Raw genomic sequence first — 56314 nt, forward strand, 5'->3', positions numbered from 1 at the left:
GAACATCATGCTCGACGTCCACTCGGGCCGGATCGCGTACGCGGTCGTGTCGTCGGGCGGATTTGCCGGGATCGGCGACAAGCTGCTCGCGGTGCCGTGGAACGTGCTGACGCTCGACGTCGAGCGCCGCTGCTTCGTGCTGCCCGTTCCGACCGAACGGGTGCGCGACGCACCGGGCTTCGAGAAGGACCGCTGGCCGGCGATGGCCGATCCCGCGTGGGCCGAGGCGCTGCACGCGCACTACGGCGCGTCGCCGTACTGGCTGATCGAGGAAGGCGAGACGGCGCTCGACTCGCCGCCATACGAGGCGTCTCCGAACGGCCCGGAGAGCGGCACGCGACGCCACTGACCGACGCGACAGACGCGCGCGGCCGCCGTGCGGATCAGTGCGCGGCCGCGATCGAACGCTCGAGCGCGCGCGCGGCGCGCAGGTGCGCCTTCAGCGTCGACAGCGTGTCTGCCGCGAACGCGCGAAGCTGCGGGTCGTGACCGTTGCGCGCTTCGGCTTCGTAGACCCTGATCGCCGCCTCGTGCGCGTTCGGTCCCGCCAGCGCGATGTAACCCTTGTCGAATGCGTCGCCACGCATGGTTCGCAGGGCCGTCAGCCCAGGATCGACCAGCATGCGCGTCTGCACGGGCAGGCCCTTTTGCGCGCCGAGCCGGCGCAATTCCGCGGCCATGCGAACGTGATCGTCCACCATCCGGCGCGCGAAGGCCTTCACGTCCGGATTCGACGACCGATCGAGCGCGAGCTGGCTCGCCTCCAGCGCCGTCTTGCCGACGATGCCTGCCTTGTCGACGAATTCCGCGTCGATGCCGTTCGGCCGCCGCGTCATGTCCGCCTCGTCGGCGGTCTCGCCGGGACGGACGACGCCCGGCGCGACATGAACGGACGATGCTGGCGGCGCCTGCGCATGCGCCGGCGTGAATGCCGACGCGCAGAACGCGGCGAGCACGCCCGATACGAGCAAGCAGCCATTTCCGGCGAACGGGATCCGCACGATCAGCGGCATGCGCCCGGAGCGCGCCGGCTTGCCGCCCGGGTCGTCGCGCTGCGTGTTGTTCGATCTCTTCATCGCGCCTCCTGGCGGGTGTTGCGGAGGCCGCCGGGCGTCAGCGGTGCCGTCCGGCGGCCGCCACGTCGACGATCACGCTGGCCAGTGTCGGCATGTCGACCGGCTTGCCGAGAAACGCGTCGAAGCCGGCGGCCATCACGCGGTTCCGGTCCGCGCCCGCGTGTGCGGTTACCGCGACGACGGGCAGACGCCCGCCGGCGTTCGGCAAATGGCGGATGTGGTCGAGCAGCCAGAAGCCGTCGCCGTCCGGCATCGCGAGATCGGACAGCACGACGCTCGGGTGCTGCCGCGCGACCACGTCGAGCGCGTCGCGCCCCGATTGCGCGGTCGACACCTGGGCACCCAGCGTTTCGAGCGCCGCCGCAAGACTCTCGCGCGACGTCGCATCGTCGTCGACCACCAGCACGCGCTGGCCGTCGAGCGCCACCGCCGTCGACGCCCCGCTCGGCCGTGAGGGCTGGCCGATCAGATCGTCCGCGCGCCAGTCCACCGGCAGCATGACGGTCACGGTCGTGCCACGCCCGACGCCTTCGCTCGCGGCCGCCACCTCGCCGCCGTGCAGCCGCGCGATGTTGCGCACGATCGACAGGCCGAGCCCGAGGCCGCGTTTCGGCGACGCGGACGCGCCTTCCGGCCGGTTGAACGTATCGAACAGATGCGGCAGGCGATCCGCGGAAATGCCCTGCCCCGTATCGGCGACCGACAGCCGCACGCGCGCGCCGGCCCGGGTCAGCGACACTTTGACGTGGCCGCCCGGCAGCGTGAACTTGATCGCGTTCGACAGCAGGTTCGACAGCACCTGACGAATGCGCTCGCCGTCCGCGTAGATCACGCAGTTGGACATCGCGCACGCGGTCGACAGTTCGAGTCCGTTCGCCTCCGCGCTCGCGTCCAGCTCGCGCACTGCCTCGTTCACGGCGCGCACCAGGTCGACGGGCGTGCGTTCGAGCCGCATCCGGCCCGTCGCGAACGATGACGCGTCGAGCAGGTCGCCGACCATCCGCGACAGCGACCGCGCGCTCCGATCGATCGCGTCGATCGCCTGATGCGCCAGGCCCTGGGCGTCGGCGCTGCGCAGCACCTCGACCCAGCCGTAGATCACGTTCAGCGGCGTGCGCAATTCATGCGACACGGTCGCCAGCAGTTCGTCCTTCAACCGGTTCGATTCGTCGGCCTGCACGCGCGCGTCGCGCACGCCGCGCAGCGAGCGCAGTTCGCGCCGCTCGTCGCGGCGTTCGTGCGCCTCGCGCAGCGTCATCGACAGGCCGGTGCAGTTGCCTTGCGCGTCGACGATCGGCGCTGCCGCGAAGGTCGCGCGAAAGCGGCCACCGTCGCGACGTACACACAGGATGTCGAGTGGGCCGGTGGGCGCGCGCGCGTTCGCGAACGACGCAGGAACGGGATGCAGCCGCAGCCAGCGCGGCGCGATCAACGTCGTGACGTCGTGTCCGATCACCGCCGAGACGTCGATGCCGAAGAGGCGTCGCGCCGCCGGGTTCCAGCTCGTGATCCGCCGTGCGGCATCGACGCCGACGATCGCGTCGGGCGATGCGTCGACCACGCGGCGCAGCAGGATGTCGTCGAGTGCGAGCGGGGCGCGCGCCGGTTCGCGGCTCGCCGGGCGCGCGTCATCGTCTTCGGTATCGTCGGCTCCGCGCAGCCGGTCGTTCGCGAGCAGCGGCTTGACGGCCAGCACGAGCATGCATTCGACGAAACCGATCGCAACGAAGACGCCGGCCCGCGTCAGCAGCGCGAGCAGCGGCACGTCGCGCCACCACAACGCGCCGATCACGGCCGCGCTCGCGGCGGTCGCGGCCAGACCGCCGCCGAACGACGTCAGCCAGGCCGCGGCCGCGACACCGACGTAGAAAGGCAGCGGTGCAAACGGTTCACGCATCCCGACGGCGTGAATCGCCCACACTTGCAGCGCGGACGCCAGCCCGACGGCCAGCACGACCCATGCGCCCTGCCGAAACAGCTCGCGGGTAAAGGTTCTCATCGTTTCCCTGCATCGCCCTGCGACCGTCGCTCGACGATCTGCCCTCGAGTGGACCGGGCGAGCCTACGAGCCTTCGCAACGCGCGTACCCGCCGCATGGCGCGTGGCGACTTCGCGGCAAAGCCGGGGGTTGCACGTACCGTCGCGCCGCCGCTCAGCCGCCGGTCGCGTTTGCCGAGAACGCGATGGCAGGCGTGTTTCGATTTTTCATACCTCGGCTGTAAAAAAGCACCATGGGGCGGCATCGGCAGCCGCCTGTCGGCATCGTGCCCTAGCGATCGCATATTTCTTCCGTCGTCGCACCCGACATTGGAATTTTCTAAATCGCGGCACCTTCCGTGCGGTTTCGCTGTCGATGATAGATATTGCAAAGAAGGGAGTGCGCGGTGCCGATTTTCAAAACGGCCCGCTGAACACCTATGGTCGACTCTGCAAACCGTCCGAAGCCACGCGCCGACGCGCGCCGGCTGTCCGGCCGCTCCGCGGCGATGCGCACGCTGCTCGGCCGTATCGAGAAAATCGCTCCGACCCGCGCCAGCGTGATGATTGCCGGCGAAAGCGGGGTCGGCAAGGATATCGTCGCGCGGCGACTGCACGATCTGAGCGCGCGATGCGACGGACCATTCGTCCCCGTCAACTGCGGCGCGATTCCGGCGGACATCGCCGAAGCGCAATTGTTCGGTCACGAGAAAGGCAGCTTCACCGGCGCGATCGCGCAACGCGAAGGGTTCTTCGAAGCCGCGTTCGGCGGCACGCTGCTGCTCGACGAGATCGCGGAGATGCCCGCGTCGCTGCAGGTGAAGCTGCTGCGCGCGCTCGAATCGAACACGATCGTGCGGGTCGGCGGCACCGAGTCGATTCCACTCGACGTGCGCATCGTGTCGGCGACCCGTCACAATCCCGCCGAAGCCGTGCGCGACGGCCGGCTGCGCGAGGACCTGTTCTACCGTCTCGCCGCGTTCGCGCTGTACGTGCCGCCGCTGCGCCAGCGCAACGGCGACGTCGAGGCGATCGCGCACGAGCTTGTCGATGCGCTCAACGTGCGGCACCACTCGCACAAGCGCCTGACCGACGCGGCGATCGCCGCGCTGCGTGCGTATTCGTGGCCAGGAAACGTGCGCGAGCTGCACAACACGATCGAGCGCGCGTACATCCTCGCGGACGACGGCATCGACGTCGCGCTGCCCAAGCCGACGATGTTGCCCGACCATACGTCGGACGATGCGATGGCGCTACCGCTCGGCGCGACGCTGCACCACGCGCAGCAGCGTTTCATCGCGGCGACGCTACGGCACTTCGACGGCAACAAGCCGCAAGCGGCGAAAGCGCTCGGCATCAGCCTGAAAACGCTCTACAACCGGCTGGCGCTGATGCGCGACGGCGGCCACGGCTGAGCGTCGCCGCGCGCGTGGCGCGCAGCGATCCGGCCCGCATCACGCGATGCAGGTCACGCGACCTTGAACTGCCCGACCGTCGTCGCGAGCGCGTTCGCCTGCGTCTGCAGCGCGGTCGCCGCAGCGGTCGATTGCTCGACGAGCGCCGCGTTCTGCTGCACCATTTCGTCGAGCTGCGTGACCGCGCGGTTCACCTCCTGGATGCCGCGCGTCTGCTCGTTCGCCGCGTGCGTGATCTCGGAGATGATCGTCGTCACATTGGCGACGTTCGACACGATTTCACGCATCGTGTCGCCGGCCTGGCGCACCTGTCCCGACCCGGCCGACACGCTCGCCACCGTCGACTCGACCAGCACTTTCACCTCGCGCGCGGCCTGCGCGCTGCGTTGCGCGAGACTGCGCACTTCCTGCGCGACGACCGCGAAACCGCGCCCTTGCTCGCCGGCACGCGCGGCTTCCACCGCCGCGTTCAGCGCGAGGATGTTGGTCTGGAACGCGATCCCGTCGATCACGCCGATGATGTCGCCGATCCGGCCCGACGCTTCCTCGATCTTCCCCATCGTCGACACCACGTCCGACACGACCACGCCGCCGTGCGACGCGATGCGCGACGCGGCGGCCGCCCGTTCGTCGGCCTGGCTGGCAGCGGCCGCCGACTGGCCGACCGTCGCGGTGATCTCTTCCATCGATGCAGCCGTTTCCTCGAGGCTCGCCGCCGCCGATTCGGTCCGCGACGACAGGTCCTGGTTGCCCGCCGCGATTTCGTTCGCGGCCGTGCGCACCGATTCGCTCGCGTCGCGGATCTGCCGCATCACGTCGTTCAGTTTGTCGACGAAGCTGTTGAACGAGCGCGCGATGTCGGCGACTTCGTCGCGGCCTTCCGCCGGCAGGCGCTGCGTCAGGTCGCCGGTGCCCGAGCCGATCGACGCCATCGCCTGGCGCACCTGCGACAGCCGGCGGAACGCGGTTGCCGTGATCGCGCCGACGATCAGCGACGCGACGCCCACGATCACCACCAGCGTGATCAGCGACGCGGTCAGCAGCGAGCGCATCCCTGCCGTCGCTTCCGATTTGTCGAGCAGGACCAGCGCGTACCAGTCGGTGCCCGGCACGGCCTGCGCGCGCACCAGCTTCGCGTCGCCCCCCACGTGCACTTCGACCGGCGCGGCGGCCGCGGCGAGCGACGCGGCGCCCATGCCGCCGAGATCAGGCGACACGTCGGCGACCGGCTTCAGCGTGAGCTTCGCGTCCGGATGCGCGACGACGTGGCCGCTGCTGTCGATCAACATCCCGAAGCTCGCGGGCGTCGGGTGGATCGACTTCACGTTCGCGATCACGCTGTCCATCGCGACGTCGGCCGCGACGACACCCTTCAGCGCGCCGTCGCGCAGGATCGGAACCGCGAACGTGACGACCAGGTTGCCGGTTCCCGCATCGACGTACGGCGGCGTGACGACCGGCTTGCCGGCCTGTGCGGCCTGCTTGTACCACGGGCGGCCGGTCGGATCGTAGTCGGGCGGGATGCCGGTGGGGTCGGAGAAACGGAACGTCTTGTCCGCATAGCCCGCGTACACATTCGTGAAGCCGCCGGCCGCGGCCATCTGCTTGAACACCGGCAGCGGATCGGGCGACAGCGCGGCGTCCTGCAGCGACGCGATCATCCGGCTTCGGGTCGCGACCCAGTCGCCGATGCCGACCACGTGGCCGCTGGCGACGGATCTCAAGTTTCGGTCGATCGCATCGTCGTTGTACGTGCGTGCGATGAAGTAATTGATCAGCGTGGTGGCGACGAGCGCGAATACGACGATGGCGACGCACGCTGCAAGAATGCGGGTGCGGAGGGACGAGAGCATGGCAACGACTCGGTAAGGGAGCGCGAACGCCCGGTGGACGAATTCACCGGGTAAACGGCATTCGCGCCGCGAACTTGAGGCCGTTGTGTCGATTCGATGAAACGTATGACGAAAAACGCCGGCGGCCGCGGGGGCGTTGGGGGCGCGCTTGCGCGCAGCGGTTGCCGATACGGCATGCCTGCGCGTCGGCGTCGGTCGGCAGTCGGCCGCGGTCCCGGCGTCAGTGGCGCTGGCCGCGGCGGGCCTCCTTACAAACGCCGACTGGTACTCGTATCCGGCTCCCGGTTCGGCGTACTGGCTGGCGTGTCGCGCTCGAGTTCGTCCTGTCTGCGCATCCGTTCGCGCAGGTGGCGGATCGCGAACACGTGGATGTAGTCGTGCACGCGGGCATCGGACGACAACGCCCGCACTTCGTCGTCGAGCATCGTGCGCAACTGGTCGGCGCCGATCGCGCGCTCTTCGGCGACGGCCTTCAAAGCATCAAGCAGATTGTCCTGTGACATCGACGAGCTCCTGACGGTCGAGGAACGAAAGGAAAATGACACTACCGGAAGATTAGAGACTGGAAAGCCGCCCGGCGTACGATGCGCCGAAGCGTGTTTGCGCGCGATCAACGGCACGTCGCGTGCCGCCGCGCCGATCCGTCGCTGGATCGGCTCGTGCGCTGGATTCGCGGCGCGCGTGGCCGGCGAATGACTGGAAGGATTGCCCACGCCCCCCGAGGCGCGGCACCGCCGATCGCGCGTACGACGAACCGTCGCGCGACGCCGATGCAACGGGAAACTTAGACCGGCCGAAATCCCGCGTCAAGCGATGATCACCGGCCGCGATTCGTCTGTTCGAATGCACCGGATCGGGGTGCCGCACATCGCGTGACGGCCCGCCTTGCGCCACCGCAACCGATCGTCGGCCCTGCGTGTCAGCGGATTCCGATACCGCGCGCGCAATGTCTGACAGCGACTTCAGCCCGCGCCGATTGGCAACGCGGCCTGGCCGGCGGATACTGACATCATGAACAAAGCGTTCATACCCGGTCATCGCTCAGCCGGCCATCGAGCCGGCACGCGGGGTCGGGCGCAGGAGACCATCATGGCCCATCGCAACTTCCCGGCGCGGGACGGACAGCGGCGCACGCGCATGCTGTTCGCGACTGCCGCGCCGGTCGCAATCCGCCCGCCCGACGATCTCGACGCGTTGCTCGCGCTCGCGCGCGAATCGGGCTTGCTCGTCACGCTCGACGGGCAGATCGGCCGCGAGAAATACCAGAGTGTCGCGGGGTCGGTGCTCGCGCTGCAGCGCTTCGCCGCCGCCCTCTGCGCGCGGGCCGGCGCCGACGCACCGGTCGTCGTGAGGCCGCGCCGAAAGACGCGCCCCGGCTGGCCACGGTTGCGCAATCGCATGCCGGGCGGACGAGGACGGCTGCATGGCGTGCGCCGGCGCGCACGCGTATGCCGCGGCGCCCGCAGCCGGCACGACCTGCGAGCGCCTCACCGCGTGTAAAAGCCGAAAGAAGCCGAACGCAGCCGATGCGGCACGGGGGCAGCGCGATGGAGACGAAGGCTGTCACGCCAATCGGCAACGACCGCTGCGCGCCAGCACATCGCGTGTCGCCACACGCCGTTCCGCACGGCGGCATCGAGCAAAACAATACCTGCGAGGAAAGTAGTTTGCACGGGGCCAGGAAGCGGACGGGGTGAAAATCACCCCGTCCGTCGTTCCAAGGCAGCCGTCGGCTGCCTACCCTCGCGCCAGAGAGTTCGTGATCGGCTGATGCGCCACGCGCTGCGTGGCACGAGCCCGGAAATCGCTTGAAGCGCGAACAACGGCGTCGGATATGCGCCCGTTCGCGCGGTTCTGCACCCGACGTGTCGAATCGCCGCGTCGCACACGGACGACGCGCAACCCGCCGCCCCGGACGTTCTGTCACCATCTCATGCGAGGCGCACGGCGATTCTGATCCAGATCAACGAAAGTCCGCTTCGCCACCATTGCGTCGCGATTTTCACTCCGCGCCGCGTACGAGCAGCACCGGCACCTGCGCGAGATGCGCGATCCGGCGCGCCACGCTGCCGATCAGCCAGGCCGCAATGCCGCGCCGGCCGTGCGTGCCGACCACCAGCAATTCCGCATGCCAGTGCACCGCGTCGCGCATCAGCGCATGGGCGACGTCGTCGCTGGTCGGCCGCGTTTCGACAATGCCGCGCTTGGTCGGGTTCCCCGTTGCATGGAACAGCGGGCCGATCCGCGCCAGCGCATCCTCGCCCTCCGCGCGATACGCATCCTCGAGCGCGCGCACCGGCACGAGATCCGTCAGACGAACCGCGCGATCGACGACATAGGCCGCATACAGCAGCGTCGTCGGCGCCGCGAAGCCGAGCCCGACGCGCACTGCATGCAGCGACGGCTCGCTGCCGTCCACGGCGAACATCAGGCGCTGCAGCGGTCCTTCCGACGGCCGCGTGTAGTTGGCGGGTACGATCAGCAGCGCGCAGCGTGCGCGCGAGGCCAGCGTGTCGGACACCGCGCCCTCGACGAGCCGCAACAGTCCGTGGTGCGGATTGGCGCCGACCACGAGCACGTCGGCGTGCGATGCCGACGTGTCGTTCGCGAGTGCATCAGCCACCGTGCCGCCCGTGACCGACGTATCGATGATCACCTGTTCGATCTCCGCGCCGCTCCCGGCGAACAGTGCCGCGATGCGCTCGAGCGTGGCCTGCGCTTCGCGCGTCATCTCCTCGCGCGCCGAGGTCAGCAGCGCGTCGACGCGCGGAATGTCGGGCAGCACGAGACGCGGATTGTCGATCGCGCAGACGATGCGCACCTGCATGCCGGGACGCAGCAGCGTGCGCATGTAGCGCGCGGCGGCCAGCGACTCCGGCGTCAGGTCGACGGCCAGCGAAATTCGAGCGAGCGGCGGGATGGTCGGGCTGGATTGCATGGCGAAGGTCTCCTGGCGGACGCGTCGTCGCGGACGACGACCGGAGCTTCGCGCGGGCGGCTGCGCGCGGCGGACGAACGGCCGACGCGGTCGCAGGGAACGGCGGACGGCCACGCGAAGCGTGGACAAGCGATTCAAACAGCATATGTCGTCCGGCCCCCACGTGCATGATCGCGATCAATACGCGTGCGGGCCGCGATGCGCCGCCGGGCGCGTTCGGCGCGCGGCGCGGCGACTTTTGCCCGGTTTGCTTACGACTTCGTCGACGCGGGCGCGCCCGCGCGGTTCGCATAGAACACCGCGTATGCGATGCCGAGCAGCACGATCCACGCCGGGCCGATCACGAGCGCCACACGCGTGTCCGGCGTGAATGCCATCAGCACGACGACCAGCGCGAGAAACCCGAGCGCAATGAACGAGCCGAGCGGATAGAACGGCACGCGGATCGGCAGGCGCGCGATCCTGTCGGCCGACAGCGTGCGGCGAAAGCGCATCTGCGCGATCAGGATCACGCACCACCTCCAGATCGCACCGAACGTCGACACCGACGTCAGCCACGTGAACACCTGCTGCGGCGCCAGATAGTTGAGCAGCACGCCGATCAGCAGCAGCGCGACCGACACGGCGACGCCGTACACCGGCACACCGTTGCGGTTCACGCGACCGAGGCTCGCCGGCGCCTGGCCCTGCTGCGCGAAAGTGTGAAATCGGAGGCGAAATCGGGATGTGCGCGGAATCCCGCGCACGATTTATTTCGACAATGTCGCCCGCACCGTATATTCGCCTGCGAGCGCCGTATGCTCGGGCCGCACGAAATACCTCGATGAATCGAGATCGGCCGGCAGCGGCTCGACCGGATAGCCGTGCTTCTCCCACGCGTCGAGCCCGCCCTTCAGCGCCTTGATGTTGTGAAGCATCTTCTTGCGCTGCATCTTCGCGATCAGACGCTTCGCCGTTGCCTCGTTCGGGCACACGCAATACACGACGATCGGCCGCTTCAGCAGCTCCGGATCCAGCAGGTCCGGCGAATCGAGATCGACCGGCACCGCGCCGGCGATCCGATACGGCTCGCGTTCGCGAATCGCGCGCGGCCGCGCATCGAAGATCAGCGGCGGCTCGTTCGATGTCATCATTTCGACGAGCTGCGGCGGGGAGATGCGCACCTGCGCGAGGTAGCGCCGGAACTGCACGCGGCGCACCCAGCGGTAGAGCAGGAACGTGATGAAGATCGCGAGAAACGCGTCGAGGATCGTACCGCCGCTCGCGCGCACCCACAGCACGAACTGCACGATCTGGTCATGCACGGCCGCGCCGCCGATGAGCCAGAACGCAGCCCACAGCGACGCACCGGCCAGATCCCAGAACAGGAACACGCCGATGCCGATCGCGGTCGTGCCGAGCAGCGGCGCCGACACGAGGCCGAGGCCCGGCAGGAATTTGGAGAGGACGAGCAGCGGCGCGCCGTATCTTTCGAATACATTACGCGCGAAGCGCAGCGTCGTGTCGAGCGACAGCGAGAATCGCACGAGGCCGTTCAGCAAGCGACGGCCGCGCGTGCGGCCCATGAAGAACCACAGCGAATCGGCAAGCATCGTCGCGCCGATCGCCGCCGCGAACATGCTTGTCCAGGACGCCTGCCCCATCGCCGCCATCGTACCGCCGAGAATCAGCATCGGCACGGCCGGCACCGGCACGCCGAGCTGCGTGATCAGTACGCTCGCGAACACGGCCCACGGGCCGAGCGACGAGGGAATCGCAATGGGAAAGTGCCACACGGCGGCGCTCCTGAAAGACATGCTGACCGTGCCACGGGGGAGGCCGTCGATACGGCTGACAGCGATCGCCGCGGCACGTCCGCGGCCGATCCTGCACAGTCGTGCATTCTAAACGGGTTTGGCCGGGACCGCGCGGAACAGCTACGGTTGGAGGCGGCCGCCGCGTTCACGCGTCGGGGCGCTGCGCAAGCCCCGCCACGTATTCCGCGTATTCGGGGAACGTGGCGGCCAGTACCGTCGCGTCCGCGAGTTCGAATTCCGCGAACTCGAACCCTGGTGCGACCGTGCAGCCGACGAGCGCGACGTGCTCCGGCGACGCGCAGCGCGCGCCGAACCAGCGCCCGGCCGGCACGACCGCCTGGAATACGGTGCCGGGATGCGTAAGCGGGTTGCCGAGCCGGTGGATCGTCAGCCCCTCGTGCTCGTCGAGCACCCACACTTCGAGCGGATCGCCCGCGTAGAAGTGCCAGACCTCGTCGGAACGGATCCGGTGCCACGACGAATACGCGCCGTCGCACAACAGGTAATAGATTGCGGTCGACGCCGCGCGTGGCGCGCCGTCGGCCGGACGCACGACCGTGTCGGCCGCACGGTAGGTTTCCCGGAAATAGCCGCCCTCGGGGTGCGGCTGCAGATCGAACTGGTGAATCAGGTCGGCGGCGGAAATCGGCATGGCAGATGACGTCGGTGAAGGATTGAACCGGGCACGCGACGCACGGCCCGACCAATCGGGAACCCCACCGGCCGACGTCGCGTGCCGCTGCGTCGATCGCCGCGGCCATGCACGCGGCGACTGGATCGCGCGCCGAACGCGGCGCGCGACGATGAAGCGAACACCGGGCGATGCTGCCAGAAGTGCGGGACGCGACGCAACCGGCGCTACGCGATCACACCGTAGCGACGCAGCGGCGCAAGATATCGGCGGCACGTCGATCGATGCAGCGGACGCACCGCCGCACCCGCCGTCACACCGCCGTCACACTGCCATCCGCGCGACAGCCGCCTGCCCGCCGCTCACGGCGCGACGCCGCACCGCGTCGTCACGCAGTCGGCGCCGCGGCCTGCTCGTCGTGGCGCACCAGCAGCACGGGCCGATCGGCCGCGCGCAGCAGCGATTCCGCGACGCTGCCGAGCAGCAGCCGGCGCAGGCCGTGCCGCCCGCTCGTGCCCATCACGATCAGATCGGCGCCGGCCTCGGCCGCCGTGCGCATCAGCACCGCGGCGATGTCCTCCCCGTAGGCGTCGAGCGCGCGCACGGTGCCCGGCACGTGCCGCTGCGCGAGGGCCGCCTTCGCATCGTCGAGCACGAGCGTCGCCGCTTCGGCTGCCGCCGCGTCGCCGTCGTGTTCGGCCGCGAAGCCCGCATCGACGTCGACGAGCTGCGGCCGGTGCTCGACGACAAACGCGCACGTGACCTCGCCGCCGGATGCCGCCGCGATCCGGATCGCCTCGTTCAGCGCGAGACGCGCACTCGGGCCCCCATCGAGCCCGACGAAAATCCGCTTGTACATGGTCCGCCCTCCGACCGGAAGCCCGTCGCCCATCGCGCGAACGACGCCCCCGTCATCGCAAGCCGGCCCGATGCCGGCTCGCCTGCCGAACAGTCTGCCCCACGTGCGGACACACCGGTTGACGCGTGTCAATCGCGGCCGGAACGCCCGCTGCACCGCCTGGCTATCTCATTTTTAACTGACCCTATTACAAAAAACGTGTAAAACGCGCACAATTTCATCTTGAAAATAGATGCCGCACGCGGCCGGTGCGATTTTTCCCGGTTATACCGCGCCGCCCGAGTGCCACGGGCGGCCCCGACACCAGAATGGCCATCGAATGACCGCCAGTGGAACCCCGCCGCGTGACGCCCGAGGGCCCACGCGCTTCCAGACCATGTTACGCCAGCCGCTCGCGGCTGGCGTCGTTGCGCTGTTCGCGGGCGCGGCGCTGTCGCTCGGCGTTGCGCTGCTCGTTCGCGAGCAGTGGCAAGGCGCCGTCCATACGCGCTTCGAACGACGCACGACGCACGTGACGGCGATGCTGCGCCACGAGCTGCAAGCCGCCGTCGCCGTGCTCGAAAGCACGCGCGGCGCGTTCGCGCTCGCGCCACAGATGACGCCCGAGCAATGGCGCCGGTATGCCGACACACTCGAGCTCGACAGCGGGCGTTCGCCGATCCGGCAGTTCGGCTATGCGCCGCTGTCGCCCGCGGCGCGCAGCGCCCTCGCCGGCCACGCGCCGATGCCGGCCGGCCCGCTCGCGGTGGCGACGCTCGGCGCGCCCGCGTCGAGCTCGGCCGGCGTGCGCTTCGGTGCGCCGGATCAGGCCCCCCTCTCGCGCGCGCTGCAGACCGGCGATGTCGCACTCGGCATCCATTCGGCCGACGACGACACATCCCGCGATGCGCGCACCCTCACGCTGTTCCTGCCCGCCACGGCTTCACCGCGCCCGACCGCCGCACAGTCCGGCGCCCGTGAAACCGGCGCCGACGGCGTGCTGTTCGCGCAGGTGAGCCCGAATCGCCTGATCGAGCGCGCGCTCGACGCGGAGCGCGGGCTCGACCTGAGGATGAGCGCCGGCGACGATCCTCGGCCGATCGCGAGCGCCGAGACGACGACCGACGAGGCTTTGGCATCGCCCGACCTGATGCGGCGCAGCGACCAGCTGAATTTCGGCGGGACCGTCCTGACGCTCGCCTATTCCGCAGACGGCCGCCCGAGCGCGACCGGCGCGCAGCGCGCGGCGGGCACGGTGCTCGCCGCAGGGCTGATCGCGTCGTTCGCGTTCGCGGCACTCGTCCATGCGTTGCTGCGCGGCCGCGCCGGCACCGCGGATACGGGCGCCAGCAGCCGCGGCATCCTGAACGAGGCGCGGATGATGGGCATCATCCGTTCGTCGATGGAAGCGATCATCACGATCGACGAGAAGCAGACGGTCGTGATCTTCAACCCGATGGCCGAACAGGTATTCGGCGTATCGGCGATGGAGGCGATCGGCGCGCCGCTGTCGCGCTTCATCCCCGAGCGGTTTCGTGCCGCGCATGCGAAGCACGTCGACCAGTTCGGCGTGACGGGCGTGTCCGAGCGGCAAATGGGCCGTCAGCGCGTACTGTTCGGGCTGCGCGGCAACGGCGAGGAATTCCCGATCGAGGCGTCGATCTCGCAGATCCGCGACGCGTCGGGCAAGCTCTACACGGTGATGCTGCGCGACATCACCGAACGGCAGCGCGCCGAGAATGCGCTGAAGCAGTCGCGCGAAGAACTGCGCGAACTGTCGGCCAATCTGCAGAACGTGCGCGAAGAGGAAAAGACCCGCATCGCGCGCGAACTGCACGACGACCTCGGGCAGCAGCTCACCGCGCTGAAGATGGACCTGTCGGTCATCGAGCAGCAACTGCGCACGCCGAACCGTGCGCAACCCGACGACGACGTGCTGTCGCAACTGCAGGGCATGCGCCGGCTGATCGACGCGACCGTCGCGTCGGTGCGGCGCATCGCAGCCGATCTGCGCCCCGTGATGCTCGACGATCTCGGCCTCGTGCCCGCAATCGAGTGGCTGGCGAACGACTTCACGAACCGCTACGGCATCGACGTCGAACGCCACATCGAAACGGGCGGGCTCACGTTCACCAGCACCGGGGCGACCACGCTGTTCCGGATCGTCCAGGAAGCGCTGACGAACGTCGCGCGCCATGCGGATGCGACGCGCGTCGCGCTGCGGCTCGACATCGAGGAAGGCTTCTGCGTGCTGCGCGTCGCGGACAACGGCCGCGGCGCGGCACCGGGCGGCACCGCCCACGAGGACAAGTCGTTCGGCCTGATCGGCATTCGCGAACGCGCACACATGCTGGGTGGCAGCGTGACGATCGATACCGCGCTCGCACGCGGCTTCTCGATCACGGTCGCGTTCCCGCTAGGCACCGTTCAACAGGAAACCACCCTCACATGATCAAGGTGCTCATCGCCGACGACCATACGCTCGTGCGCGACGGTCTGCGGCACATTCTCCAGAACGCCACCGCATTCGAAGTCGCCGGCGAAGCGTGCGACGGGCCGTCGACGATCGCGCTGATTCGTTCGACGCCCGCGCAGGTGCTGGTGCTCGACCTTTCGATGCCGGGCCGCAACGGCGTCGAGCTGATCAAGCAGATCAAGGACGAGAAGCCCGCGCTGCGCGTGCTCGTGCTGACCATGCACGCGGAACAGCAATACGCGGTGCGCGCGTTCCGCGCCGGCGCGTCGGGCTACCTGACCAAGGAAAGCGCGAGCGCCGAACTGGTCGGCGCCGTGACCAAGGTTGCAGCGGGCGGCGTCTACGTGAGTCTCGCGATGGCCGAGCAGTTCGCGCAGAGCCTGAACGAACCGGCCGAGACGCTGCCGCACCAGCGGCTGTCCGATCGCGAGTTCGACGTGTTCCGCCGGATCGCCGCCGGACAGACACTGACCGAGATCGCGCAGGCGCTGTGCGTGAGCGCGAAGACGGTCAGCACGTACAAGACCCGGATTCTGGAAAAGATGCAGATGCCGCACGAAGCGGCGCTGGTCCGCTACGCGATCCGGCACAAGCTGCTCGACGAAGCGGACGACGTCTAGGCGCACCGTGCCGGCCGCGCGGCGTGCGGGCCAGCCGGACGTCGCACGGCCTTACTTCCCCGGCACCGGACAGGCCAGGTCACCTTCCTCGCAGGACAGATAACCCTTCAGCGTCTCGTTGCGCGTCTTGGTCAGATCGTCGAGGCAGGTCGACACGACCATCGGATACACGCTGCCGCCTTCGGCGTTCGCGCTGGAGAAGTTGCATTCGGCGTCGCGGTAGGCGATCCACGCACGCTGCGCGTTCACGAGTTTCTCCGCGAGCGGCTTCGCATCGCGCAGCCGTGCGGTGACGGCCTGGTAAGTGCGGTTCAGGTCCGCGTCGGATTTCTTGTACGCGCGATCGGCGCACGCCGTCATCGCCGCCTGATCCGTCGCATCGGCACAATTCGCCTGCGCATGGGCAACGTTCGCCGTCAGCGCCAGCGCGCACAGCAGACCGGTCAAGACACGCATGGATGCTCCTGTTTGTTTTCGTTGAAGTCGTGGAACGTGATGCCGGGCTTGCCGCCGCGCCTCGGTGCGCGACCTCGCCGGCCGATGGGCGCGACCTCCGTCGCGGCCGCCGCAGCGTGGCAATGCCGACCGCGATGCTAGCGCACACGCGATGGATTGTCAGCCCGCGCCACGCTTGCCGCGCACGCAAAAAAGCCCGCACTCGACACGAGTGCGGGCTTTTCGCTACGGCTTTGCAGGCGGCCCGGCGGCCGCGCGGCGAACGGCTTGCTTAGTGACCGAAGTACACCGACGAACGATCGGCTGCTGCCGGCACGACCACGCGCTGGCCCGACTGCGACGACGCGACCGGGCTCGGGCCGTAACCCGTTGCGTCACCCTGCGCACCGGTGTTCTGTGCCGCGGCGATCTTTGCCTGTGCGGCCTGGATGTTTTCCGGATAGTTCATCCAGTCGTTCGGGTTGTAACCGGCCTTTTCGAGCTGGACCAACTCGGCACGCACTTGCGCGCGCGTCAGCGGCTGCTGGTTCGATTGGGCGAACGAGACGACCGGTGCGGCCACCAGAGCGGCCAGTGCAACTGCCTTGATCAGCGATTTCATGATGCGTTACCTCCAGATTGTTTTGTCAGGCGCTTCGGACTCGGTAGTCATTGCGCATGAATGGAAGTCTAGGAGGCTTGCCTATCAGGGTAAATACTTAAATCGCAAATTCACTGTTGACCGAATCCGTACAATTGCCACGTATTCGGTCGAAACATCAGAGGATTATGGCCGCATCCGAACCCAATATGCGGCAGCATGCTTTCGCCCGGGGATCGACTCGCCGGGCGGTGGACAACCGCGCCGCGGCTGCCAGGTTTGCCCCGTTCAAGGCATCAGCGAACCTGATCCGCGTCAGTGGCCCCCATGGACAGGTCGAACAGCAACGCCTTGAGGCGAATCCGGTCGTCGGCAGCCGTTTCGTCGAATGCCGCGTGGTGAAGCGCCCAGCCCGGCACCACCGGATCGGCATGCACCGCGCGCACCGTGCCGTCGAGCGTGAGCAACGCGACACGATCCTCATCCGTATACGGCAACTGCACGTGCAACGGTTCGCCGGCCGCCGCGAGCGCCCGGTCGAGCGCGATCGACAGCCCGTTCAGGCTGAGATCGCGAACGATCCCGATACCCTCCGCGTGCACCGGCCCGCCCGTGCAGCGGGCCGCGATCCGTACCTGGACGCGCGGCTCCGCGCGCGTGCGCAGCCGGTCGACGAAGCCCGGCGGCGAAAGCACCATGAACGGCGCGGCGCCCGTTGACTGCACCGCTTCGACCGTCGCGCCGAATCGCGACACCGCCGACCGGCCGATCGCAACCGCCTCGACGTCGTCGCCGTGGACAAAGTCGAGCACGACCGCCGGCTGCGGCTCGACGAACAGCGCACCCGATGCGCCGATCCCGATCAACCGGCAGCGCTGCAGCACGCGGGTCGCGCCAACCCGCCGCCGGATGCCGATCGCGGCGCCGGCCGACAGCCCCATGCGCGCGGCCCCCGGCACGGTGTCGGGCGCCGGCACGGCGGGCTCGGCGTCATCGCGCCGGCGGACGGGCTGGAAGTGATCGAACAGGAAAGCATGCTGCGCGGGATCGTGCAGCGTCGTGCCGGCGGGCAGCAGCGCGGCGCCGCCCGCATCGTAGAGATCGAAGCCGAGCGGTACGCCGGCGGGGACATCATCGCGCGCGAGCGCGACGTGATCTGTGATGTGCCGCATCGGAAGGGCGCGGAGCGACCGCGCGAGCTGTCGTGACAACGTTATTACGGCAGCATCGCGCGAAATCTGAACGTCTCGTTACTCCGAACCGCTGGTCGCACCGGGCGAAACCGGCGCCGGGGCTGGAGCCGGAGCCGCCGACGGAGCCGGTACGGCCGAAGGTGCGGCCGGGGCGGAGCCGAGGCCCCCGCCGCCCGTGTTGCCCGCAGGCGTCGCGCTGCCTCCCGCCGCCGCCGGCTGCGCGGCCTGCGGTTGCGACGCGCCCGACGACAGCGCGGCGGCCGATGCAGCCACCTCGGACGCCGGAACCCACTCCTCGACGATGCCGCCGGATGCCGCCTCGGGCGCCGACGCAGCCGATGCGGCGGACGCCGCGGCGGCGTCCGCCTCCGGCTGCCGCTCGATGCGCTGCGTTCTGACCGGCGCCGGCGCCTGCTTCGGCTCGGGCCCGAACCACCCGTCGAACAGATCCGTCACGCGTTCGCGCACCGACGCGAACCAGCCGGGCGACGGCTCGGTATCGAATTTCAGCTTCGCGTCGACGATCCGGGCGCGTTGCGCGCGCTGGAAGAAGTCGCCGACGATCGGCAGTGCGCTGTGCGCGCCTTGCCCCCAATAGTCGCTGCGCAGCGTCACGCGGCCGTCGTCGAAGCCGACCCACGCGCCGGCCACCAGCCCGGGCTGCATCAGGATGAACCAGCCGTCCGCATTGTCCTGCGTGGTCCCGGTCTTGCCGGCCACGTCGCCGCGAATGCCGAAGCGCGTGCGGATGCTGCTGCCGGTGCCGCGCGTCACCACGTCGCGCATCACGCCGAGCAGCGTCTTGTCGGTCTCGGCGTCGAGCGCGCGCTCGGGCGGCGCCGGCGCATACTCGGCGAGCACGTCGCCCTGGCGGTTCTCGATGCGCGTCACCATCTGCGGCTCGAGGTACAGCCCGCCGTTCGCGATCGTGGCGTACGACGCGACCATCTCCTTCAGCGTCACCGGGCTCGTGCCGAGCGCGAGCGACGGCACGCGCTCGAGCGGACTTTCGCGCACGCCCATGTCGCGCGCGAGCCGCGCCACCGCCGCCGGTCCGACCTTCTCCATCACCTGCGCGGTGATCCGGTTGCGCGACAGCGCGACCGCGTCGCGCAGCGTCATCGGTTTGCCCGACGGCGGCACGTCGTCATTCGGCCGCCAGATCTCGCCGCCCTTCAGCGGAATCTCGACCGCCTGGTCGATGAAGGTGTCGTCCGGCTTCATCCCGTTCGCGAACGCGACGCCGTAGACGAACGGCTTGAAGGTCGAGCCCGGCTGACGCCGCGCCTGAGCGACGTGATCGAACGGCTCGTTGGTGAAGTCGCGGCTGCCGACCCACGCGCGGATCTGCCCGTCACGCGGATCGATCGCGACGAAGCCGGCCTGCACGTCGGTCTTCGCCTTGCACAGCGCGCGCATGAAACCGCGGTCGGCGGCGAGTTGCTTCATCGCGACGGCATCGTTCTTGCCGGCATCCTGCGCGGCCTTGTACTCGGGCGATTCGCGCATGAAGGTGCGGAACACCTCGTTGTCGGTGCCGCAACCGTCGCGGCCGCTCCACGCGTTGTTCGCGATGCCCTGCAACTGGTTCGCCTGCAGCGTCAGCGCCTGGGTCGCCATCTGCTGCAGCCGCGAATCGATCGTAGTGCGCACGACCAGCCCGTCCGAGTAGATGTTGTAGTCGTTGCGGTCGGCCCAGCCGATCAGCCATTTGCGGAGTTGCTGCGCGAAGTGCGGCGCAGGCCCGGGCGGTTCCTTCTGGCGCTCGAAATCGATGCGCAGCGGCCGGCGCTGCAACTGCGCGAACTGCGCCGGCGACAGCTTGCCGTACTTCACCATCTGGCCGAGCACCGTGTTGCGCCGCTGCAGCGCGCGCTCGGGGTTCAACACCGGGTTGTAGTAGCTGTTGCCCTTCAGCATCCCGACGAGCGTTGCGCTGTCCAGCACGTCGAGCTCGTCGGCCGACTTGTCGAAATAGGTGCGCGCTGCCATCTCGACGCCGTACGCGTTGTACAGGAACGGCACCGTGTTCAGGTAGGTCTCGAGGATCTGGTCCTTGCTGTACACGGCCTCGATCTTCAGCGCGGTGATCGCCTCCTTCACCTTGCGCGTGAGCGTCGGCGCGCGGCCGATCTCGTCCGGATACAGGTTGCGTGCGAGCTGCTGCGTGATCGTCGAGCCGCCCTGGCGGCTGCCCGAGAACGTATGGAGCGCGGCCGACGCCGTGCGCTTCCAGTCGAGGCCGTGGTGCTCGTAGAAGCGATGGTCCTCGGTCGCGATCAGCGCGTCGACCATGTGCGGCGAGATCTGCTTGAGCGACACCCATTCGCGGTTCGACGGCTTGAATTCCGCCAGCACCTTGCCGTCGGCGGACAGCACCTGCGCGGGCTGGTCGACGCGTGCCTTGCGGATGTCGCCGATGCCGGGCGTGAACGGAATCAGCACCAGCACGTACAGCAGCAGCAGCGCCGGCACGGCGGCGGCCGCGCGCAGCACGCCGCGGCGCGTCGGATGACGGAGATGGCGCCAGGCGATGGCCAGGACACGCTTGACGGGCACGGCGGCAGCGGCCGCGACGGGTTGGGCGCGCGCGACCCATTTGGCACAGAGGTCACGCACTGACGACACGTTTCGGCGATTCACGCGGGTGGGGGATCTGCTGGAAAGGCTGCATCGTACCAAAACTCGCGCGGCCCACCGGCCCGCGGCAGTCCCGGGCCCGTGCGAACGGCGCCGGATCGCGCATCTTTACAACAAAAAAGGCGCGCGCCCCGTAAAGGAACCGCGCGCCAAGCCTGGTACAACCGGGTGCCGTACGCGACGCTCAGCGCACGAGAAAACCGTAGGTCAACGGATCGCGCTCGTCGACGATCCAGTTCGCGAACCCGCAGATGTGCGCGCTGCCCTCCACTTCCGGGATCACGGCCGAAATATCGCCGACCGTCGTTTCGCGCAGCACGCGCCCCTTGAACACAGTGCCGACGATCGACTCGTTGACGAGCGTGTCGCCGGCCGCCAGCAGGCCGCGCTGGTACAACTGCGCGACGCGCCCGCCGGTGCCGGAGCCGGTCGGCGAGCGGTCGACCTCGCGATCCGCGAACACGCAGCAGTTCGCCTGTGTCGAGTCCGGATGGCGCGGCGCGTTCGCGATGATCGTGCCGTAGATATGGTTGATGTCGGGGATCTCCGGATGCACGACCGGATATTTCGCGTTCGCGGCGGCCTTCACTTCGGCGCCGAAGCGGATCAGTTTTTCCACCGCCGCTTCGCGCACCGGCAGGTCGAACGGCGCGCCGTCGACGTAGAAATAGAATGCGCCGCCGTACGCGATGTCGCCGGTCACGGTACCGAAAGACGGCGTGTCGACCGACACGTCGCGCTGCCAGATGAACGACGGCACGTTGACGAAGCGCACCGGCCCCGCGTGTTCGCCGTCCCATTTCACGAACGCCTCGATGAAACCGCACGGCGCGTCGATGCCGACGCGCGTCTCCGGCACCGTGCGCTGCACCCAGCCGAGCTCGACCGCGGCGGTCGACAGCGCGATGATGCCGTGTCCGCAATGGTCGCTGTAGCCTTCGTTGTGCACGAATATCACGCCGAAATCCGCGTTCGCCGACACCGGCTCGGTGAGGTAGCCGCCGTACATGTCGGCGTGGCCGCGCGGCTCGAACATCAGCGCCGTGCGGATCTCGTCGGCGTTCTCCTTGAGCCACGCGCGGCGCTTGACGATCGTGTCGCCGGGCAGGCGCGGCAGCCCGCTCGTGACGATGCGGAACGCTTCGCCGCCGGTATGGACCTCGACGGTGGAAATGGATCGGGAAATTTTCATGGAGGATCGAAGGCGTGAAAACGAAGGACGGCGCCGCGGCACCGTCCGGTGACGGATTACTTGGCGTACGGCTCGGGCAGGCCGTTGCGGATCACGTAGACGGTGGTCGGCGCGCCCTTCAGGTCGCCGCGTTCGTCGAACGAATAGGTGCCCGCGACGCCCGCGTAGTTCGACTTCGCCAACTGCGCGATCAACTTCGCCTTGTCCGTGGTCGTGCCGGCCTTGACCATCGCGTCGGCGAGCAGCTTCATGCCGTCGTAGTAGTTGACGCCGTAGACCTGCGTGTCCGTGTGATAGGTATCGTGGTACTTCTTCAGGAATTCGCGGCCGGCCGGCGTCTTCTCGAGCGCGACACCGCCCTGCGCACAGTAGACGATCGACGCGGCCTCGCCCGCGACCTTGCCCATGTCGGCCGAGCAGATGCCGTCGCCGCCGAGCAGCTTCGCGCGCAACCCGCGCTGCTTCATTTGCTTCGCCATCGGCGCGCCTTGCGCCGCATAACCGCCGAGGAAGATCACGTCGGGATTGCTGGCCTTGATCTTGGTGAGAATGCCGAGGAAATCGGTCGCCGACGAGTTCGTGTACTCCTGGTCGACGATCTTGATCCCGTTCGCCTTCGCGACGTTCATGAACTGTTCCGCAACGCCCTGCCCGTACGCGGTGCGATCGTCGATGACGGCGGCGGTTTTCGCGTTCAGCGTCTTCGCGGCGAAAGTCGCCATCGTGCCGCCGAGCTGTTCGTCGCTCGCGCCGATCCGGAAGATGTTCTTGAAGCCCTGCCGCGTGAGCGCCGGGTTCGACGCGACCGGCAGGATCGGTACGCCCGCGTTGCTGTATACGCGCGACGCCGGAATGGCGACACCCGAGTTGTACGGCCCGAGCACCGCGACGACGCCCTTGTCGACCAGGTTCTGCGCGACCTGCACGCCCGCCTTCGGGTCGGCCTGGTCGTCCTCGGACACCAGCTTGAACGTGACCGTCTTGCCGGCCACTTTCACGCCGGCCTTGTTGAGCTCCTCGACGGCGAGGCGTGCGCCATTTTCATTGTCCTTGCCGTTCGCGGCCTGCGGGCCGGTCAGCGGTGCCGAATGACCGATCATCACGACTTCCTGCGCGTGCGCGGAAGTCAGCGCGCCGGCGGCAACGGCCACCGAGAGCGCGGTAACGAAGTGTCGCATGGTGTCTCCTGATTGGTTTTGTGTGAAACCAATGTAGGACACATGTGGTCATGACGCAAGCAGTTTCAAAATGATTTTTGTGCTTTTGGTCATTTTTAAGACCAGACTGACGGGATGCAGGTCATTTCGGCGTGATGTCTCGCCGCACACGAAGAATGTGCTGTTCGACGTAGAAGGCGGCCGCATCGGCGTCGCCCGACACGATCGCCTCGTAGATCAGCCGGTGCTCGGACACGTAGAGCCGGATCCGGCCCGCGTCGTAGATGCCATCGTCCTTCAGCCGCTTCCACAGGGGCTGGTCCATCGTCTTCGCGACTTCCTCCGCGATCTTCACGATCAGCGCGTCGCCGGTCATCAACGCGAGCTGCCGATGGAACAGCCGGTCGCTCTCGTTCCACAGCGCCCGCTGCTGCGGATCGTCGATGTCGGCGATGGTTTCCATCTGCGCGAGATAGCCTTCGGCGACGGGATCGGCGCGCCCGTGCGCGGCGGCGAGGCGCGCGATCGCCGGCTCGAGGATGAGCCGCACGTCGAGCGTCGACGTCGGACTGAAGTCGGCGTCGGGCACGCTGCGCGTGTCGCCGCGCTGCGCGAGCACGTCGAGCGGCGCCGGCACGACGTAGGTGCCCGAATTGCGCTTCGTGAACACCAGCCCTTCGTTCTGCAGCGCGCCGAGCGCCTCGCGCACGGCCGGTCGGCCGACCTGGAACAGCGCCGCGAGTTCGCGCTCCGACGGCAGCCTCGAATCGGCCGCATAGCGCCCCGCGCGGATCTCGTCGCGGATTTTCTCGGCGACCTGTTCGTAGATCTGCAACGGTCGGAAACCGGCTTCGAGCGATTCGGGACGTGCGGACATCATCTGGGGCTCCTGCCCGGGCGGGTGGTGGACGGGGAAACGGGTTCGCACTATACCGGAGCGATACCGGAGCCGGCGTGCGCGACGCCCATCTGGACGGATATTAGAACCAAAATTGACGGTCCGCTTGTTTTTCCGGCTTGCCTGCCGACGATCAACTGGTATAGATTTGATCCAGAATGACTGCCGTCTCGATATTTGGCAGCCTCCGTGGCGAGCGCGGCATGCGCCCGTCGTCCACGCCCACCGACACAAAACCGATCGATACGATGACCGCTCTCCCCCGGATTCCCGCGTTCGACGCCGCCGAAACGGCCGCGCTGCTCGACTACCCCGCGCTGCTCGCCACGCTCGCACACGCCGTCGCCGAATACGCGGCGGGCGAGATCGTCAGCCCCGAACGCCTGGTCGTGCCGCTGCAGGCGGGCGGCGTGATGCTGTCGATGCCGTCCAGCGCACGCGACCTCGCGAGCCACAAGCTCGTGAACGTGTGCCCTGGCAACGGCGCGCGCGGACTGCCGACGATCCTCGGCCAGGTGAGCGCGTACGACGCGACGACGGGCGCGCTGCGCTTCGTGCTCGATGGCCCGACGGTCACCGGGCGCCGCACGGCAGCCATTACCGCGCTCGGCATTCAGGCGCTGCACGGCGCCGCGCCCCGCGACATCCTGCTGATCGGCACCGGCAAGCAGGCGGCCAATCACGCGGAAGCGCTCGCGGCGATCTTTCCGGACGCGCGCCTGCACGTGCGTGGCTCGCGCGCCGACAGCGCGGCCGCGTTCTGCGCCACGCACCGCGCGCAGGCGCCGCAACTGGTGCCGCTCGACGGCGACGCGATTCCCGATGCGATCGACGTCGTCGTCACGCTGACGACGAGCCGCACGCCCGTCTATCGCGAAGCGGCACGCGAAGGCCGCCTCGTGGTCGGCGTCGGCGCGTTCACCGCGGATGCCGCCGAGATCGACGCCGACACCGTGCGCCACAGCCGCCTCGTCGTCGACGACCCGGCCGGCGCGCGCCACGAGGCCGGCGACCTGATCGTCGCGCAGGTCGACTGGCGGCAGGTCGCATCGCTCGCCGACGTGTTGCGCGGCGCCTTCGAGCGCAGCGGGCCGCTGCTGTTCAAAACGGTCGGCTGCGCCGCGTGGGATCTGGCCGCGTGCCGCACGGCTCGCGACGCGCTGGACGCGCGCGCGGCTGGCTGATTCCACGGCGGCGGACCTCGATCCGCCATCATCTTCGCGGGCCCCACCCGGCGTCGCCGGGCAGGCGGCCTCGCCTCTTTCTCCTGTGCGTTGTAGGAAACACCCTACAACGCGTCGCAGCGGCCTACACAAACTTCCAGTTCGGCCGATTTCATTTTCGGCGGCGCAACAGGATACTGCCGGCATGAATGCCAGCCTGTCACCCGCCGACGCACTCCGGGTGTTTCTCGTCGATCACGCCATTGCCGTCCGGCAAAGGATCGCGCTGCTCGTCGGCGCGATCCGCGGCGTCGTGGTCGTCGGCGAAGCGGAAGACGGCGAGGACGCACTGACGCACATCCGCGGCAGCCACGCGGACGTCGTGATCGTCGACCTGCGACTCGCGGACGGCAGCGGTCTCGAGCTGATCGGGATGCTGTCGAAGGCCGCGCCGCGGATCGTCACGATCGTGCTGACGAACCATTCGGCGCCGGCATTCAGGGAGGCATGTGCGACGGCGGGAGCGGACTACTTCTTCGACAAGACCGCCGAATTCGACGCCGCATGCCACGTCATCGAATCCCTGGTGCGCGCTCGTGCGCACCGCCCCTGACCGAGCCGGAGTGACTCATGTCCACAGCCACCGCCTGCGCCGCCGCCCCATCCGTCGCGCCTCGGCCAACGATTCCGCTTCCCGCGGTCTCACGTAACGACGGCGCCAAACACCCCGCCGCGCGCTGCTCGGCTTGCCTGATGCGCTCGCTGTGCCTGCCGCCGCACCTGACCGCCGCCGAATACGGCCGACTGGACGCGATCATCTGTTCGACGCGCCAGGTTCGCCAAGGCGACGCGCTGTTCCGAACCGACGATCCATTTCACAGCATCTACGCCGTGCGCGCGGGCTCGTTCAAGACGGTGATGATGCATCGCGACGGCCGCGAGCACGTGACCGGCTTCCAGATCGCGGGCGAAACGCTCGGCATGGACGGCATCGGCGGTGGCCAGCACTGCTGCGACGCGATCGCGCTCGAGGACAGCGTCGTATGCGTCATCCCGTTCGGCGCGCTCGAGGCGGCGTGCCGCGAAATGAAGCCGATGCAGCATTTCCTCTACCAGATGCTGAGCAGCGAGATCGTCCGCGAGTCGAGCCAGATGCTGCTGCTCGGCACGATGTCGGCCGAGCAGCGCGTCGCGCATTTCCTGCTGAACCTGTCGTCGCGCTTCGAGGCGCGCGGCTATTCGGCATCGGAATTCAACCTGCGGATGACGCGCGAGGAGATCGGCTGCTATCTCGGCATGAAGCTCGAGACCGTCAGCCGGATGTTCTCGCGGTTTCATCGGGATTCACTCGTCGAGACGCGCGGCAAGCGCGTGCGGATCATCGACGCGCAGGCGCTCGCGCAGGTGTGACGCACGGCGCGTCGCGCGTCATTGCGCGGTGGCGCCCGGCGTGAGCGCATGCAGCACGACCGCCCCGGATTCGCCCGCCTGCGATACGGACAGGGTCTGCTCGGCCAGCGCGAACACGCGGCCAAGCACCTCGATCACGTCGTCGCCAGTGCCGCTCGGCAGCGATACCGGCGAGCGGCCGCGCATGGCCAGCTCGAGCCGCACGTCGTAGGTCCGGCCGCCGTCCACGCGCGGGCGCAATTCGATCACCAGACGGCAATCCTCCAGCCGTGCGCGGAATCGTTCCAGCCGCACCAGTTGCACCGCCGCTTCTGCTTCCAGCGCAGCGGAACCTGCGAATCCGACGCAGACGATCTGCATGCCCACGCCCATGGCGCTTCTCCCGACGCGGTCGCCGCTCGTCGACGGCGTTGCCTGTTCCTGTGTCTCCGTGCCTCGGTGTCCCACGCGCGGCACGATCCTGCTTCACGCAGCGCGATGACGGCCGCGGCGATTACTGCCCTGGCAGCCTTGCATTCGCGCGTCCATCGGCACGATACGGTTCAAACGTTGAATGTCTGCGACGCCTTCATTTCGATCCATGTCATCCCGGCCCGCAACCCTTCGATCGCCGCCTCGTACTCGGTCGGGTACGCATGACTGTGCTCGAACGTGTGGTGAAAGCGCGCTGGCCCGGTGCCATGCTCGACCGACACACGACATCGGAACTCGCCGGATTCACACCGCCGCGTCTCGATCTCGACCGACCAGTCGCGCTCATGAATCGTGCCTTGCAGTGTCATGCCTCCTCCTGCGGTATCAATCACCCATCCGAAAGTGACCGCTGTGCAGCAACACCGGCCGGCCGCCGATTTCGTCGAGCATCCGTCGCGCCATCGCCTCGATCGCCGAACGGTGCGCTTCGAACGCATGCAGCAAATCCCGCTCGAGCAGCGACGGCGCACCGAAATGGTCTTCCAGCGCCTCGGCCGTGATCGCGCACTGCACGCAGCGGCCGTCGACGAGCGCCGAAAACGCGACGACCAGATCGCGTGCGCAATATTCGGGCGGTTCTGGTGGAAAGGCTATCTGCATCTGTGCGCCTGTCATCGTCGGGACGATTCATGACGTGAGCATAACGGCCCACGCCGCCGCACGCTTGACCCACGTCAACCGGTTCGCTGCACCTCACGCGGCGGCGCAACGTCGCGCCGCCCGACGGCGGTTCAGCCCGCATCCGCATCGATCGCCGCACCGCGCTCCGCCAGCAGTTCGCGCAGCACGCTGCGATGGCAGCGGCGCTCGTCCTCGCAGTAGCAGCCGATCGAAAACGCGCTCGTCGCCGACAACGCGGCGAGCAGGTCCAGCACCTTCGACGCGTCGCCATGCGCCATTTCCGCTCGGAAGTGGCGCGTGAACGCGCGCCATTCGGCGTCGGTTTCGGCAGCCTGCGCCTGCGCGACCAGCTCGGGGCTCGGCGACAGCGTCGGCAGCCATACATCATAGTAGTCGCGCGATGCGAATTCCGCCTTGGGAACGCCGCGCGGCGGTCGCCGCACCGTGCCGATCCGCAGGCCCTCGCCGGCCGTGCGCGGCGTGCCGAGCCGTACGATTCGAATAGCCATGCCGCTCCTTCATCATGCGTTCGATCCGCCATCGTACCGCCGCGCCGCCGCCGCGCAAGAAAAAACCGGCTGCCTCCACGACGGAGACAGCCGGTTTCGGCGATGCGATCGTGCGCCCGCGGGCGCGCCGTCAGACGCCGCTCTTCAGCACCTTGCCGATCGCGTCCGCAACGATGCCGACGTTCGAATCGTTCAGCCCCGCGACGCACATGCGCCCGGAACGCAGGATGTACACGCCATGCACTTCGCGCAGCGCGTCGACCTGCGATTCGGTCAGGCCCGTGTACGTGAACATCCCGCGCTGTTTCACGTAGCGCGTCAGCGCTTCGCCGCTGACGTGGTCGCGCAGGCCGTCGTGGATCGACTGGCGCATCCGCGCGATGCGGCGGCACATCGCGGCGAGCTCTTCTTCCCACTGCTTGCGCAACGCGGGCGTGTTCAGCACGGTCGCCACGACCTTGGCGCCGTAGGTTTGCGGGTTGCTGTAGTTCGAGCGCACCGCGCCGGCCAGCTGGCCCAGCACGCGCTCGGCCGCGGCCGCATCCTCGCAGACGACGCTCAGGCCGCCGACGCGCTCGCCGTACAACGAGAAATTCTTCGAGAACGAGTTCGCGACGAGTGCCGGCACGCCGCGGCGGGCCAGTTCGCGCACCGCGAACGCGTCTGCGTCGAGGCCTGCGCCGAAGCCCTGGTACGCCATGTCGACGAACGGCAGCAGCCCGCGTGCCTCGATCACGTCGATCAGCTTCTCCCACTGGCCTTCGTCGAGATCGACACCGGTCGGGTTATGGCAGCACGCGTGCAGCAGCACGATGCTGCGCGGCGGCAGCGCGTCGATCGCCGCGAGCATCGCGTCGAACTTCAGGCCGCCCGTCGCTTCGTCGTAGTACGGGTACGTGTTCACCGTGAAGCCCGCACGCTCGAAGATGAAGCGGTGATTTTCCCAGCTCGGGTCGCTGAGCCACACCTGCGCGTCCGGGAAGTAGCGCTTCAGGAAATCGGCGCCCACCTTCAGCGCGCCCGAACCGCCGAGCGTCTGCACGGTCGCGATGCGGCCGGCCGCGCGCGCCGGATGATCGGCGCCGAACACGAGCGCCTGCACGGCGTCGCGATAGGCGGCCAGGCCGACCATCGGCAGATAGGGCTTCGGGCCGAGGTCGCGCTGCAGCGCGGTTTCGGCTTCGCGCACGGCGCCCATCACGGGAATCCGGCCTTCGGCATCGAAATAGATGCCGATGCTCAGGTTGACCTTCTGATCGCGCGGATCTTTCTGGAAGTTCTCGTTGAGCGTCAGGATCGGATCGCCCGGGTACGCGTCGATGTGTTCGAACATGGCTATGTCGGTCTCGTTTGGAAGAGTGGTCGTGGTGCCCGTGTCAGCCGGCGGACGCGCCGTCGCGGATCGCGTAGCCCGCATTCTTCTGACGGAAGCGATACCCGATCGCGAGCACCGCGAGCCATACGGGGATCAGGTACACCGACAGGCGGAGATCCGGCGTCAGGTACATCACGACGAGAATGCCGGCCATGAACGCCAGGCACAGGTAATTCGTGAAAGGATAGCCCAGACTACGGAAGGAAGTCTGCTCTCCGGCGATGCGCTTGGCCTGGCGGAACTTCAGGTGGATCAGCGTGATCATCGCCCAGTTGATGATCAGCGCCGACACGACGAGGCCCATCAGCACTTCGAACGCCTTGCCCGGCATGAAGTAGTTGACCACCACGCACGCGCCGGTCGCGAGCGCCGACGCGCCGAGCGCGGCGAGCGGAATGCCGCGCTTGTTCACCGAGCACAGCACCTTGGGCGCGTTGCCTTGCTTCGCGAGGCCGAACAGCATCCGGCTGTTGCTGTACACGCCGCTGTTGTAGACCGACAGCGCGGCCGTCAGCACGACCACGTTCAGCACGTTGGCGACCACGTTGCTGCTCAGCGCGTGGAAGATCAGCACGAACGGGCTGCCGCCGGTGACGACTTTTTCCCACGGATACAGCGACAGCAGCACCGCCAGTGCGCCGATGTAGAAAATCAGGATCCGGTAGATCACCTGGTTGGTCGCGCGCGGAATGCTGTGCTTCGGATCGTCGGCCTCGGCCGCGGTGATGCCGATCAGCTCCAGTCCGCCGAACGAGAACATGATCGCGGCCATCGACATCACGAGCCCCGACACGCCGTTCGGGAAGAAGCCGCCGTGCTGCCACAGGTTCGCGATGCTCGCTTCCGGCCCCGCATGACCGCTCGCGAGCAGCCAGCCGCCGAAGCCGATCATCCCGACGATCGCGGCGACCTTGATGATCGAGAACCAGAATTCGGTCTCGCCGTACGATTTCACGCTCGCCAGGTTGAGAAGGTTGATCGCGACGAAGAACACCAGCGCCGACACCCAGGTCGGCACGCCGGGCCACCAGTACTGCACGTAGATCCCGACGGCCGACAGCTCGGCCATGCTGACGAGGATGTACAGCACCCAGTAGTTCCAGCCGGACAGGAAGCCGGTGAAGTGGCCGACGTACTTGTCGGCGAAGTAGCTGAACGAGCCGGCGACCGGCTCGTCGACGACCATCTCGCCGAGCTGGCGCATGATGAAGAACGCGACGATGCCGGCCACCGCGTAGCCGAGCAGCACGGACGGGCCGGCCATCTTGATCGTCTGCGCAATGCCGAGGAACAGCCCCGTGCCGAGCGCGCCGCCGAGCGCGATCAGCTGGATGTGCCGGTTCTTCAGCCCCCGCTTCAGGCCGTCCTTCTCGTTTCCAGAAACCATGTCTTCTCCATTCTGCCCGCCGCCGCCGGAAGCGGTGCGGCGCGCCTTGGTGTGCCGGGCGCTGTTTTGCTGTGCCGGCGGCCGTTCGTGGAGCCGCCGGGTTGGGGACTGCAATCTTCGCGCGGCAACACCCGTTTCCTGTCGGCAGGCCCGCCAGACCGGCCGCCGACCGTCGCCCTCGCCTGCATTGCTGCGGGCGCACACGAAAATCCGGCGTCAGTTTAGCGTCGCGGCAGCGAAATCGGGTTGCGTAACCCGCTCATGCAAACCCTACATTATGAGATAAGATTGCATCCGGGAGACAGATGAGGAAACAAAAATGCCTGAACCGGTTCTCGATCGCATCGATCGCCACTTGCTGTCGGTGCTGCAGGAGAACGGCCGCGCGTCGAACCTCGACCTCGCGAAGGCCGTCGGCCTGTCGCCCGCGCAGACGCTGCGACGCCACCGGCGGCTGGAGGAAATCGGCGCGATCCGCCGTTACGAGACCCGCCTGTGCCCCGACACGCTCGGGTTCGGCGTCACCGCGTTCGTGCACGTGACGATGGAACGCGGGCATATCCGCGACCTGTCGAAGTTCCAGAAGCTCGTGTCGGATCTCGCGCAGATCCAGGAATGTTTCTCGGTGACGGGCGATATCGACTACGTGCTGAAGGTCGTCGCGCACGACCTGAAGGGGCTGTCCACGTTCCTGCTCGAAACCCTGATGCGAATCCCCGGCGTGAGCGGCGTGCATTCCAGCGTGTGCCTCGACGAGATCAAGTGCACGAGTGCGATGCCGGTGGAAAGCTGACACGGCACTGCGCGACCGCCCGGGCGACGCAATGCTCGGCTGCCGCGCTCAGCGCACCGCCTCGAACGCGCTGATCAGCAGCGCGCCGCCCGCGATCACCATGCATCCGGCCGCGCGACGCGGCGTCAGCCGCTCGCCGAGATACACGCGGGCAATCAACGCCGCGAACACCACGCTCGTTTCGCGCAGCGCCGACACCGGGCCCATCGGTGCGCGATCCATCGCCCAGATCACGATGCCGTACGCAAGCGCCGCGAACACGCCACCGCATGCGGCCTTCGCCGTTTCGCCGACATCCTGCGCGAGCCGCAGCGACCCCGCGCGCAGCCGGTAGTACACGGCCATCAGCAACGCGGTCAGCACGAACATCCACGCCGTATAACCGACCGTGCTGCCGCTTTCCCGCACGCCGATCCCGTCGACCACGCTGTACGCGGCGATCGATACGCCGGTGGCGAACGCGGTCGGCAACACCTGCGTCATCCGGTGCCGCGCGCCGCGGCCTCGCTCCAGCCCGATCGCCAAGATGCCCGCGCAGATCAGCACGAGCCCGTATTGCGCGCCCGCGTTCAGGCGCTCGCCCGCGAACACCGCCGCGCCCAGCGTGACGAGCAGCGGCGCGGTCCCGCGCGCGACCGGGTACGCGACGGTGAGGTCGCCGTGCTCGTAAGCCCGCACCAGCAACAGCGTATAGACGACGTGGATCACCGCAGATGCGACGACGCAGGCCCAGCTCGCGGGCGTGATCGGGGCGGCGGCCGGCAGGAGCAGCAGCGCGAACAGCCCGATCGCGATCTGCAGCACCGTAGCCGAGCGCAGCCGGTCGCCGCTGCTGCGCACGAGTGCATTCCAGGACGCATGCAGGAAGGCGGCACACAGGACGGCAAACAGAACGGGGATCGGCACGCTGAATACTCGCTGACGGCCGGCAACGCGAAATCGTCGCCGCGGGCCAACCATCGTATGAATCCGTCACGCGATTGTCAAAAAAGTGGGCGGCCCGGCATCCCGGACGAACCGGCCCGCCGTGCGCCGTCGCCCGCCCGGCGCGACATTCGCGGCGGTGACGGCGCCGATCGCCGAATATGTTGCCCAGGTTGCATCCGCTCCGTCCCTTTCCGCTTTCTTTCGCGCCGCCTCGCGCCGTAATGAAATCGATACCGCGGCGCAACCGTCGCGAAACCGTTCCGCCCCCGTATCTTCATATCAGGCTGTTTCAATGCCGGTGCTCTATCGCGAGCGCCGCGCCGAACCGACATGGCGACGGGGCCGCTATCCACCATCGAAAACCTACCTGGAGTGTCCCGATGTTCCGTCAAGCCTTGCTCGTCACCGCGTGCGCCGGCGCGGCGCTTGCGCTGTTCGCCTGCGGCGGCAGCGACGATCCCTCGTCGACGCCCGCCGTGTCGTCGCAGGATGCGCTGCAGACCGCCACGCCGATCAAGCACGTCGTCGTGATCTACGGCGAAAACGTGTCGTTCGACCACTACTTCGGCACCTACCCGAATGCGTCGAACCCGTCCGGCGAACCGGCGTTCACCGCGAAATCCGGCACGCCAACGATCAACGGGCTGACGGGCACGCTGCTCACCGCGAACCCGAACTTCACGAACACGGCCAACGGCACCGACGCCGCGAACCCGTTCCGCCTCGACCGCACGCAAGCCGCGACCGCCGACCAGAACCACGCGTACACGGCCGAGCAGCAGGCCGAGGACAACGGCCTCGCCGACCTGTTCCCGAAATACACGGGCAAGGGCTCGTCCGGCGGCGCCGGCGCGTTCGGCACGAAGGGCCAGGTGATGGGCTACTTCGACGGCAACACCGTGACCGCGCTGTGGAACTACGCGCAGCGCTTCGCGATGAGCGACAACGCGTATACGACGGTCTACGGCCCGTCGACGCCGGGCGCGCTGAACGTCGTGTCGGGCCAGACCAACGGGATGCAGATCGTCAAGACGTCGAAGCAGCCGTCGACGCTCGCCGCCACGTCGTACTACATCAACGACGGCCAGGGCGGCTTCACGATGATCAACGATGTCGACCCGGGCTACGACGTGTGCTCGAGCACGACCGACCAGGCGATGATGAGCGGCAAGAACATCGGCGACCTGCTGAACGGCGCAAAGATCACGTGGGGCGGCTTCATGGGCGGCTTCAACCTGTCGACGACCAACAGCAACGGCACGACCGGCTGTAGCCGCAGCACCGTCGCCACCGCCGTGAACGCCGCGACGGCCGACTACATCCCGCACCACAACTGGTTCCAGTACTACGCGTCGACCGCGAACCCGCAGCACACGCGGCCGAGTAGCGTCGCGGCGATCGGTTCCAGCTTCGAAGCCGACGGCAAGACGGCCGAGCCGGCGAACCACCAGTACGACAGCGACGACTTCTTCGCGGCCGTGAAGGCCGGCAACTTCCCGTCGGTCAGCTTCCTGAAGGCACCGGCTGCGCAGGACGCGCACGCGGGCTATTCGGATCCGCTCGACGAGCAGGCGTTCGTGACGAAGGTCGTCAACTTCCTGCAGCAGCAGCCGGACTGGCAGAACACGGCCGTGATCGTCACCTACGACGACTCGGACGGCTGGTACGACCACGCATACACGGCGCCGACGCATTCGTCGTCCGACGCGGTCGACCAGTTGAACGGCAACGGCGTGTGCGGCTCGGGTGGCACCACCGGCGTGAACGGCGGCACCGTGAACGGCCGCTGCGGCCCGGGTGTGCGCATCCCGCTGGTCGTGATCTCGCCGTATGCGAAGCAGAACTACGTCGATCACACGATGATCGACCAGGCATCGGTCGTGCGCTTCATCGAGGACAACTGGCTCGGCGGCAAGCGCATCGGCGGCGGTTCGTTCGATGCGACGGCAGGCGACCTGCGCGGGCTGTTCGACTTCGCGTCGAAGCCGAATACGGCGCCGCTGTATCTCGATCCGACGCAAGGCACCGTGCTGAGCGCGGCGCCGTCGATCTGACCGGCATCGCGTAACCGGTAGCAGCAGGCCGGCGCATCGTGCGCCGGCCGTTTCCATTTGATGCGCCGCTTTCACGCGGTGCCCGACTTTCGACCGACAGCATGACAGCCCGTCCCGCGTTCCCGTCTCCCGACGCATCCGGCGCCGCCGCGCCGCGTTCCCCTGCCCGCGCGGTGCGCCGCGCGGCGTTCGTGCTCGGCGCGGCCGTGCTCGGCTACGGCGCGTTCGCGATCGCGTTTCCGGCCCGCACGCCGGCGGCGATCGGCGACGTCGTCGCCGACTGGACGGGCGCGAATCCGCATCCGGTCGCGCTGCAGCGCCCGGCCGCGCAGCCGCTGTCCGCGGTCGCGCAGCTCGGGCGTGCACTGTTCGCCGATCCGTCGCTGTCGGCATCCGGCAAGCAGTCGTGCGCGTCGTGCCATAGCCCCGATCACGCGTACGGGCCGCCGAACGGGCTCGACGTGCAGCCGGGCGGCCTCGCGATGACGCAGCAGGGTTACCGCCCGCCGCCGTCGCTGATGTACCTGTATCGTCAGCCGAACTTCAGCATCGGCCCCGATGCGGGCGAAAACGACGCCGCGCCGAGCGTCGCTCAGCAGGCTGCATCGGCGGCCGGCGTCGTCAAGGCGCAGAAGGTGGCCGGCACGTCGGCCGCGCCGCAGCTCGTGCCGCAGGGCGGGATGTTCTGGGACGGCCGCGCCGATACGCTGCAGCAGCAGGCGTTCGGGCCGCTGCTGAATCCGGTCGAGATGGCGAATGCGAGCATCGACGACGTCGCGCGCAAGCTCGCGCAGTCGTCGCATCGCGCGCAGTTCGAGCAACTGTTCGGCCCGCGTGTGTTCTCCAGCCCGCAGCTTGTGGTGTCGGAGGCGATGTTCGCGATCGCGCGCTATCAGGTCGAGGATCCGTCGTTCCATCCGTACGACAGCAAGTACGACCGCTGGCTCGAAGGCCGTGCACGCTTGACGCAGGCCGAATTGCGCGGGCTGCGGCTCTTCAACGATCCGGACAAGGCGAATTGCGCGGGCTGCCACCTGTCGAAGCCCGGCAAGGACGGCTTGCCGCCGATGTTTACCGATTACCAGTACGAGGCGCTCGGCGCGCCGCGCAACATGGCGCTCGCGCAGAACCGCAACCCGGCGTTCCACGATCTCGGCGTGTGCGGGCCGTTCCGCGAGGATCTGAAGGACCAGACGCAGTACTGCGCGATGTTCCTCACGCCGACGCTGCGCAACGCGGCGACGCGCCACGTGTTCTTCCACAACGGCGTGTTCCACACGCTCGATCAGGTGTTGGCGTTCTACAACGAGCGCAGCATCTCGCCGCAGAAGTTCTATTCGCGCGGCGCGGACGGCAAGGTCGACGAATATGACGACATTCCGCCGAAGTACCGCGCGAACGTCGATGTGACCGATGCGCCGTTCAACCGCAAACCCGGCGACAAGCCCGCGATGACCGTGCAGGACATCAAGGATATCGAAGCGTTTCTCGGCACGCTGACCGACGAGCCGGCACGCTGAGCCTCGGCGATCCGCCGCGCTTCGTCAGCAGCGCGCGCGGATGCAGAGGAAGGCCGGGGCCAGCGACAGCTCCGCATGGAGCCGCTCCGACACGGCCTTCATCGTCGGCAGCGGCGTCGGTTCGACGAATCGCTCGAGCCGCCAGCCGGCGTCCGCGAGCGCGTTCAGGATGTCGGCAAGCGGCCGGCGCCATGCTTCGACATAGGGCTTCGTTTCGCCGAAACCCGACCAGTGAAAGCCGAAACGGCTCGTATCGAAGTACGTGCCGTCCCCGCGCGTACGCTCGTCCATCCAGTCCCGCATCGGATGCGCCATCGAGAACACCAGCGTCGCGCCTGGCCGCGCGACACGCCTGAATTCGCGCAACGTCGGCGCGATGTCCGCGTACCGTTGCGCGAAGCTCGCATACGCGCGGCGGGCGGATGGTTCGTTCGGATCGGTCATACGGCATCCGTGGGCGGGAATCGGAGGCTCGATTCTGCACGATCGGGGTGCCACTAGCGACGTTCGAGGTGCCGTTCATTCATGAAAGGCTGCGAGCTGACCGCGCCTCGCCACACCGGCGGCGATATGGAAGCGCTGCAGTCCGTGAAGCGGCATCGGCCGGGATCGGCGCCGAGCGCCTGCACGGAAGCAGGGAACCGGAAACCGGGAAGGATTGCGGCGTTGCGGGCTGGCTACCGGGCCGCCGTCGCCGGCGTGCCGACGGTTGCGGTGGCATCCATCCGCCGCTCCGCCAACTGCTGCGCGAACCGGTACGCAACCAGCGAGCCGGCTACGGCCAGCAGCATCGGCACCAGGCTGTCGTGATTCACGCGCGTGAACTCGAGCAGCAGCACGACGGCCGTGATCGGCATCTGCATCGACGCGGCAAGGAACGCGGTCGCGCCGATCAGCGCGCATCCGCCGATCGACGCCCCCGGCCACACGAGACTCCACACCGCACCGAGCACGACGCCCAGCAGCGCGCCGTTCGCAAGACCCGGCGTGAGGAGCCCGCCCTCGGCACCCGCACGCAGGCTGCCCGCCTCGATCAGCACCTTCAGCACGAGCAGCGTCGCCGCGAGGCCGAGCGTCAGCGTGCCGTCGAAACCCAGTGAAGCTGGCCCCTTGCCATTGCCGAGCAGTTGCGGAAACCACATCGCCAGCACGCCGATGACCGCGAAGTTGATGAGCGAGAGCACGGGAAGCAGGCGCCCCTTCGGCGCATCTGCCCGCGCGCGGGTCGTGAGGCGCACGAAGCCGTACGCGGCAAAACCGAACAGCGGCCCGCAGACGATCGACCACGCAACCAGCGGCGTGCTCAGCGCGAACGAGGGCACCGTGTACTGATGTTCGTTGCCGAGCCCGATCCATGCGACGGCCGCCGCGATCGCCGACGTGACGACGGCCACCACCAGCGCGCGCAGTTCGAACGTGCCGAGCAACACTTCGAGCACGAACACGGCGCCGCCGAGCGGCACGTTGTAGACGGCCGCGAGGCCGGCGCCCGCGCCGCACGCGACCATCAGCCGGCAATCGGCGGGCGAGAGCCCCGCGCAACGCGCGAGCCGCCCGGCCAGCAGCGAGCCGATCTCGCGCGGCGCGACTTCGCGGCCGAGCGGCGAACCGAGCGCGACGGTGACGATCTGGAGCAGCGCGTGCACCGTCGTGCTGACGAACGGCATCCGCGGATCGGCTGCGCGAACGGCCCGGCGGATGCTGACGAGCGGTTGGCCGAACCGGTAAAGCGCCCACCAGCCGCCGCCTGCGACGAGCCCGCAGACGATGAGCACCGCGAGCCGGCGCAGCGGCTCGGCGTAGGTCACACCCGCGAGAAAGCTCTCGGCCCCGACCAGGTGCGCCAGGCTGTAACCGTAGGCCACATGCTGGATCGCGTGCAGCAGCAGCGCGAGCAGCATCCCGCCGACGCCCGCGCCAACGCCGGTCAGGATCGTGACGGCAGCCATCCGCGCGAACGGGCTGGCCGGCGGCGAAGAAGAAGCGGGAGCGGACGGGAGATCGAGGCGCATGAGGTTGGCGAACGAGGATCGACACGACGGCGCGCACCATGCACGCCGCCGTCAGGACCGCATCGTAGGCTTCGGCCTCTCATGAGGCAAACGTATTTTTCTGATCAACTCATGCAATTTGTGAATACATTAGTGGCGGCAATCCGCGGCGGCGCGTGCCGCCAACAACGCGATCGCACTACTCCGGATACGTGACGCGCTCCGGCTCCCGTCGCATGATCACCTTCCCGTGGCGCACCGACAGCATGGCCTTCGCCTGCCGGCGCACGGCTTCGTAGTCGCTGTCCGCGTCGAGCACGACCAGATTCGCCGGCCGTCCGACCGCGATCCCGTAGCCGTCGCCGAGATGCATCGTCGTCGCGCCGTGATCGGTCACGAAGTCGAGGCAGCGCTGCAGGTCCTGGTAGCCCATCATGTGGCAGATATGCAGGCCGGCATCGAGGACGCGCAGGATGTTGCCGTTGCCGAGCGGATACCACGGATCCTTGATCGAATCCTGCCCGAAGCACACGTTCAGCCCCGCGCGATCGAGTTCCGCGACGCGCGTGACGCCACGCCGCTTCGGAAACGTATCGAAGCGCCCCTGCAAGTGGATGCTCTCGGTCGGGCACGACACGAAATTCAGGCCCGCGCGCTTGAGCAGCCGGAACAGCTTCGAGCAGTATGCGTTGTCGTACGAGCCCATCGCTGTCGTGTGGCTCGCCGTCACGCGCGCGCCCATCCCGCGCACGCGCGCTTCTTCCGCGAGCACTTCCAGAAAGCGCGAATGCGGATCGTCGGTCTCGTCGCAGTGCACGTCGACGAGGCAGCCGGTGCGCTCGGCCAGATCCATCAGGAACCGGATCGAACTGACGCCCTGCTCGCGCGTGTTCTCGAAATGCGGAATTCCGCCGACGACGTCCGCGCCAAGCTCGATCGCCTGCTCCATCAGCGCGCGGCCGCCGTCGAACGACTCGATGCCCTCCTGCGGAAACGCGACGATCTGCAGGTCGATCAGCCCGCGCGCTTCGTCCTTCACTTCGAGCATCGCCTTCAACGCGGCCAGCGTCGGATCGGTGACGTCGACATGGGTGCGCACGTGCTGGATGCCGTGATCACGCAGCATGCCGATCGCCGCATGCGCGCGCGTCTTCGTATCCGCGTGCGTGATCGTCGCCTTGCGTTCGGACCAGCGCTCGATTCCCTCGAACAGCGTGCCGCTCATGTTCCAGGCGGGCTCGCCGGCCGTGAGCACCGCGTCGAGATGGATGTGCGGTTCGACGAGCGGAGCAATCGCGAGACGGCCGCCCGCATCGACATCGTCGACGCCGACAGCGGCGACCGGCGCGGCTTGCGCGTCGATCCGCGCGATCCTGTCGCCGTCGATGCCGATCGTAAACAGCCCGTCGCGACCGCGCAGGCGTGCATTGAAGAGGTTCATGTGGGTCCAGGCGTCATGCGGCGCAAGCGCCGCGTGGTGGGGAAAACCGGCTCCGGCGATGCGTGCCGCGCTTATTTGAAATCCTCGATCGTCAGGCCGGTGGCCGCGCGCATCTCGTCGTTCGTCACGTCGCGCACGTGCTTGCCGAACGTCCACACATGCCGGCCGGGATCGCGCGCGCGATATACGCGATCGCCGTAGAACTGGTCGGCCGGCGCCTGCAGGATCTCCGCGCCGGCCGCACGCGCGCGCTCGCAGTGCGCGTCGATGTCCGCGTCGTCGGCAAGGTGCACGTGGACGTGCTGCGTGTTGCGGTCGCCGGTGTCTTCCGGTGAGGCGATGAAGTCGGCCCACGCGCCGCCGATCATGACGAGGCTATCGCCGAATTTCATTTCGGCATGCGCGATGTCGCCTTCCGGCGTGGTGACGACGATCGAGCGCTCGAAGCCGAATGCGCGTTCGAGCCATGCCAGCGCGGCTTTCGGGTTGCGGTAGCACAGCGCGGAACTGAACGACGGACGGCGAGGCGTGGTCATCGGGTGTCTCCGGATCTCGGCATTGGTCTGCTCATTCTCCACGCGCGCGGCGCGGCAATCAACTCCCGCGCCGGCGACGCGCGTGTTGTCAATGCGCGACACGGCGAACGCGGCCACCCGGCATTTCGCGTCGCGCCGTCGACGAAAACGCACGCCATCCGGCCTCCGCATCGATTTGTGAACGCCGTGTGACGCACTCTTGCGCAACTCGCAACGGTGCGCTCGCGCGCCGGCGGCCGTCATCGCGCGACCCCGCCCCTACACTGGCGCCGAACTTTAGTCACTTGTCCCACACGCAGGAGCAGTTACATGAAGAAAACCCTGATTGCCGCCGCATCCGCCACCGCGCTGTTCGCCCCGCTCGCGCATGCACAGAGCTCGGTCACGCTGTATGGCCTGATCGATGCCGGCATCGCATACACGAACAACGCGGGCGGCGCCTCGCTGTGGCGCATGACCAGCGGCACCGTCAACGGCAGCCGCTTCGGCCTGCGCGGCACGGAAGATCTCGGCGGCGGTCTGAAGGCGCTGTTCGTCCTCGAGAACGGCTACAACGTGAACAACGGCGCGCTCGGCCAGGACGGCAAGCTGTTCGGCCGCCACGCGTATGTCGGCCTGACCAGCAGCGGCTACGGCACGCTGACGCTCGGCCGCCAGTACGACACGATGGTCGACTTCGTCGCGCCGCTGTCCGCGACGTCGGGCGACTTCGGTGATACCGGCTTCGCGCACCCGTTCGACAACGACAACCTGAACCACTCGGTGCGCATCAACAACGCGGTGAAGTACACGAGCGACACGATCGCGGGTTTCAAGGTCGGCGCGCTGTACGGCTTCTCTAATTCGACGAACTTCGCCGGCAACCGCGCGTACAGCGTCGCGGCGAGCTACACGAACGGCCCGCTGAAGCTGGCCGGTGCTTACCTGCAGATGAACGGCACGAAGGGCTCGACGAGCGCGAGCCCGGGTGCGACCGACGTGGCCGAAGCGAAGAGCGTGAGCCAGGGCGGCTGGTCGGTGGGCGCGGACCGCATGCGCAGCTACGGCGGCGGCGTCAGCTACGTGTTCGGCCCGGCGACGGTCGGCTTCGTCTATACGCGTTCGCAGTACGACAACTCGGGCTCGTTCGGTTCCACCGGCCAGGTCGCGTTCAACAACTACGACGTGAACGTGCGCTATGCGGTGACGCCGGCCGTCAGCCTCGGCGCCGCGTACGTGTACACGGACGCCAGCGTGTCGAATCCGGACAGCAAGCACGGCACCGATCCGAAGTGGCACCAGGTCGACCTGCAGGCGGTGTACAAGCTGTCGCGCCGCACCGACCTGTATGCGGAAGCGATGTATCAGCATGCGTCGGGCCGCGGCTACCAGGCGTTCATCAACACGTCTGGCGGCGCATCGAGCACCGCGAACCAGATCGTCGGCACGATCGGCATGCGTACGCGCTTCTGAGTTCAGCGCCGCAGGACCGCACGTCGCCCGCCAGCCGCGAACCTGTCTTGACGGACGGGTTCGTGCAGTGCGGGCGACGTGCGTCAGTGTTGTTCCATCTGGAAATCTGCTTGCCTGGAATCGGGGTTTTTGTGCCGGCGCGCGCTGCATAGACTGGCATCAATGGTTCGGATCACGCATCGATCGCCGGACCGGCCTCACCCCCGCCTACAGGAGAACATCGTGAAATCGCTCGTCGTTACCGCCGCCGCTGCCGTCCTGCTTGCCGCACCGGCCGTGTCGTTCGCTCAGTCCGCCAAGTCGCCCGTCACGCGCGCACAAGTGCTGCAGGAGCTCTACGACCTCGAATCGGTCGGCTACAACCCGTCGCTCGGCGACGCCGGCAACTATCCGGACGACATCATGGCCGCGCAGGAGCGCCTGGCGGCAAAACGGCTCGCCGAGCACAAGGCCGCGCATACCGCATATGGCCCGGCCGGTGCGGGCGCAACCGAATCGGGCGTCGCCGTCAGGCCCGCGCTGTGAATGCATGACGCCTCGCCGCGCCCGCACGACGCGTGTCATGCGGGCGCGGCGCATATCGCGCAAACCGGTCCGTGACGATGGATGCGGCCGGACAGCGTGCCGTCCGGCACGCGGCCATCCTTTTCTTTCTGTATTCGCCCTCAGGCGGCCTGCGGTTCCCGCTCGATCGCGTTCAGCATCTCGACGTCGTGCGCGATCATCCCCGGCACCTGTGCACGCAGCATCTCGACCCAGGTGCGTACCTTCGCGTCGACGAAGCGGCGCGACGGATACAGTGCATAGACGTTCATCTTCTGCAGGATGTGACCAGGCAGCACACGCACGAGCGTGCCGTCCTGCAACGCGTCGATCGCCGAGTACAGCGGCAGCATCCCGATCCCGATGCCGTCGCGGATCGCGAGCGCGAGCGACTCGGCCGTGTTGGTCTGCACCGGCCCGGCGACATGGATCTGCTCGACGCCCTCGGCACCTTCGAGCACCCATTCGTGGGTCGGAAACGCCGGCGTACAGAGCGTCAGGCACGCATGCGCGCCGAGATCCTGCGGGCGCGCCGGCGCGCCGTGGCGCTTCACATACTCGGGTGACGCGCACAGGATGCTGAAAGTCGAGCCAAGCAGGTGCGACACGAGTTCCGAATCGGGCAGCGACGATGCGGTCACGACCGCCATGTCGCTCGTGCCGTCGAACAGGTCGGGCATGCGCTGCGACAGCGACAGCTCGATCGACACGTCCGGAAATTGCGTGTGGTAGCGCGTGAGCGCGGGCATCACGTAGTGATGGCCGACGCTCGCGAAGCTGTGCATGCGCAGCACGCCGGCCGGCCGCTCGTGCGCGCAGCTCGCCTCTTCCTCGGCGCGATCGACGTCGGCGAGGATCTGGCGGCAGCGCCGCAGATAACTTTCGCCGGCCGACGTCAGCGCGAGGCGGCGTGTCGAGCGATTCATCAGACGAGTGCGCAGGCGCGCCTCGAGTTCCGACACCGCGCGCGACATCGCGCCCGTCGTCGAATTCAGCGATTGCGCGGCCGCGGTGAAACTGCCGGTCTCGACGACGCGCGTAAACACCCGCATGTTTTGTAGGGTATCCATACCTGTGAGCCACCTGTAGCGGAGCCGCTATTTTCCTCCAGCAGATGCGACAGATTGTTACGCGCCCTGCAACTATCGTTTCCCTGCAGCTGCGTTAATGCCCGCGCGCCGCACTCCTACAATCGGCGCCTCATCAGTCGAATGGACCCGTCCGGACGCGCCGCGACACCGCACGCGCCCCCTCTTTCTTCATGAAGCCACAACCTGCGAGCGAGCGACCTTCCATCGAACCGGCACGATGGAGAACCTGGCTCGATCCGCTCGGCGGCGCCGCGCGCGACTGGGCCGCAAGCGACGGGCTGATCTGGCTGCACCTCGCCAAGACCGTGCTCGCCGCGCTGCTCGCGATGGGGATCGCGATGCGGCTCGAGATGTCGCAGCCGCGCACGGCGATGACGACCGTGTTCGTGCTGATGCAGCCGCTGTCGGGGATGGTGTTCGCGAAGAGCTTCTACCGCGTGCTCGGCACCGCGGCCGGCCTCGTCGCCGCGCTCGCGCTCGGCGGGCTGTTCGCGCAGCAGCCTGAGCTGTACATGGCCGGCATCACGCTGTGGATCGGCGGCTGCATCGCGCTCGCGGTCCGCAACCGCCATTTCCGCTGGTACGGGTTCGTACTCGCCGGCTACACGGCCGCGCTGATCGGCCTGCCCGCGGTGACGACGCCGCAGACGCTGTTCCAGTCCGCGCTCACGCGCGCCGCGGAAGTCGCGCTCGGCATCGCATGCTCCGGCGCGGTCAGTGCGCTGATTCTTCCGCTCAGTTCCGCGAAGGCGCTGATGCGCTCGCTGACCGCCCGTCATGTGAAGTTCGCGGCATTCGCGGCCGGTGCGCTGTCGGGCGACCTCGCACGCGGCGATTTCGAGCGGCGCTTCGCCGATTTCGTCGACGAGATCGTCGGCTTCGAGGCCAACCGCGCGTTCGCGTCGTTCGAGGATCCGCACATTCGCGCGCGCAGCCGCCGGCTCGCGCGCCTGAACAGCGAGTTCATGAATGCGTGCACGCGCCTGCATGCGCTGCACCAGCTCGTCAAACGCTTGCGCGCGAACCGGTCCGACGCAGTGCTCGACGCGCTCGCGCCGCACATCGATGCGCTCGCGCAGCGGGTGACCGCGTTGCGCGACGAGCGGCAGCGCGGGATCGCGTCGACCACCGGCGCGCTGCTCGAACTGCGCCGCTTTCACGGCGCGCTGCCGAAGGCCGCGCGCGCGTCGCGCCGCGAGATCGAGGATCACGCGGCCGGCGGCCTGCTCGACTTCGACACCGCGATCGAGCTGATGTATCGCTTCATCGGCGAGTATCTCGGCTATGCCGACACCAACGCATCGCTCGACCGCGACGATCACGCGTTCGAACGCTCGGTCACGCACTACGCGGTGAAGACCAATTCGTTCTTCGTCGGTTTCACGTTCCTGCGCACGCTCGTCGCCGTCGGCGCGATGAGCGCGTTCTGGATCGCGTCCGAATGGCCGAGCGGCCCGCTCGCCGTCATCGCCACCGCGATTGCATGCGCGCTGAGCTCCACGTCGCCGCGGGCGCCGAAATTCGTCGCGCAGATGGGCGTCGGCGCGGCATTCGCGACAGCCGTCGGCTATGTGTTCCTGTGCTACGTCTATCCGAACATCGACGGCTTTCCGCTGCTGTGCGCGACGCTCGCGCCGGTGCTCGGCCTCGGCGCGTTTCTCGCGATGCGTCCGGGCCTGTCCGGCTACGGGATCGGCTTCGCGGTGTTCTTCTGCCTGCTCGCGGGCCCGGACAACGCGATCGCGTATACGCCCGAGGTGCTGATCAACAACGGTTTCGCCGTCGTCGTCGCGATGCTCGCGTGCTCGATCGTGTTCGCCGTGGTGTTTCCGACCCACATGCCGTGGCTCACATCGCGTATCGCGCACGACCTGCGCCGCCAGGTCACGCTCGCGTGCGAAGGCACGCGCGACGGCCTCGCGGCACGCTTCCAGTCGAGCACGCACGACCTGATGGCGCAGTTGCGCACGCTGCTCGTCAAGCGCACGCGGCATCATCGCGACGCGCTGCGCTGGATGCTGTCGACGCTCGAAGTCGGCCATGCGGTGATCGACCTGCGCGACGAGCTGCACGGGTTCTGCGAATCGAAACCGCCGCAGACGCTGCACTGGACCGCATCGATCGATGCGGTGCTACGCGAGCTGCCGCGATTCTTCGACGATCCGACGCCGGCCCACCATGCGCGCACGCTGAAATCGGTGAATCTGGCGATCCGAGCCGCCCAGCACACGCTGCACGCGTGGTACGCGGTGCCCGACGAACGCCATCGCATGCAGCGCATCATCGGCTGCCTGCACTTCATCCGCAGCGCGCTGCTGGACAAGGACGCACCGTTCAATCGCCATCGTCATTGACCGTCGGCGGCGATCGACGGCAATCGATGCGCGCGCAACCTCATCCTTGTTCCGATTGGAAATAAGCTCTGCACCCGCGGTGATTAATCTTTAAGCAGTGCGAGCCTATAGTTTCCTCACTGCCAGCGAGACTGGCACTGAACCAGGAGAAACCCAAATGAAGCCGCTGCACCTCGCCCTCGTTGCCCTGTCGCTCACCGCCGCTGTCGCGCATGCGCAGCCCGCGCCGGCCGACGTCGCGCAGCAACCGGCGAACCGCGCCGAAGCCGTCCAGGCCGCGGGCCGCGCCGATCGTGCGCAATCGAAGCAGGAAGACCCGAACGCATGCGTCGGCCCCGTCAGCTTCTGCAACGTCTACTTCGGCAGCTGAGCATGACGCCGCGTCGCCACGGCCAGGCCCGCCGCGCACGCATCGCATGCGCGCGCGCACGACGCGCCGGCCGATCGCCGCAACGACACTGTCCGCCACGCCGCTTCGATTGAAGCGGCGCATGCCGTTTCAGGCGCCGCGCCCCGGCCGCCACCCCACTTCGCGCAACGCATCCAGCAAACGCGCCTGCCCCAGCCCTTCGACCCGCGCGCCGCGCGATTCGACGTCGCGCCCCGCGACCAGCGCATTCACGATTGCCTCCTCCACCGCCTCCGCCGCCGCGACGAACAGCGCGGAGATGTGGTCGTTGTTCACCATCTTCACGGCCGTCGTCGGCGCGCCCTTGCTGCCGTAGTTCGCGGCCGGCAGCCCGTCGTTGCCCGTCGCGAACGCCAGGAAGATGTCGCCGCTCGAATCCTCGGTGCCGCCGCCGACGCGGGCCAGCCCGACGCTCGCCCGCTGCGCGAGGCGCGTGCACTGGTGCGGCAGCAGCGGCGCGTCGGTCGCGATCGTGACCACGATCGAACCCATCCCGGCCTCGCCTGGTGCATCGGATGTGCGAAACGGCGAATACACGTGCCGCAACACCTCGCCGACCGGATAACCTGCCACGCGCAACATCTCGCGCACGCCGTAGTTCGCCTGCACGAGCGCGCCGACGGTCCAGCCGCCCGCATCGGCCGCGACCACGCGCGACGCGGTGCCGATGCCGCCCTTGAACTCGTGGCAGATCATCCCGGTGCCGCCCCCCACGCCGCCTTCGGCGACCGGCCCCGACTGTGCGGCGGCCAGCGCGCGCTGCACGTGCGCGGCGTTCACGTGCTGCCCCCAGATGTCGTTGAGCAGGCCGTCGTAGGTTTCCATGACGACCGGCATGCACCAGTACACGCGGCCGGCCGCGGCTTCGCGCTCGTTCGCGACCAGCGCATCGCGCACCGCGCCGACGCTGTGCGTGTTCGTATAGGCGATCGGGGTCGTCAGCAGGCCGGCTTCGCGGATCCATTCGAGCCCGGTCGCGTCGCCGTTGCCGTTCAGCACATGGACGCCCGCGAAGCACGGCGAATCGTGCGCCGCGCCCGCGCGCGGCTCGATGACGGTGACGCCGGTGCGGATCGACGCGTTGCCGTTCTCGACGTTCAGCGTGCAATGTCCGACCCGCACACCCGGTACGTCCGTGATCGCGTTGAAGCGGCCCGGCGTGCCGAGTCCGACGCGGATGCCGAGATCCCTCGTGCGCATGATGCAATTCCTCCCGTCTTTCAATGGTTCGGTGTGTCGAAATGGTCAGAGCGAGCGGAACGCATCGCTGTGGCGCGCCCAGACCGCATACATCGCGAGCGCAGCTACGAGCAGCCCGCCGATGATGATCAGGTCGGTCGGCTTGGTCGCCGTCGCCAGTGTCGTGTAGAGCGTGTAAGCGGCGCCCGCGACCGCGACGAGCGGCGTCACGGGCCACAGCGGCATCCGGTAGTGATGCTCGACGTCGCGGCGCACAAGGCGACTCGCCAGCGCGGCCAGCCCGACGACGAGGTAGATCAGCAGCAGCAGGTCGACCGTGAACGCGGTCAGCTCGTCGAGGCTCGACACGAATACCAGCCCCGACGACGGCACCGCCAGCGCGAGCGTCGCGAGCCACGGCGACTCGAAGCGCGGATGGATCGTCGAGAACGCGCGGTTGCAGGTGTGCGACCAGAGTGCATGCCGGCCGCTGCTGTACAGCAGGCGCCCCATCGTGATCACGATCGCGATGATCGCATTGAACACCGACAGGAAGATCCCGCCGCTGACCACGCGCGACACCGCCGGGTTGCTCAGCGAACGCACGACATAGCCGATCGGGTCCGCGCTCTTCGTCAGCTCCGTCAACGACGGCGCGCCGAGCACGATCGCGGTGAGCGGAATCAGTTCGACGACGAGGATCACCAGCAGCGAATAGATCACCGCCTTCGCGACGTTGCGGTTGCCGCCGCGCAGGTCTTCGGCGAGATAGGCGGCGGAGCCGAATCCGTTGTAGCAGAAGATCGCCGTGCCGATCGCGGGTACGATCGCCGCGAGCGTGGCCGGCACCAGCGCATTGCCGCTCGCGACGACCGGCGCCATCAGTGCGTCGGCGCCGCGATGCGGGGAGCCGAATCCGAGCCCCGCAATCAGCATCAGCACGCCGATCTCGACGACGAGAAACGCGCCGGTGATCCACGCATTCGTCTTGATGTTCAGCATGCCGAGCACGTAGCTGAGCAGCACGATCGTGAGCGCGACCGACTGATTGCCGAAGTGCGTGCCGAGCGCATTGTTCAGATACGGCGCGGCGCCGCTCGCGAGCACGGCCGGGATGAACACGCTGACGGACAGCACCGTGATGAACGTCAGGTAGCCGGGCAGCGTGCCGAAAACACGTTTGGCCATCACATATTCGCCGCCCGCGCTGCGATGCGCGGCGCTGAGCTCCGCGTAGCAGAGCGCGAACGCGAGCGCGAGCACGCCGCCGAGCAGGAACGACAGCACAGCGCCGCTGCCGGCCTGCTGGATCGCGAATGGCGCGATCACGAAGATCGAACTTGCGGGCGTCACGCCCGACACGGTGATCATCACCGCGTCGCGCACGCTGAGCGTCTGCGACAACGCGCGCGGCGCGTCTTCCGTGGCAGGCGTCGCTTGCAGCGTGCCCGTCGATTCCGACATCATCGCCATTTCGTTCTCCTGTTGCTCCTACCCTGCTCTTTTTTGAACACCCATACTCGGGCCCGATTGATTGCGTGGCAGTCTAGGAAGCCAAATTCAGGACCGCTATTCCCCCTTCGTGTTACACCCTTCGGTGGTGGTATGGATCGACTTTTCTCCGAATTCGCGATGCACCAGGCGCTTGGCCGCGCGATCGATCATCTGGGCGAGCCGCGCTTCTGGCGCTTCCTGGTGCTGCTGCTCAACGAAATGGTGCCGTTCGACAACGCGCTCGCGACCGCGATCGGCCGCGACGGCGTGCCGCTCGTGCTCGACGAATACGACACGGGCGGCTCCGACAGCGCGTCGCCGGTGCCGCTCTACCTCAATGGGTTATATCTGCTCGATCCATTCCTGCAAGCCGCGCACGACGGGCTCGCCGACGGCTGCTACCGGCTCGAGGAAGTCGCGCCCGACCTGTTCCGGCAGAGCGAGTATTTCCTGAGCTACTTCCGCGACGCGGTGGGCGACGACGAGATCCAGATCCTCGTGCGGCCCAACGCCGACACGCTGCTGTCGCTGTCGCTCGGCGCGTCCGCGCGCTTCGACGTCGAGCCGCTCGGCAAGCTGACGGCCGCGATGCCGTGGGTGCTCGCGACGATCCGGCAGCACTGGCGGCTGGTGGGCGATGCCGCGCGCACGACGCCCGACGACGATCTCGGGGCGCGCGTCGAGCAGGCGCTCGCGCGCTTCGGCGCGGGCGTGCTGACCGATCGCGAGATGTCGATCGCAAGAATGGTGCTGCGTGGCAATTCGTCGAAGGCGATCGCGGAGCGGCTGGCGATTTCACCCGAGACGGTGAAGGTGCATCGGCGCCATCTTTACGCGAAGCTCGGGATCTCGTCGCAGCCGGAGCTGTTTTCGCGGTTCATTCAGGCGCTCGGGGAGGATGCGGCGGGCTGAGCGCGACGCCGCCGCGTCACGACGATGCGACGTTCGCCGCCGACCGCGTCGGCGCGATCGCCAGGTGCAGCGCGCGCGTCGGCCGCAGCGTCACGTTCAGCGTCGCGCCCGGTGCCGCCATGCCGGGCGGCACTGACAATTCATGGCGCTGCAGGATCATGGCCGCCACCACCGTCATTTCCGTCATCGCCAGATGCTGCCCGAGGCACACGCGCGGCCCCGTGCCGAACGGCATGTACGCGCCGCGCGGAATCGGCGACGCTTCGCCGAGGACGAATCGTTCTGGATGTACCGGCTCTGGGTATGACGGGCCGCTGCCCGTCACGCATCAGCCGCCCGATTCGATGAACCCGCCCTCTGGCGCCTGGTGCGGCACATACCAGCCGAAATACACCTCGGCCTCGACGATCCGGCCATCGCGGACACGCAACCGCTCCGCATTCCGGAACCGCCTGCCCGCAATCGTGTCGGCTTCGTACACGACGAACACGTATTCGCCGTGCACGGCGACGTCGACAAACGCGAAGCTGGCGAGCATCGCGCTGTTCGGCCAGCAGCGCGCCAGATACGTGTCGCGGTCGAGCCGGTTGTCGAGCGGGCTCGTGAAATGGAAGTCTGGTGCGATCAGCGCTTCGATCGCGTCGCGGTCCTTGTCGACATACGCGCGATAGCTGGCACGCGCAACGTCACCGGGGTCGTCTGTCATCGTCGTTACTCCGCGAAGGGCGGGGCCGACGCGACAGCCCGCGTCGCCCCGAGGCATCGATCAAACGCATGCGGGCGGCACGAACGACCACGACCGCCCGCGCATGCAGCTATGCGCGCATGCCCGACTCGATGCCATTCACGAAAACCCGCACCGGGCGATCGCCGCGGCCGCCTGCACGCGCCGTGCCACGCCACGCCACGCTTTCCGCCGCGAGCACCGATGCCGCGGCTGCCCGTTGCCCGTTTCCGCACGCACGGGCATGATGTCCGCCAGCGTGCCGGCCGGGCCGCCCGGCTTCGGCGGTCATCGGCGCCGCGACCGGCATGTCTTGCATGCGCCGCCGGCATCATCGAGCAATCCGCGTGCCGGCCCCGGCCGCCCACCTCATCGAGTCCATGTCACTACGCGCATTCAGAACGCTGGTCGCGATCGCCCGATACCGAACCTTCGCACGCGCCGGCGAAGCGATCGGGCTCACACAATCGGCCGTGAGCCTGCAGATCAAGGCGCTCGAAAGCGAATACAACGTCCGGCTGTTCGACCGTTCGCGCCGCCAGCCGGTGCTCACCGAAGCCGGCAACATCCTCGTCGCGCAGGCCGAGCAGGTGCTCGCGATGGTCGACCGGATTCCCGATGCGCTCAGCGACGAGAAGAAGCTCGTCGGCCGCCTGCGGATCGGCGCGATCCAGACCGCGCTGTCCGGCCCGCTGCCCGATGCGCTGCTCGCGCTGCGCGCGGCGCACCCGTCGTTGCGCGTGCACGTATCGGCTGGCATGTCGGCCGAACTGGCGAACCGCGTCGCCGCCGGCGAACTCGACGCCGCGATCACGACGCGCCCGGTGCGCCCGCATCCGGCGGAACTGACATGGACCACGCTGTACGAAGACCGCTTCTGGCTGCTCGCGCCGCCGCAGTATGCGGAGCGCGACGCGGGCACGCTGCTCGAGGAATTGCCGTTCATCCGCTTCGACGCGCAGGCGTGGGCCGGCCGGATGATCGCCGCCGAGTTGCGCCGCATCGGCGTGCGCGTGCGCGAGGAGATGGTGCTCGACAGCGCGGAGACGATCGCGCGGATGGTCGCGCGCGGGCTCGGCGCGGCGATCGTCGCGCTCCCCGACTCGACGCTCGCGCGACTGCCGCCCGTCACGCGCTTGCCGTTCGGCCAGCCGCAGATGGGCCGCGCGGTCGTGCTGCTCGAACACCAGTCGCGGCCGGCGGAGCGTTTCGCGCGCGCGCTGGCCGCCGAAGTCACCGCGTCATCGATGAGAATTTCTCATTGAACACCCGATAATTAACCATTATTCCTGCTGCATCCGCGTGTTAACTTGGCGGCATCGTCACTCTTTCGATTGCGTGCCGCCATGTTGCCCGCCGGATGGATTCCCGCTTCGTTCCGCTGCTCCGCGTGCCTGCCGTCCCGCCCGTGTCGCCTGAAGGCGCGTCGATGATCGGCCCGATCCTGCTCGCGCTCGCGCCGGTCGCGCTGCTGGTCGCGCTCGGCCACGGCCTCCGGCGCACGGGCTTCATCGGCGATGCGTTCTGGCCGCACGCCGAGCGGCTGTGCTACTACGTGCTGCTGCCGGCGCTGTTCGCGAACGGTCTCGCGAATGCCCGGCTGCAAGCGCTGCCCGTCCTGCCGCTCGCGGCGGCGCTGGTCGGCTCGACCGTGTTCGTCTCGATGCTGCTTCTGCTGGTCCGCCGCTTCGTGTCGGTCGACGGCGCCGGGTTCACGTCGGTGTTCCAGGGCGCGGTGCGCTTCAACAACTATGTCGGCACCGCACTCGCCGCCGGACTCTTCGGCGCGCACGGAATCGCGCTCGCGGCCGTGTGCGTCGCGGCGATCGTGCCGACCGTGAACCTGATGTGCGTGCTGGTATTCGCGCGCTACGGCGACACGCGGCTCGGCGCGTGGGCGCTCGTGCGTCAGATCCTGTCGAATCCGCTCGTCGTCGGGTGCGCGCTGGGGATCGCGATGCAGGTTGCCGGCATCGCGTTTCCGGCCGCCGTCGAACCGGCCGTGCGCGCGCTCGGCGCCGCCTCGATGCCGCTCGGCCTGTTGTGCGTGGGCGCCGCGCTGAAGTTCGACGCGGCGCGCGAATGGATGCAGCCGACGTGCATCGCGTCGGCGTTCAAGTTCATGGCGATGCCGCTCGCCACACTCGCGGCCGGCCGCCTGTTCGGGCTCGGCGATGTCGCACTGACCATCGCGCTGCTGTTCCAGGCGCTGCCGACGTCGTCCTCGTCGTACATCATGGCCCGCCAGCTCGGCGGTAACGCGCCGCTGATGGCCGGCATCACCGCGTTCCAGACGATCGCCGCCGCGCTCGCGATGCCGGCCGTGCTGACGGCGCTTGGGTCGGCGCCGGTGTTTCGCTGACGGCCCGGCACCTCGGCATGTCGCTTTCCGTCGTGGACGCGCGGCCGCAGGGGCCAGTTCAACTCGCGAAGGTTCGGGGACGGATGGCGAATCCCGCCGCACGCGCGCAACTGCCGCGTCGTTGCGCGAGACACACGCATCGCCGATGTGCCCCCGGTTCTTCTCGCAGCCCCGCCAAAAACCGCCTATGGTGAATGAAGCGCGTCCGTGCCTCCGCCATTCGACTTCACGTCGCTCGCACCGGCGGCCACGGCGCCGCGTTCCGGCACCATTCCCCGCAGTCGCGTGCACGCCCGGCCATGCGTGCGGCTGCGCCGCCCACCGGGCTACAAGGAGGTAATCATGAAAGCCGTGCTGCTCGTCAGCTCCGCCGTGCTCGCCATGGCGTCCGTTTCCGCCTCGGCTCAAGGCGCGATCACCAAGGTCGAAAACGGCGCGCTCGTCGCCGCGAACGGCATGACCGTCTATGTATTCGACAAGGACAAGCCCAACGCCGGCACCAGCGCATGCACGGGCCAATGCGAATCGTTCTGGCCGCCGTACAAGGCCAGCGCGACCGACGTCCCGGTCGGCCCCTACACGATCGTCAAGCGCGGCGACGGTAGCCCGCAATGGGCCTACAAGGGCAAGCCGCTGTATTTCTTCTCGAAGGACATGAAACAGGGCGATCGCAACGGCGACAACTTCAAGAACATCTGGCACGTGGTCGCGCCGTAAGCGCGCCTTCGCCGTCTTCCGAGGCGGCACGGCCGCCGCACGTGTAAAAAGGCCCGCCCCGGTCATCGACCGGGCGGGCCTGTGCGTCTTTACGCCGGCCGCGTGGCATCACGCCGCCGGCCGGCACGCGTCGCGGCCGGATCGCGCGTCAGCGGTTCGACGGGAAGCTGAACACCGTCCCTTCGCGTACGCCGGCCGAGGGCCAGCGCTGCGTGATCGTCTTGCGTTTCGTGTAGAACCGCACCGCGTCCGGGCCGTACGCGTGCAGGTCGCCGAACAGCGAGCGCTTCCAGCCGCCGAACGAGTGGTACGCGACGGGCACCGGCAGCGGTACGTTGATGCCGACCATGCCGATCTGGATGTTGTCGCTGAAGTAGCGCGCCGCTTCGCCGTCGCGCGTGAACAGGCACGTGCCGTTGCCGTATTCGTGCGCGTCGATCAGCGCCATCGCCTCGTCGAGCGACTTCAGGCGGATCACGCCGAGCACCGGCCCGAAGATCTCGTGCTGGTAGATCGGCATGCCGGGCTTCACGTTGTCGAACAGGCACGGGCCGAGGTAGTAGCCGCCGTCGTGGCCGTCGACCTTCACGCCGCGGCCGTCGACGACGAGCGTCGCGCCCGCTTCCACGCCCGCGTCGACGAAACCCGTCACCTTCTCGAAATGCTGCTGCGTGACGAGCGGGCCCATGTCGACGCCCGCGCCGTTGCCCGGGCCGACCTTCATCTTCTCGATCTCGGCCTTCAGGCCCGCGACGACCTTGTCGCCCGTTTCATCGCCGATCGCGACGACCAACGGGATCGCCATGCAACGCTCGCCGCACGAGCCGTACGCGGCGCCCATCAGCGCATTCACCGCGTTGCCGATGTCGGCGTCGGGCATCACGACCGCGAAATTCTTCGCGCCGCCGAGCGCCTGCACGCGCTTGCCGTGCGCGCAGCCGGTCGAGTAGATGTATTCGGCGATCGGCGTCGAGCCCACGAAGCTCACCGCCTTCACGCGCGGGTCGGTCAGGATCGTGTCGACCGCTTCCTTGTCGCCGTTCACGACGTTCAGCACGCCAGGCGGCAGGCCAGCCTCGAGCGCGAGCTCGGCCATGCGCAGCGTCGACGACGGCGTGCGCTCCGACGGCTTCAGCACGAACGTGTTGCCGCACGCGACGGCCATCGGCCACATCCACAGCGGCACCATCACCGGGAAGTTGAAGGGCGTAATGCCGGCCGTGACGCCCAGCGCCTGGAACTCGCTCCACGAATCGATCGCGGGGCCGACGTTCTTGCTGTGCTCGCCCTTCAGCAGCTCGGGCACGTAGGTCGCATATTCGACGTTCTCGATCCCGCGCTGCAGTTCGCCCATCGCGTCGGCGAGCACCTTGCCGTGCTCGGCGGTGATCAGCGCGCACAGCTCGTCCGCGTGTTCCTCGAGCAGCGTCTTGAAGCGGCTCATCACGCGCGCGCGCTTCAGCGGCGGCGTGTTGCGCCACGCCGGGAACGCGGCCTGCGCGGACGCGATCGCGGCTTCGACGGTCAGCTTGTCGGCAAGCGCGACGCTCTTGTGCGATTCGCCGGTGGCCGGGTCGAACACCGGCTGGACGCGGCTGCCGCCGTCGACGCGCTTGCCGTCGATCAGGTGGCCGACGGTGGAGGTCACATTGCTGTCGTGTTTCATGTTTCTGGCTCTGTCGTGAATTCGGTTGTCGCAGGGAACGGGCCGCGGCTCAGTCCACTTCGTTCAGCGCGTCGGACAGCGCGTTGACCAGGTTGTCGATCTCGCGCTTCTCCGAGATGAACGGCGGCGCGAGCTGGATCGTGTCGCCGCCGTAGCGCACATAGAAGCCCTTCGCCCAGCAGCGCATCGCGATCTCGTACGGGCGCCGTGCCGGCTCGCCCGGCAGTGCCGCGATCGTCAGGCCGGCCGCGAGGCCGTAGTTGCGGATGTCCGTGATATGGCGCTGGCCCTTCAGCCCGTGCACGGCCGCCTCGAAATGCGGCGCGAGATCGCGCACGCGGGCCACCGCGTCTTCCTTCACGAGCAGGTCGAGCGCCGCGACGCCGGCCGCGCACGCGACCGGATGCGCCGAGTACGTGTAGCCGTGCGGGAACTCGAGCATGTACTCGGGGCCGCCCGCGGCCATGAACGTGTCGTAGATTTCCTTCGTCGCGATCACGCCGCCGAGCGGCTGCACGCCGTTGGTCACCTGTTTCGCGAAGTTCATGATGTCCGGCACCACGCCGAACGCGTCGGCGCCCGTCATCGCGCCGGCCCGGCCGAAGCCCGTGATGACTTCGTCGAAGATCAGCAGGATGTCGTGCGCGGTGCAGATATCGCGCAGGCGCTTCAGATAGCCCTTCGGCGGCACGACCACGCCCGCCGAACCCGAGAACGGCTCGACGATCACGGCGGCGATGTTCGATGCGTCGTGCAGCGCGATCAGGTCGAGCAGGCGGTCGGCCAGCTCCGCGCCGTGCTCGGGCATCCCGCGCGAGAATTTGTTTTCGGCGAGCTGCGTGTGCGGCAGGAAGTCGGCGTCGATCCCCTGGCCGAACAGCTTGCGGTTCGGCCCGATCCCGCCGACCGAAATGCCGCCGAAGTTCACGCCGTGATAGCCCTTCTCGCGGCCGATCAGGCGCGTCTTCGTGCCCTTGCCCTTGGCGCGCCAGTACGCGCGGGCCATCTTCAGCGACGTGTCGGCCGCTTCCGAGCCCGAGCCCGTGAAGAATACGTAATCGAGGCCGGCCGGCGTCAGGTCCTTGATCTTGTTCGCGAGCTCGAACGACTTGGGGTGGCCGAACTGGAACGCCGGCGCGTAGTCGAGCTGCGCGACCTGGCGGCTCACGGCTTCCGTGATTTCCGTGCGGCCGTGACCGAGGCCCGTGCACCACAGGCCCGACAGGCCGTCGAAGATCTTGCGGCCTTCGCCATCCGTGAAATACGCGCCCTTGGCCGACACGATCATGCGCGGGTCGGACTTGAACTGGCGGTTCGCCGTGAACGGCATCCAGTGGGCGTCGAGCCAGGCGGCGTCGGTGCGGATGTTCGTCTCGTCCTGCTGGCTGGCGGTGATCGTATCGGTCATGTCGGTCGGCGCGGCGCGCCCCTCCTTCTTGTGATGATGTTGCGCATTGTCGGGAGGCCAATTAGT

General features: G+C 68.1%; 49 protein-coding genes and 4 pseudogenes (1 of these 53 running past the window's edge). 19 read left to right on the forward strand and 34 right to left on the reverse strand.

Translation table 11 applies throughout. The annotated features are described in order from the left end of the window. On the forward strand, positions 1 to 349 hold the 3' portion of the coding sequence (locus BTE28158_RS09115) for a PRC-barrel domain-containing protein (protein ID WP_151047898.1). It extends 152 nt beyond the left edge of the window; the window shows 349 of its 501 coding nt (coding positions 153-501); its start codon lies beyond the left edge, outside the window; its stop codon occupies positions 347 to 349. A 34-nt stretch (positions 350 to 383) separates the two neighbouring features. On the opposite strand, the gene BTE28158_RS09120 is transcribed toward BTE28158_RS09115, so the two are convergent. Next, entirely contained in the window at positions 384 to 1013 is a 630-nt protein-coding gene (locus BTE28158_RS09120) for a DUF4142 domain-containing protein (RefSeq protein WP_151047940.1), read from the reverse strand. Between the two features lie 100 nt (positions 1014 to 1113). Next, complete coding sequence (locus BTE28158_RS09125) at positions 1114 to 3075, reverse strand: hybrid sensor histidine kinase/response regulator (protein ID WP_151047897.1); 1962 nt, start codon at positions 3073 to 3075, stop codon at positions 1114 to 1116. A gap of 354 nt (positions 3076 to 3429) precedes the next feature. Between BTE28158_RS09125 and BTE28158_RS09130 the strand changes: the two are divergent. Further along, a pseudogene (locus tag BTE28158_RS09130) lies at positions 3430 to 4468 on the forward strand (sigma-54 interaction domain-containing protein). Positions 4469 to 4521: 53 nt separating this feature from the next. Here the strand turns inward: BTE28158_RS09130 and BTE28158_RS09135 are convergent. Both BTE28158_RS09135 and BTE28158_RS09140 read right to left on the reverse strand, forming a co-directional pair. Further along, positions 4522 to 6321 carry a methyl-accepting chemotaxis protein gene (locus tag BTE28158_RS09135; protein WP_151047896.1) on the reverse strand — a complete coding sequence of 600 codons (1800 nt, stop codon included), beginning with the start codon at positions 6319 to 6321 and terminating at the stop codon, positions 4522 to 4524. A 248-nt stretch (positions 6322 to 6569) separates the two neighbouring features. Further along, on the reverse strand, positions 6570 to 6824 hold the full coding sequence (locus BTE28158_RS09140; protein ID WP_059599439.1) for a DUF3562 domain-containing protein: 255 nt from the start codon (positions 6822 to 6824) through the stop codon (positions 6570 to 6572). A gap of 586 nt (positions 6825 to 7410) precedes the next feature. On the opposite strand from BTE28158_RS09140, the gene BTE28158_RS09145 reads away from it, so the two are divergent. Then, positions 7411 to 7821, forward strand: coding sequence for a hypothetical protein (locus BTE28158_RS09145; protein WP_124900788.1), 411 nt, complete (start codon positions 7411 to 7413; stop codon positions 7819 to 7821). A 502-nt stretch (positions 7822 to 8323) separates the two neighbouring features. Here BTE28158_RS09145 and BTE28158_RS09150 read toward each other — a convergent pair. The 5 genes and pseudogenes from BTE28158_RS09150 to BTE28158_RS09170 form a co-directional block, all read right to left on the reverse strand. Beyond that, on the reverse strand, positions 8324 to 9259 hold the full coding sequence (locus BTE28158_RS09150) for a universal stress protein (protein WP_124623959.1): 936 nt from the start codon (positions 9257 to 9259) through the stop codon (positions 8324 to 8326). 251 nt (positions 9260 to 9510) lie between these two features. Beyond that, positions 9511 to 9963 (reverse strand): annotated as a pseudogene (locus BTE28158_RS09155) (amino acid permease); the annotation flags it as partial. A gap of 45 nt (positions 9964 to 10008) precedes the next feature. Next, positions 10009 to 11034 carry a DedA family protein/thiosulfate sulfurtransferase GlpE gene (locus tag BTE28158_RS09160; protein ID WP_059599472.1) on the reverse strand — a complete coding sequence of 342 codons (1026 nt, stop codon included), beginning with the start codon at positions 11032 to 11034 and terminating at the stop codon, positions 10009 to 10011. A gap of 166 nt (positions 11035 to 11200) precedes the next feature. Continuing rightward, positions 11201 to 11707: a cupin domain-containing protein gene (locus BTE28158_RS09165; protein WP_151047895.1), complete on the reverse strand. Its 507-nt coding sequence runs from the start codon at positions 11705 to 11707 to the stop codon at positions 11201 to 11203. A 367-nt stretch (positions 11708 to 12074) separates the two neighbouring features. Next, positions 12075 to 12545: a universal stress protein gene (locus BTE28158_RS09170; protein ID WP_124623954.1), complete on the reverse strand. Its 471-nt coding sequence runs from the start codon at positions 12543 to 12545 to the stop codon at positions 12075 to 12077. 319 nt (positions 12546 to 12864) lie between these two features. Between BTE28158_RS09170 and BTE28158_RS09175 the strand changes: the two genes are divergently transcribed. Both BTE28158_RS09175 and BTE28158_RS09180 read left to right on the forward strand, forming a co-directional pair. Further along, complete coding sequence (locus tag BTE28158_RS09175; protein ID WP_174919816.1) at positions 12865 to 14976, forward strand: PAS domain-containing sensor histidine kinase; 2112 nt, start codon at positions 12865 to 12867, stop codon at positions 14974 to 14976. Continuing rightward, complete coding sequence (locus tag BTE28158_RS09180) at positions 14973 to 15620, forward strand: response regulator (RefSeq protein ID WP_059599433.1); 648 nt, start codon at positions 14973 to 14975, stop codon at positions 15618 to 15620. Before BTE28158_RS09175 ends, BTE28158_RS09180 begins: the two co-directional genes overlap by 4 nt. Positions 15621 to 15671: 51 nt before the next feature. Here the strand turns inward: BTE28158_RS09180 and BTE28158_RS09185 are convergent, their stop codons facing one another. The 7 genes from BTE28158_RS09185 to BTE28158_RS09215 all read right to left on the reverse strand — a co-directional run bounded on the left by BTE28158_RS09185 (position 15672) and on the right by BTE28158_RS09215 (position 23718). Further along, positions 15672 to 16076, reverse strand: coding sequence for a lysozyme inhibitor LprI family protein (locus tag BTE28158_RS09185; RefSeq protein ID WP_059599432.1), 405 nt, complete (start codon positions 16074 to 16076; stop codon positions 15672 to 15674). Positions 16077 to 16347: 271 nt separating this feature from the next. Next, positions 16348 to 16677: a DUF4148 domain-containing protein gene (locus BTE28158_RS09190; protein ID WP_151052432.1), complete on the reverse strand. Its 330-nt coding sequence runs from the start codon at positions 16675 to 16677 to the stop codon at positions 16348 to 16350. A 275-nt stretch (positions 16678 to 16952) separates the two neighbouring features. Then, positions 16953 to 17828, reverse strand: a complete 876-nt coding sequence (locus BTE28158_RS09195; RefSeq protein WP_174919818.1) for a PilZ domain-containing protein — start codon at positions 17826 to 17828, stop codon at positions 16953 to 16955. A gap of 78 nt (positions 17829 to 17906) precedes the next feature. Then, positions 17907 to 20477 carry a penicillin-binding protein 1A gene (locus BTE28158_RS09200; protein WP_174919820.1) on the reverse strand — a complete coding sequence of 857 codons (2571 nt, stop codon included), beginning with the start codon at positions 20475 to 20477 and terminating at the stop codon, positions 17907 to 17909. A gap of 196 nt (positions 20478 to 20673) precedes the next feature. Then, the gene (gene lhpH, locus BTE28158_RS09205) at positions 20674 to 21681 is read right to left on the reverse strand and encodes a trans-3-hydroxy-L-proline dehydratase (RefSeq protein WP_059599428.1); all 1008 of its coding nucleotides are present in this window, start codon (positions 21679 to 21681) and stop codon (positions 20674 to 20676) included. 56 nt (positions 21682 to 21737) lie between these two features. Beyond that, positions 21738 to 22859, reverse strand: a complete 1122-nt coding sequence (locus BTE28158_RS09210; RefSeq protein ID WP_059450263.1) for a branched-chain amino acid ABC transporter substrate-binding protein — start codon at positions 22857 to 22859, stop codon at positions 21738 to 21740. Between the two features lie 121 nt (positions 22860 to 22980). Continuing rightward, entirely contained in the window at positions 22981 to 23718 is a 738-nt protein-coding gene (locus BTE28158_RS09215) for a FadR/GntR family transcriptional regulator (protein WP_059599427.1), read from the reverse strand. 266 nt (positions 23719 to 23984) lie between these two features. Between BTE28158_RS09215 and lhpI the strand changes: the two genes are divergently transcribed. The 3 genes from lhpI to BTE28158_RS09230 all read left to right on the forward strand — a co-directional run bounded on the left by lhpI (position 23985) and on the right by BTE28158_RS09230 (position 26309). Then, positions 23985 to 24920: a bifunctional Delta(1)-pyrroline-2-carboxylate/Delta(1)-piperideine-2-carboxylate reductase gene (lhpI, locus tag BTE28158_RS09220; protein ID WP_151050936.1), complete on the forward strand. Its 936-nt coding sequence runs from the start codon at positions 23985 to 23987 to the stop codon at positions 24918 to 24920. A 184-nt stretch (positions 24921 to 25104) separates the two neighbouring features. Continuing rightward, positions 25105 to 25512, forward strand: a complete 408-nt coding sequence (locus tag BTE28158_RS09225; RefSeq protein WP_059599426.1) for a response regulator transcription factor — start codon at positions 25105 to 25107, stop codon at positions 25510 to 25512. A gap of 17 nt (positions 25513 to 25529) precedes the next feature. After that, positions 25530 to 26309, forward strand: a complete 780-nt coding sequence (locus BTE28158_RS09230; protein WP_059599425.1) for a helix-turn-helix domain-containing protein — start codon at positions 25530 to 25532, stop codon at positions 26307 to 26309. An 18-nt stretch (positions 26310 to 26327) separates the two neighbouring features. Here BTE28158_RS09230 and BTE28158_RS09235 read toward each other — a convergent pair whose 3' ends face one another. The 6 genes from BTE28158_RS09235 to BTE28158_RS09260 all read right to left on the reverse strand — a co-directional run bounded on the left by BTE28158_RS09235 (position 26328) and on the right by BTE28158_RS09260 (position 30675). Further along, positions 26328 to 26681, reverse strand: a complete 354-nt coding sequence (locus BTE28158_RS09235; RefSeq protein WP_124623934.1) for a metal ABC transporter ATPase — start codon at positions 26679 to 26681, stop codon at positions 26328 to 26330. 170 nt (positions 26682 to 26851) lie between these two features. Further along, positions 26852 to 27091, reverse strand: a complete 240-nt coding sequence (locus BTE28158_RS09240) for a hypothetical protein (protein WP_059599423.1) — start codon at positions 27089 to 27091, stop codon at positions 26852 to 26854. Between the two features lie 16 nt (positions 27092 to 27107). Continuing rightward, a complete protein-coding gene (locus BTE28158_RS09245; RefSeq protein ID WP_124623930.1) occupies positions 27108 to 27398 on the reverse strand; it encodes a DUF1488 family protein in 291 nt (96 codons plus the stop codon). Between the two features lie 116 nt (positions 27399 to 27514). Next, a complete protein-coding gene (locus BTE28158_RS09250; RefSeq protein WP_151050938.1) occupies positions 27515 to 27913 on the reverse strand; it encodes a DUF488 domain-containing protein in 399 nt (132 codons plus the stop codon). A gap of 130 nt (positions 27914 to 28043) precedes the next feature. Continuing rightward, a complete protein-coding gene (locus BTE28158_RS09255; protein WP_151050940.1) occupies positions 28044 to 29246 on the reverse strand; it encodes an amino acid aminotransferase in 1203 nt (400 codons plus the stop codon). Between the two features lie 43 nt (positions 29247 to 29289). Further along, entirely contained in the window at positions 29290 to 30675 is a 1386-nt protein-coding gene (locus BTE28158_RS09260) for an amino acid permease (RefSeq protein ID WP_059599419.1), read from the reverse strand. Positions 30676 to 30994: 319 nt separating this feature from the next. On the opposite strand from BTE28158_RS09260, the gene BTE28158_RS09265 reads away from it, so the two are divergent. Next, entirely contained in the window at positions 30995 to 31468 is a 474-nt protein-coding gene (locus tag BTE28158_RS09265) for an Lrp/AsnC family transcriptional regulator (protein WP_006479071.1), read from the forward strand. Between the two features lie 48 nt (positions 31469 to 31516). Here the strand turns inward: BTE28158_RS09265 and BTE28158_RS09270 are convergent, their stop codons facing one another. Further along, on the reverse strand, positions 31517 to 32428 hold the full coding sequence (locus BTE28158_RS09270; RefSeq protein ID WP_151050942.1) for an EamA family transporter: 912 nt from the start codon (positions 32426 to 32428) through the stop codon (positions 31517 to 31519). A 347-nt stretch (positions 32429 to 32775) separates the two neighbouring features. Between BTE28158_RS09270 and BTE28158_RS09275 the strand changes: the two genes are divergently transcribed. Both BTE28158_RS09275 and BTE28158_RS09280 read left to right on the forward strand, forming a co-directional pair. Then, entirely contained in the window at positions 32776 to 34449 is a 1674-nt protein-coding gene (locus BTE28158_RS09275; protein WP_151050944.1) for a phospholipase C, read from the forward strand. 101 nt (positions 34450 to 34550) lie between these two features. Beyond that, entirely contained in the window at positions 34551 to 35969 is a 1419-nt protein-coding gene (locus BTE28158_RS09280; RefSeq protein WP_174919822.1) for a cytochrome-c peroxidase, read from the forward strand. Between the two features lie 24 nt (positions 35970 to 35993). On the opposite strand, the pseudogene BTE28158_RS09285 reads toward BTE28158_RS09280, so the two are convergent. The 4 genes and pseudogenes from BTE28158_RS09285 to BTE28158_RS09300 all read right to left on the reverse strand — a co-directional run. Then, positions 35994 to 36350: pseudogene (locus tag BTE28158_RS09285) on the reverse strand (SAM-dependent methyltransferase); the annotation flags it as partial. Between the two features lie 296 nt (positions 36351 to 36646). Beyond that, positions 36647 to 37981: a chloride channel protein gene (locus BTE28158_RS09290; RefSeq protein ID WP_151049948.1), complete on the reverse strand. Its 1335-nt coding sequence runs from the start codon at positions 37979 to 37981 to the stop codon at positions 36647 to 36649. A 178-nt stretch (positions 37982 to 38159) separates the two neighbouring features. Beyond that, positions 38160 to 39401, reverse strand: a complete 1242-nt coding sequence (gene codA, locus BTE28158_RS09295) for a cytosine deaminase (protein ID WP_151049946.1) — start codon at positions 39399 to 39401, stop codon at positions 38160 to 38162. Positions 39402 to 39472: 71 nt separating this feature from the next. Then, positions 39473 to 39937 carry a VOC family protein gene (locus BTE28158_RS09300; RefSeq protein ID WP_059599469.1) on the reverse strand — a complete coding sequence of 155 codons (465 nt, stop codon included), beginning with the start codon at positions 39935 to 39937 and terminating at the stop codon, positions 39473 to 39475. A gap of 309 nt (positions 39938 to 40246) precedes the next feature. Here BTE28158_RS09300 and BTE28158_RS09305 point away from each other — a divergent pair, with 309 nt between their 5' ends. Continuing rightward, positions 40247 to 41389 (forward strand): porin, encoded by a 1143-nt coding sequence (locus BTE28158_RS09305; protein ID WP_059599412.1) that lies wholly within the window; start codon positions 40247 to 40249, stop codon positions 41387 to 41389. Positions 41390 to 41611: 222 nt separating this feature from the next. Beyond that, positions 41612 to 41914, forward strand: a complete 303-nt coding sequence (locus BTE28158_RS09310; RefSeq protein ID WP_151049944.1) for a DUF4148 domain-containing protein — start codon at positions 41612 to 41614, stop codon at positions 41912 to 41914. A gap of 140 nt (positions 41915 to 42054) precedes the next feature. Here BTE28158_RS09310 and BTE28158_RS09315 read toward each other — a convergent pair whose 3' ends face one another. Beyond that, positions 42055 to 43002 carry a LysR family transcriptional regulator gene (locus BTE28158_RS09315; RefSeq protein ID WP_059599411.1) on the reverse strand — a complete coding sequence of 316 codons (948 nt, stop codon included), beginning with the start codon at positions 43000 to 43002 and terminating at the stop codon, positions 42055 to 42057. A gap of 191 nt (positions 43003 to 43193) precedes the next feature. Here BTE28158_RS09315 and BTE28158_RS09320 point away from each other — a divergent pair, with 191 nt between their 5' ends. Together BTE28158_RS09320 and BTE28158_RS09325 are read left to right on the forward strand one after the other, a co-directional pair. Continuing rightward, the gene (locus BTE28158_RS09320) at positions 43194 to 45377 is read left to right on the forward strand and encodes an FUSC family protein (protein ID WP_151049942.1); all 2184 of its coding nucleotides are present in this window, start codon (positions 43194 to 43196) and stop codon (positions 45375 to 45377) included. 157 nt (positions 45378 to 45534) lie between these two features. Beyond that, a complete protein-coding gene (locus BTE28158_RS09325) occupies positions 45535 to 45747 on the forward strand; it encodes a hypothetical protein (RefSeq protein WP_059599409.1) in 213 nt (70 codons plus the stop codon). 129 nt (positions 45748 to 45876) lie between these two features. On the opposite strand, the gene BTE28158_RS09330 is transcribed toward BTE28158_RS09325, so the two are convergent. Next, positions 45877 to 46986 carry a DmpA family aminopeptidase gene (locus BTE28158_RS09330; RefSeq protein ID WP_151049940.1) on the reverse strand — a complete coding sequence of 370 codons (1110 nt, stop codon included), beginning with the start codon at positions 46984 to 46986 and terminating at the stop codon, positions 45877 to 45879. Between the two features lie 45 nt (positions 46987 to 47031). Then, positions 47032 to 48438, reverse strand: coding sequence for an APC family permease (locus tag BTE28158_RS09335; protein ID WP_151049938.1), 1407 nt, complete (start codon positions 48436 to 48438; stop codon positions 47032 to 47034). Positions 48439 to 48570: 132 nt separating this feature from the next. On the opposite strand from BTE28158_RS09335, the gene BTE28158_RS09340 reads away from it, so the two are divergent. Next, a complete protein-coding gene (locus BTE28158_RS09340; RefSeq protein WP_124623892.1) occupies positions 48571 to 49371 on the forward strand; it encodes a helix-turn-helix transcriptional regulator in 801 nt (266 codons plus the stop codon). A gap of 16 nt (positions 49372 to 49387) precedes the next feature. On the opposite strand, the pseudogene BTE28158_RS09345 reads toward BTE28158_RS09340, so the two are convergent. Then, positions 49388 to 49672 (reverse strand): annotated as a pseudogene (locus BTE28158_RS09345) (cytochrome P450); the annotation flags it as partial. 27 nt (positions 49673 to 49699) lie between these two features. Continuing rightward, positions 49700 to 50077 (reverse strand): nuclear transport factor 2 family protein, encoded by a 378-nt coding sequence (locus tag BTE28158_RS09350; RefSeq protein ID WP_124623889.1) that lies wholly within the window; start codon positions 50075 to 50077, stop codon positions 49700 to 49702. A gap of 398 nt (positions 50078 to 50475) precedes the next feature. Here BTE28158_RS09350 and BTE28158_RS09355 point away from each other — a divergent pair, with 398 nt between their 5' ends. The 3 genes from BTE28158_RS09355 to BTE28158_RS09365 all read left to right on the forward strand — a co-directional run bounded on the left by BTE28158_RS09355 (position 50476) and on the right by BTE28158_RS09365 (position 53174). Beyond that, complete coding sequence (locus BTE28158_RS09355) at positions 50476 to 51360, forward strand: LysR family transcriptional regulator (protein WP_151049934.1); 885 nt, start codon at positions 50476 to 50478, stop codon at positions 51358 to 51360. A gap of 164 nt (positions 51361 to 51524) precedes the next feature. After that, on the forward strand, positions 51525 to 52457 hold the full coding sequence (locus BTE28158_RS09360; protein WP_151049932.1) for an AEC family transporter: 933 nt from the start codon (positions 51525 to 51527) through the stop codon (positions 52455 to 52457). Between the two features lie 342 nt (positions 52458 to 52799). After that, complete coding sequence (locus tag BTE28158_RS09365; RefSeq protein WP_151049931.1) at positions 52800 to 53174, forward strand: COG4315 family predicted lipoprotein; 375 nt, start codon at positions 52800 to 52802, stop codon at positions 53172 to 53174. 148 nt (positions 53175 to 53322) lie between these two features. Here BTE28158_RS09365 and BTE28158_RS09370 read toward each other — a convergent pair whose 3' ends face one another. Then, positions 53323 to 54840 (reverse strand): CoA-acylating methylmalonate-semialdehyde dehydrogenase, encoded by a 1518-nt coding sequence (locus tag BTE28158_RS09370; RefSeq protein WP_151049929.1) that lies wholly within the window; start codon positions 54838 to 54840, stop codon positions 53323 to 53325. A gap of 49 nt (positions 54841 to 54889) precedes the next feature. Further along, positions 54890 to 56248: an omega-aminotransferase AptA gene (gene aptA / locus BTE28158_RS09375; RefSeq protein ID WP_059599400.1), complete on the reverse strand. Its 1359-nt coding sequence runs from the start codon at positions 56246 to 56248 to the stop codon at positions 54890 to 54892. Between the last annotated feature and the right edge of the window lie 66 nt (positions 56249 to 56314).

This window comes from Burkholderia diffusa (assembly GCF_902499115.1).
Classification (GTDB): Bacteria; Pseudomonadota; Gammaproteobacteria; order Burkholderiales; family Burkholderiaceae; genus Burkholderia; species Burkholderia diffusa.

Coding starts and splice junctions, on each gene's coding strand:
- BTE28158_RS09120 (WP_151047940.1), bottom strand. CDS start 1,013: ATGCCGCTGATCGTGCGGATCCCGTTCGCCGGAAATGGCTGCTTGCTC.
- BTE28158_RS09125 (WP_151047897.1), bottom strand. CDS start 3,075: ATGAGAACCTTTACCCGCGAGCTGTTTCGGCAGGGCGCATGGGTCGTG.
- BTE28158_RS09135 (WP_151047896.1), bottom strand. CDS start 6,321: ATGCTCTCGTCCCTCCGCACCCGCATTCTTGCAGCGTGCGTCGCCATC.
- BTE28158_RS09140 (WP_059599439.1), bottom strand. CDS start 6,824: ATGTCACAGGACAATCTGCTTGATGCTTTGAAGGCCGTCGCCGAAGAG.
- BTE28158_RS09145 (WP_124900788.1), top strand. CDS start 7,411: ATGGCCCATCGCAACTTCCCGGCGCGGGACGGACAGCGGCGCACGCGC.
- BTE28158_RS09150 (WP_124623959.1), bottom strand. CDS start 9,259: ATGCAATCCAGCCCGACCATCCCGCCGCTCGCTCGAATTTCGCTGGCC.
- BTE28158_RS09165 (WP_151047895.1), bottom strand. CDS start 11,707: ATGCCGATTTCCGCCGCCGACCTGATTCACCAGTTCGATCTGCAGCCG.
- BTE28158_RS09170 (WP_124623954.1), bottom strand. CDS start 12,545: ATGTACAAGCGGATTTTCGTCGGGCTCGATGGGGGCCCGAGTGCGCGT.
- BTE28158_RS09175 (WP_174919816.1), top strand. CDS start 12,865: ATGACCGCCAGTGGAACCCCGCCGCGTGACGCCCGAGGGCCCACGCGC.
- BTE28158_RS09180 (WP_059599433.1), top strand. CDS start 14,973: ATGATCAAGGTGCTCATCGCCGACGACCATACGCTCGTGCGCGACGGT.
- BTE28158_RS09185 (WP_059599432.1), bottom strand. CDS start 16,076: ATGCGTGTCTTGACCGGTCTGCTGTGCGCGCTGGCGCTGACGGCGAAC.
- BTE28158_RS09190 (WP_151052432.1), bottom strand. CDS start 16,677: ATGAAATCGCTGATCAAGGCAGTTGCACTGGCCGCTCTGGTGGCCGCA.
- BTE28158_RS09195 (WP_174919818.1), bottom strand. CDS start 17,828: ATGCGGCACATCACAGATCACGTCGCGCTCGCGCGCGATGATGTCCCC.
- lhpH (WP_059599428.1), bottom strand. CDS start 21,681: ATGAAAATTTCCCGATCCATTTCCACCGTCGAGGTCCATACCGGCGGC.
- BTE28158_RS09210 (WP_059450263.1), bottom strand. CDS start 22,859: ATGCGACACTTCGTTACCGCGCTCTCGGTGGCCGTTGCCGCCGGCGCG.
- BTE28158_RS09215 (WP_059599427.1), bottom strand. CDS start 23,718: ATGATGTCCGCACGTCCCGAATCGCTCGAAGCCGGTTTCCGACCGTTG.
- lhpI (WP_151050936.1), top strand. CDS start 23,985: ATGACCGCTCTCCCCCGGATTCCCGCGTTCGACGCCGCCGAAACGGCC.
- BTE28158_RS09225 (WP_059599426.1), top strand. CDS start 25,105: ATGAATGCCAGCCTGTCACCCGCCGACGCACTCCGGGTGTTTCTCGTC.
- BTE28158_RS09230 (WP_059599425.1), top strand. CDS start 25,530: ATGTCCACAGCCACCGCCTGCGCCGCCGCCCCATCCGTCGCGCCTCGG.
- BTE28158_RS09235 (WP_124623934.1), bottom strand. CDS start 26,681: ATGGGCGTGGGCATGCAGATCGTCTGCGTCGGATTCGCAGGTTCCGCT.
- BTE28158_RS09240 (WP_059599423.1), bottom strand. CDS start 27,091: ATGACACTGCAAGGCACGATTCATGAGCGCGACTGGTCGGTCGAGATC.
- BTE28158_RS09245 (WP_124623930.1), bottom strand. CDS start 27,398: ATGACAGGCGCACAGATGCAGATAGCCTTTCCACCAGAACCGCCCGAA.
- BTE28158_RS09250 (WP_151050938.1), bottom strand. CDS start 27,913: ATGGCTATTCGAATCGTACGGCTCGGCACGCCGCGCACGGCCGGCGAG.
- BTE28158_RS09255 (WP_151050940.1), bottom strand. CDS start 29,246: ATGTTCGAACACATCGACGCGTACCCGGGCGATCCGATCCTGACGCTC.
- BTE28158_RS09260 (WP_059599419.1), bottom strand. CDS start 30,675: ATGGTTTCTGGAAACGAGAAGGACGGCCTGAAGCGGGGGCTGAAGAAC.
- BTE28158_RS09265 (WP_006479071.1), top strand. CDS start 30,995: ATGCCTGAACCGGTTCTCGATCGCATCGATCGCCACTTGCTGTCGGTG.
- BTE28158_RS09270 (WP_151050942.1), bottom strand. CDS start 32,428: ATGGTTGGCCCGCGGCGACGATTTCGCGTTGCCGGCCGTCAGCGAGTA.
- BTE28158_RS09275 (WP_151050944.1), top strand. CDS start 32,776: ATGTTCCGTCAAGCCTTGCTCGTCACCGCGTGCGCCGGCGCGGCGCTT.
- BTE28158_RS09280 (WP_174919822.1), top strand. CDS start 34,551: ATGACAGCCCGTCCCGCGTTCCCGTCTCCCGACGCATCCGGCGCCGCC.
- BTE28158_RS09290 (WP_151049948.1), bottom strand. CDS start 37,981: ATGCGCCTCGATCTCCCGTCCGCTCCCGCTTCTTCTTCGCCGCCGGCC.
- codA (WP_151049946.1), bottom strand. CDS start 39,401: ATGAACCTCTTCAATGCACGCCTGCGCGGTCGCGACGGGCTGTTTACG.
- BTE28158_RS09300 (WP_059599469.1), bottom strand. CDS start 39,937: ATGACCACGCCTCGCCGTCCGTCGTTCAGTTCCGCGCTGTGCTACCGC.
- BTE28158_RS09305 (WP_059599412.1), top strand. CDS start 40,247: ATGAAGAAAACCCTGATTGCCGCCGCATCCGCCACCGCGCTGTTCGCC.
- BTE28158_RS09315 (WP_059599411.1), bottom strand. CDS start 43,002: ATGGATACCCTACAAAACATGCGGGTGTTTACGCGCGTCGTCGAGACC.
- BTE28158_RS09320 (WP_151049942.1), top strand. CDS start 43,194: ATGAAGCCACAACCTGCGAGCGAGCGACCTTCCATCGAACCGGCACGA.
- BTE28158_RS09325 (WP_059599409.1), top strand. CDS start 45,535: ATGAAGCCGCTGCACCTCGCCCTCGTTGCCCTGTCGCTCACCGCCGCT.
- BTE28158_RS09330 (WP_151049940.1), bottom strand. CDS start 46,986: ATGCGCACGAGGGATCTCGGCATCCGCGTCGGACTCGGCACGCCGGGC.
- BTE28158_RS09335 (WP_151049938.1), bottom strand. CDS start 48,438: ATGGCGATGATGTCGGAATCGACGGGCACGCTGCAAGCGACGCCTGCC.
- BTE28158_RS09340 (WP_124623892.1), top strand. CDS start 48,571: ATGGATCGACTTTTCTCCGAATTCGCGATGCACCAGGCGCTTGGCCGC.
- BTE28158_RS09350 (WP_124623889.1), bottom strand. CDS start 50,077: ATGACAGACGACCCCGGTGACGTTGCGCGTGCCAGCTATCGCGCGTAT.
- BTE28158_RS09355 (WP_151049934.1), top strand. CDS start 50,476: ATGTCACTACGCGCATTCAGAACGCTGGTCGCGATCGCCCGATACCGA.
- BTE28158_RS09360 (WP_151049932.1), top strand. CDS start 51,525: ATGATCGGCCCGATCCTGCTCGCGCTCGCGCCGGTCGCGCTGCTGGTC.
- BTE28158_RS09365 (WP_151049931.1), top strand. CDS start 52,800: ATGAAAGCCGTGCTGCTCGTCAGCTCCGCCGTGCTCGCCATGGCGTCC.
- BTE28158_RS09370 (WP_151049929.1), bottom strand. CDS start 54,840: ATGAAACACGACAGCAATGTGACCTCCACCGTCGGCCACCTGATCGAC.
- aptA (WP_059599400.1), bottom strand. CDS start 56,248: ATGACCGATACGATCACCGCCAGCCAGCAGGACGAGACGAACATCCGC.